The 57,671-nt window shown below is 39.2% G+C and carries 55 protein-coding genes (1 of these 55 only partly in view); 33 read left to right on the top strand and 22 right to left on the bottom strand.

The annotated features are described in order from the left end of the window. On the top strand, positions 1 to 335 hold the 3' portion of the coding sequence (locus tag EAH57_RS08525) for a GNAT family N-acetyltransferase (protein ID WP_121929679.1). The gene continues 109 nt to the left of window position 1, outside the view; 335 of the gene's 444 nt are visible here — the last part of the coding sequence; its start codon lies beyond the left edge, outside the window; its stop codon occupies positions 333 to 335. 7 nt (positions 336 to 342) lie between these two features. On the opposite strand, the gene EAH57_RS08520 is transcribed toward EAH57_RS08525, so the two are convergent. Then, positions 343 to 1,047, bottom strand: a complete 705-nt coding sequence (locus EAH57_RS08520) for a pseudouridine synthase (RefSeq protein ID WP_121929678.1) — start codon at positions 1,045 to 1,047, stop codon at positions 343 to 345. Positions 1,048 to 1,297: 250 nt separating this feature from the next. Here EAH57_RS08520 and EAH57_RS08515 point away from each other — a divergent pair, with 250 nt between their 5' ends. Further along, complete coding sequence (locus EAH57_RS08515; protein WP_121929677.1) at positions 1,298 to 1,786, top strand: glycine zipper 2TM domain-containing protein; 489 nt, start codon at positions 1,298 to 1,300, stop codon at positions 1,784 to 1,786. A 139-nt stretch (positions 1,787 to 1,925) separates the two neighbouring features. Next, the gene (locus tag EAH57_RS08510; RefSeq protein WP_171407426.1) at positions 1,926 to 2,927 is read left to right on the top strand and encodes an LLM class flavin-dependent oxidoreductase; all 1,002 of its coding nucleotides are present in this window, start codon (positions 1,926 to 1,928) and stop codon (positions 2,925 to 2,927) included. A 65-nt stretch (positions 2,928 to 2,992) separates the two neighbouring features. Here the strand turns inward: EAH57_RS08510 and EAH57_RS08505 are convergent, their stop codons facing one another. Together EAH57_RS08505 and EAH57_RS08500 are read right to left on the bottom strand one after the other, a co-directional pair. Beyond that, positions 2,993 to 5,044: an EAL and GGDEF domain-containing protein gene (locus EAH57_RS08505; protein WP_121929675.1), complete on the bottom strand. Its 2,052-nt coding sequence runs from the start codon at positions 5,042 to 5,044 to the stop codon at positions 2,993 to 2,995. A 338-nt stretch (positions 5,045 to 5,382) separates the two neighbouring features. Then, entirely contained in the window at positions 5,383 to 6,219 is an 837-nt protein-coding gene (locus tag EAH57_RS08500) for a pyruvate, water dikinase regulatory protein (RefSeq protein WP_004670639.1), read from the bottom strand. A gap of 158 nt (positions 6,220 to 6,377) precedes the next feature. On the opposite strand from EAH57_RS08500, the gene ppsA reads away from it, so the two are divergent. The 10 genes from ppsA to rplI all read left to right on the top strand — a co-directional run bounded on the left by ppsA (position 6,378) and on the right by rplI (position 16,056). Beyond that, entirely contained in the window at positions 6,378 to 8,756 is a 2,379-nt protein-coding gene (gene ppsA / locus EAH57_RS08495; RefSeq protein WP_004670638.1) for a phosphoenolpyruvate synthase, read from the top strand. Between the two features lie 66 nt (positions 8,757 to 8,822). Beyond that, positions 8,823 to 9,599 (top strand): RDD family protein, encoded by a 777-nt coding sequence (locus EAH57_RS08490; RefSeq protein WP_121929674.1) that lies wholly within the window; start codon positions 8,823 to 8,825, stop codon positions 9,597 to 9,599. A gap of 299 nt (positions 9,600 to 9,898) precedes the next feature. Further along, positions 9,899 to 10,942 carry a ubiquinol oxidase subunit II gene (gene cyoA / locus EAH57_RS08485; protein WP_121929673.1) on the top strand — a complete coding sequence of 348 codons (1,044 nt, stop codon included), beginning with the start codon at positions 9,899 to 9,901 and terminating at the stop codon, positions 10,940 to 10,942. A gap of 3 nt (positions 10,943 to 10,945) precedes the next feature. Continuing rightward, entirely contained in the window at positions 10,946 to 12,928 is a 1,983-nt protein-coding gene (cyoB, locus tag EAH57_RS08480) for a cytochrome o ubiquinol oxidase subunit I (protein ID WP_121929672.1), read from the top strand. Positions 12,929 to 12,932: 4 nt separating this feature from the next. Further along, a complete protein-coding gene (gene cyoC / locus EAH57_RS08475) occupies positions 12,933 to 13,553 on the top strand; it encodes a cytochrome o ubiquinol oxidase subunit III (protein ID WP_121929671.1) in 621 nt (206 codons plus the stop codon). Beyond that, entirely contained in the window at positions 13,553 to 13,882 is a 330-nt protein-coding gene (locus EAH57_RS08470) for a cytochrome o ubiquinol oxidase subunit IV (protein ID WP_121929670.1), read from the top strand. The genes cyoC and EAH57_RS08470 overlap by 1 nt, the downstream gene beginning before the upstream one ends. Before the next feature lie 10 nt (positions 13,883 to 13,892). Then, a complete protein-coding gene (cyoE, locus tag EAH57_RS08465; RefSeq protein WP_121929669.1) occupies positions 13,893 to 14,771 on the top strand; it encodes a heme o synthase in 879 nt (292 codons plus the stop codon). 203 nt (positions 14,772 to 14,974) lie between these two features. Continuing rightward, positions 14,975 to 15,358, top strand: a complete 384-nt coding sequence (rpsF, locus tag EAH57_RS08460) for a 30S ribosomal protein S6 (protein WP_004670631.1) — start codon at positions 14,975 to 14,977, stop codon at positions 15,356 to 15,358. Between the two features lie 11 nt (positions 15,359 to 15,369). Then, a complete protein-coding gene (gene rpsR, locus EAH57_RS08455) occupies positions 15,370 to 15,597 on the top strand; it encodes a 30S ribosomal protein S18 (RefSeq protein WP_004648825.1) in 228 nt (75 codons plus the stop codon). Positions 15,598 to 15,609: 12 nt separating this feature from the next. Further along, the gene (rplI, locus tag EAH57_RS08450; protein WP_004670630.1) at positions 15,610 to 16,056 is read left to right on the top strand and encodes a 50S ribosomal protein L9; all 447 of its coding nucleotides are present in this window, start codon (positions 15,610 to 15,612) and stop codon (positions 16,054 to 16,056) included. A gap of 86 nt (positions 16,057 to 16,142) precedes the next feature. On the opposite strand, the gene EAH57_RS08445 is transcribed toward rplI, so the two are convergent. Next, positions 16,143 to 16,697: an NAD(P)H-dependent oxidoreductase gene (locus tag EAH57_RS08445; protein WP_121929668.1), complete on the bottom strand. Its 555-nt coding sequence runs from the start codon at positions 16,695 to 16,697 to the stop codon at positions 16,143 to 16,145. 134 nt (positions 16,698 to 16,831) lie between these two features. Here EAH57_RS08445 and EAH57_RS08440 point away from each other — a divergent pair, with 134 nt between their 5' ends. From EAH57_RS08440 to EAH57_RS08425, 4 genes are all read left to right on the top strand, one after another. Then, complete coding sequence (locus EAH57_RS08440) at positions 16,832 to 17,167, top strand: winged helix-turn-helix transcriptional regulator (RefSeq protein ID WP_121929667.1); 336 nt, start codon at positions 16,832 to 16,834, stop codon at positions 17,165 to 17,167. Between the two features lie 119 nt (positions 17,168 to 17,286). Next, on the top strand, positions 17,287 to 18,732 hold the full coding sequence (dnaB, locus tag EAH57_RS08435; protein WP_121929666.1) for a replicative DNA helicase: 1,446 nt from the start codon (positions 17,287 to 17,289) through the stop codon (positions 18,730 to 18,732). 59 nt (positions 18,733 to 18,791) lie between these two features. Beyond that, positions 18,792 to 19,865 carry an alanine racemase gene (alr, locus tag EAH57_RS08430; protein WP_121929665.1) on the top strand — a complete coding sequence of 358 codons (1,074 nt, stop codon included), beginning with the start codon at positions 18,792 to 18,794 and terminating at the stop codon, positions 19,863 to 19,865. Positions 19,866 to 19,931: 66 nt separating this feature from the next. Continuing rightward, positions 19,932 to 20,399: a DoxX family protein gene (locus tag EAH57_RS08425; protein WP_121929664.1), complete on the top strand. Its 468-nt coding sequence runs from the start codon at positions 19,932 to 19,934 to the stop codon at positions 20,397 to 20,399. Between the two features lie 58 nt (positions 20,400 to 20,457). Here EAH57_RS08425 and EAH57_RS08420 read toward each other — a convergent pair whose 3' ends face one another. From EAH57_RS08420 to EAH57_RS08405, 4 genes are all read right to left on the bottom strand, one after another. Beyond that, on the bottom strand, positions 20,458 to 21,192 hold the full coding sequence (locus EAH57_RS08420) for a proteasome-type protease (protein ID WP_121929663.1): 735 nt from the start codon (positions 21,190 to 21,192) through the stop codon (positions 20,458 to 20,460). A 14-nt stretch (positions 21,193 to 21,206) separates the two neighbouring features. After that, on the bottom strand, positions 21,207 to 21,986 hold the full coding sequence (locus tag EAH57_RS08415; protein WP_121929662.1) for a transglutaminase family protein: 780 nt from the start codon (positions 21,984 to 21,986) through the stop codon (positions 21,207 to 21,209). After that, a complete protein-coding gene (locus tag EAH57_RS08410) occupies positions 21,983 to 22,585 on the bottom strand; it encodes an alpha-E domain-containing protein (RefSeq protein ID WP_121929661.1) in 603 nt (200 codons plus the stop codon). Before EAH57_RS08410 ends, EAH57_RS08415 begins: the two co-directional genes overlap by 4 nt. A gap of 94 nt (positions 22,586 to 22,679) precedes the next feature. Next, a complete protein-coding gene (locus EAH57_RS08405) occupies positions 22,680 to 24,230 on the bottom strand; it encodes a circularly permuted type 2 ATP-grasp protein (RefSeq protein ID WP_121929660.1) in 1,551 nt (516 codons plus the stop codon). A gap of 216 nt (positions 24,231 to 24,446) precedes the next feature. On the opposite strand from EAH57_RS08405, the gene EAH57_RS16030 reads away from it, so the two are divergent. Further along, positions 24,447 to 25,442, top strand: coding sequence for a helix-turn-helix transcriptional regulator (locus EAH57_RS16030; protein ID WP_121929659.1), 996 nt, complete (start codon positions 24,447 to 24,449; stop codon positions 25,440 to 25,442). Positions 25,443 to 25,870: 428 nt separating this feature from the next. On the opposite strand, the gene EAH57_RS08395 is transcribed toward EAH57_RS16030, so the two are convergent. The 4 genes from EAH57_RS08395 to EAH57_RS08380 form a co-directional block, all read right to left on the bottom strand. Beyond that, positions 25,871 to 26,170, bottom strand: coding sequence for a putative quinol monooxygenase (locus EAH57_RS08395; protein WP_121929658.1), 300 nt, complete (start codon positions 26,168 to 26,170; stop codon positions 25,871 to 25,873). Positions 26,171 to 26,251: 81 nt separating this feature from the next. After that, on the bottom strand, positions 26,252 to 27,571 hold the full coding sequence (locus EAH57_RS08390) for an adenylosuccinate synthase (protein ID WP_004670618.1): 1,320 nt from the start codon (positions 27,569 to 27,571) through the stop codon (positions 26,252 to 26,254). Between the two features lie 56 nt (positions 27,572 to 27,627). After that, positions 27,628 to 28,794, bottom strand: coding sequence for an ATP phosphoribosyltransferase regulatory subunit (locus EAH57_RS08385; RefSeq protein WP_121929657.1), 1,167 nt, complete (start codon positions 28,792 to 28,794; stop codon positions 27,628 to 27,630). Positions 28,795 to 28,997: 203 nt separating this feature from the next. Then, positions 28,998 to 30,086, bottom strand: a complete 1,089-nt coding sequence (locus tag EAH57_RS08380) for a hypothetical protein (RefSeq protein WP_121929656.1) — start codon at positions 30,084 to 30,086, stop codon at positions 28,998 to 29,000. A 274-nt stretch (positions 30,087 to 30,360) separates the two neighbouring features. On the opposite strand from EAH57_RS08380, the gene EAH57_RS08375 reads away from it, so the two are divergent. Next, entirely contained in the window at positions 30,361 to 30,918 is a 558-nt protein-coding gene (locus tag EAH57_RS08375; RefSeq protein ID WP_121929655.1) for a hypothetical protein, read from the top strand. Here EAH57_RS08375 and EAH57_RS08370 read toward each other — a convergent pair. Continuing rightward, positions 30,889 to 31,194 (bottom strand): hypothetical protein, encoded by a 306-nt coding sequence (locus EAH57_RS08370; RefSeq protein WP_121929654.1) that lies wholly within the window; start codon positions 31,192 to 31,194, stop codon positions 30,889 to 30,891. The genes EAH57_RS08375 and EAH57_RS08370 overlap by 30 nt on opposite strands. Before the next feature lie 41 nt (positions 31,195 to 31,235). Next, positions 31,236 to 32,258 carry a type I glyceraldehyde-3-phosphate dehydrogenase gene (locus EAH57_RS08365; RefSeq protein WP_004670611.1) on the bottom strand — a complete coding sequence of 341 codons (1,023 nt, stop codon included), beginning with the start codon at positions 32,256 to 32,258 and terminating at the stop codon, positions 31,236 to 31,238. A 223-nt stretch (positions 32,259 to 32,481) separates the two neighbouring features. Between EAH57_RS08365 and alaS the strand changes: the two genes are divergently transcribed. The 3 genes from alaS (at position 32,482) to csrA (ending at position 37,019) form a co-directional block, all read left to right on the top strand. After that, entirely contained in the window at positions 32,482 to 35,169 is a 2,688-nt protein-coding gene (gene alaS, locus EAH57_RS08360; protein ID WP_171407413.1) for an alanine--tRNA ligase, read from the top strand. Between the two features lie 63 nt (positions 35,170 to 35,232). Next, positions 35,233 to 36,513, top strand: a complete 1,281-nt coding sequence (locus EAH57_RS08355; RefSeq protein ID WP_121929652.1) for an aspartate kinase — start codon at positions 35,233 to 35,235, stop codon at positions 36,511 to 36,513. A 236-nt stretch (positions 36,514 to 36,749) separates the two neighbouring features. Next, entirely contained in the window at positions 36,750 to 37,019 is a 270-nt protein-coding gene (gene csrA, locus EAH57_RS08350) for a carbon storage regulator CsrA (protein ID WP_005197554.1), read from the top strand. A 74-nt stretch (positions 37,020 to 37,093) separates the two neighbouring features. Here csrA and rnhB read toward each other — a convergent pair whose 3' ends face one another. Then, positions 37,094 to 37,663 carry a ribonuclease HII gene (gene rnhB, locus EAH57_RS08345; RefSeq protein ID WP_121929651.1) on the bottom strand — a complete coding sequence of 190 codons (570 nt, stop codon included), beginning with the start codon at positions 37,661 to 37,663 and terminating at the stop codon, positions 37,094 to 37,096. Between the two features lie 40 nt (positions 37,664 to 37,703). After that, positions 37,704 to 38,084: a hypothetical protein gene (locus EAH57_RS08340; RefSeq protein ID WP_121929650.1), complete on the bottom strand. Its 381-nt coding sequence runs from the start codon at positions 38,082 to 38,084 to the stop codon at positions 37,704 to 37,706. Positions 38,085 to 38,305: 221 nt separating this feature from the next. Here EAH57_RS08340 and EAH57_RS08335 point away from each other — a divergent pair, with 221 nt between their 5' ends. After that, a complete protein-coding gene (locus EAH57_RS08335) occupies positions 38,306 to 38,860 on the top strand; it encodes a cytochrome b (RefSeq protein ID WP_121929649.1) in 555 nt (184 codons plus the stop codon). A gap of 41 nt (positions 38,861 to 38,901) precedes the next feature. Here EAH57_RS08335 and EAH57_RS08330 read toward each other — a convergent pair whose 3' ends face one another. From EAH57_RS08330 to EAH57_RS08315, 4 genes are all read right to left on the bottom strand, one after another. Next, on the bottom strand, positions 38,902 to 39,900 hold the full coding sequence (locus EAH57_RS08330) for an adenosine deaminase (RefSeq protein ID WP_121929648.1): 999 nt from the start codon (positions 39,898 to 39,900) through the stop codon (positions 38,902 to 38,904). A gap of 124 nt (positions 39,901 to 40,024) precedes the next feature. Further along, on the bottom strand, positions 40,025 to 41,344 hold the full coding sequence (locus EAH57_RS08325) for an NCS2 family permease (RefSeq protein ID WP_121929647.1): 1,320 nt from the start codon (positions 41,342 to 41,344) through the stop codon (positions 40,025 to 40,027). Positions 41,345 to 41,673: 329 nt separating this feature from the next. Next, positions 41,674 to 41,859, bottom strand: coding sequence for a hypothetical protein (locus tag EAH57_RS08320; RefSeq protein ID WP_004670602.1), 186 nt, complete (start codon positions 41,857 to 41,859; stop codon positions 41,674 to 41,676). A 327-nt stretch (positions 41,860 to 42,186) separates the two neighbouring features. Continuing rightward, positions 42,187 to 44,394 carry a TonB-dependent receptor gene (locus tag EAH57_RS08315; RefSeq protein ID WP_121929646.1) on the bottom strand — a complete coding sequence of 736 codons (2,208 nt, stop codon included), beginning with the start codon at positions 44,392 to 44,394 and terminating at the stop codon, positions 42,187 to 42,189. Between the two features lie 253 nt (positions 44,395 to 44,647). Between EAH57_RS08315 and EAH57_RS08310 the strand changes: the two genes are divergently transcribed. From EAH57_RS08310 to EAH57_RS08300, 3 genes are all read left to right on the top strand, one after another. After that, positions 44,648 to 44,863 (top strand): DUF6500 family protein, encoded by a 216-nt coding sequence (locus EAH57_RS08310; protein WP_121929645.1) that lies wholly within the window; start codon positions 44,648 to 44,650, stop codon positions 44,861 to 44,863. 158 nt (positions 44,864 to 45,021) lie between these two features. Then, positions 45,022 to 46,026, top strand: a complete 1,005-nt coding sequence (locus tag EAH57_RS08305; RefSeq protein ID WP_121929644.1) for an AraC family transcriptional regulator — start codon at positions 45,022 to 45,024, stop codon at positions 46,024 to 46,026. A gap of 96 nt (positions 46,027 to 46,122) precedes the next feature. Then, positions 46,123 to 46,746, top strand: a complete 624-nt coding sequence (locus EAH57_RS08300; protein WP_121929643.1) for a sterol desaturase family protein — start codon at positions 46,123 to 46,125, stop codon at positions 46,744 to 46,746. 769 nt (positions 46,747 to 47,515) lie between these two features. Here the strand turns inward: EAH57_RS08300 and EAH57_RS08290 are convergent. Together EAH57_RS08290 and mnmG are read right to left on the bottom strand one after the other, a co-directional pair. Beyond that, the gene (locus tag EAH57_RS08290) at positions 47,516 to 47,848 is read right to left on the bottom strand and encodes a DMT family transporter (RefSeq protein ID WP_121929642.1); all 333 of its coding nucleotides are present in this window, start codon (positions 47,846 to 47,848) and stop codon (positions 47,516 to 47,518) included. A 111-nt stretch (positions 47,849 to 47,959) separates the two neighbouring features. Then, positions 47,960 to 49,840 (bottom strand): tRNA uridine-5-carboxymethylaminomethyl(34) synthesis enzyme MnmG, encoded by a 1,881-nt coding sequence (gene mnmG / locus EAH57_RS08285; protein ID WP_004670589.1) that lies wholly within the window; start codon positions 49,838 to 49,840, stop codon positions 47,960 to 47,962. A gap of 251 nt (positions 49,841 to 50,091) precedes the next feature. Between mnmG and EAH57_RS08280 the strand changes: the two genes are divergently transcribed. From EAH57_RS08280 to EAH57_RS08250, 7 genes are all read left to right on the top strand, one after another. Beyond that, positions 50,092 to 50,487: a hypothetical protein gene (locus EAH57_RS08280; protein WP_121929641.1), complete on the top strand. Its 396-nt coding sequence runs from the start codon at positions 50,092 to 50,094 to the stop codon at positions 50,485 to 50,487. Positions 50,488 to 50,687: 200 nt separating this feature from the next. Further along, a complete protein-coding gene (gene prmA, locus EAH57_RS08275; protein ID WP_121929640.1) occupies positions 50,688 to 51,593 on the top strand; it encodes a 50S ribosomal protein L11 methyltransferase in 906 nt (301 codons plus the stop codon). 14 nt (positions 51,594 to 51,607) lie between these two features. Further along, the gene (locus EAH57_RS08270) at positions 51,608 to 52,471 is read left to right on the top strand and encodes a zinc-ribbon and DUF3426 domain-containing protein (protein ID WP_121929639.1); all 864 of its coding nucleotides are present in this window, start codon (positions 51,608 to 51,610) and stop codon (positions 52,469 to 52,471) included. A gap of 376 nt (positions 52,472 to 52,847) precedes the next feature. Beyond that, positions 52,848 to 53,117 (top strand): DNA-binding transcriptional regulator Fis, encoded by a 270-nt coding sequence (fis, locus tag EAH57_RS08265; RefSeq protein ID WP_001086304.1) that lies wholly within the window; start codon positions 52,848 to 52,850, stop codon positions 53,115 to 53,117. 82 nt (positions 53,118 to 53,199) lie between these two features. Next, positions 53,200 to 54,774, top strand: coding sequence for a bifunctional phosphoribosylaminoimidazolecarboxamide formyltransferase/IMP cyclohydrolase (gene purH / locus EAH57_RS08260; RefSeq protein WP_004670585.1), 1,575 nt, complete (start codon positions 53,200 to 53,202; stop codon positions 54,772 to 54,774). Positions 54,775 to 54,883: 109 nt separating this feature from the next. Next, positions 54,884 to 56,170 carry a phosphoribosylamine--glycine ligase gene (purD, locus tag EAH57_RS08255; protein WP_121929638.1) on the top strand — a complete coding sequence of 429 codons (1,287 nt, stop codon included), beginning with the start codon at positions 54,884 to 54,886 and terminating at the stop codon, positions 56,168 to 56,170. A gap of 606 nt (positions 56,171 to 56,776) precedes the next feature. Further along, on the top strand, positions 56,777 to 57,652 hold the full coding sequence (locus EAH57_RS08250) for a MetQ/NlpA family ABC transporter substrate-binding protein (RefSeq protein ID WP_121929637.1): 876 nt from the start codon (positions 56,777 to 56,779) through the stop codon (positions 57,650 to 57,652). Positions 57,653 to 57,671: the final 19 nt, after the last annotated feature.

The following is a 57,671-nucleotide window of genomic DNA, read 5'->3' as shown; positions in this document are numbered from 1 at the left end:
TTTTAAATCATCGATTTGACAACAAAGACAGTGTCATTTTTATCCATGTTAAAGATGAAATTTTTACAGGCTTTGTTTTACTTTATCTCGCCTTTTCATCTGTTGCTTGTGAAACCTATTATGTATTAGATGATGTCTACGTTACGCCGACTTATCGGAAACAAGGTTCTGCAAAACAATTGATCGATACCGCTATCCTGTTTGCTCGTCATGAAAATGCACAACGCATTAGCCTTGAAACGCAAAAGAATAATTACCAATCCCATCAGCTCTATGAAAAAATGGGATTTATCCATGACGATGAATTTAAAACATTTCACTGCTTTTTAAAATAATTTGGGGCTATTGAATATTCTGACTCAACTGCTTTTGCGAAGCTGTTAAATAGAGATACTCACCTTCGTCGAGCTGAGGAAGTTCCAGTAATCCGATTTGATGCCGATGTAAAGATTCAACCTTATTACCCACGGCCGCTAACATGCGTTTAACTTGATGATAGACACCTTGATGAATGGTCATTGAAAGCTGATTTTCTGAGATTAACTGAACCTCAGTTGCCGCATAAATACCTTTTTCGTTGCGCAGTTCCACGCCCAACTCTAATTGTTGTTTTTGTTCAGTTGTTACTGGATCTGCCGTAGTCACATGATAGACCTTAGGTACATGTTTACGTGGATGAGTAAGTGACTGTAGATACTGACCATCATCTGTCAACAATAAAAGACCCGTTGTATCTTGATCTAAACGTCCCACACACTGAATACCACGATGAATAAGTATCTCAGGCAATAAACTAAATACACTTTTATGATGAGTTGCTTGATGTGAACACTCATAACCTTGCGGTTTGTTTAATGCAAGATAAACATGTTCTCGATATAAATAGTCTTCACCAAAAACCTGAAAATGCAGCTGATCAAGATTAAAGTTCTGTTTTGGATTATCACATACTTGGTTTTCAATGCATACAGCACCATTTTTAATCAACTGTTGGCAATATTTACGTGAACCAAAACCCTGAGATTGCAATATTTTTTCCAACAGCATAACCAAACCCTAAATCAAAACTCAGCCTATTGTACTTGATTGCGTCAGCTGCTGTTGTTTGCTTTCTCATCATTCTGAAATTTTATAATTTATTCACAATTTCTTCATATGTAATAGAAACCCTACAAAACCCTCGTGAAACTCTATCAATCTAGAGGTTGCGCTCCATATTTCTACCCGAAAATCTTGTTACATTTATCTCAAGTTATCAAGAATATTGTCCAGCACATAAAGGACAAGGAGTTTCACCATGAAATCGAATATTTGGTTATGTAGCATTCTATTAGCAAGCGCTTCTATGATGTCTGTTGCTCATGCAAATAATACAACACGTGTTGCTGCAACATCAGCTTTAGGCAGTGTGGTTGGTACAGCAGTGGGTAAAGAGCTTGGTGGGCATACAGGCGCAATGATTGGTTCTGCAATCGGTGGCGCTGGTGGAGCTGCAGCATCTAGCAATAAACGTAATCGTACTGAAGCTGCTATTGGTGGCGGTTTAGGTGGTGTCGGCGGCTATACTGTTGGTAATAACATGGGTGGTACCAATGGTGGATATATCGGCGCAGCAGTTGGTGCTGCTGGTGGTGCAGCCTTAGGCAATAAAGTGGGACAAGATCGTGATGCCGATAATCGTCGCGCTTATGACAACCGTCGTTATGATGATCGTCGTCATTATAATTCACGTAAAAAAGCTCGTCACGACAATGGACTACATCGCGGTTGGTACAAAAACCGTTAATCAAAAAAATGCTTTACCTCTTTAGCACCTTCGGGTGCTTTTTTTGATGTATAGCTTCGAAACATTATATCGAATAAAATAGATATACAGGCTCAAGCACATATCGTATTATATCGATATATGGTTATGAGAATCGATGATGAAATCATTGCAAGATATTAAGTTTTCTATTTTAGAGTTAGCGCCCGTTCGAGACGATAAAAGTATTGAGTTCTCATTGCGTCATGCGCTTGAGCTCGCTCAACATACTGAAAAATTAGGCTACGAACGATTTTGGTTGGCTGAACATCACAATATGGATGGTATCGCCAGTTCTGCAACGGCAGTGCTGTTGGGTTTCATCGCAGCGAATACTCAGCATATTCGATTAGGTTCAGGTGGCATCATGCTTCCCAATCATGCTCCATTGGTTGTGGCGGAACAGTTTGGGACATTAGCGACGCTTTATCCAAACCGTTTTGAACTTGGATTGGGACGTGCACCCGGAACAGATCCGCTCACTATGCGTGCATTACGTCGTGGACGCCAAGAAACTGAGGATCAATTTCCTCAAGACGTAATGGAAATCTTACAATACTTCAAAGCACCACAAGCTAACCAAAGAATTATTGCCACACCTGGACAAAATACGCATGTACCAGTTTGGTTATTGGGTTCAAGTCTGTTTAGCGCACAGCTCGCTGCAAAGCTCGGACTTCCCTATTCATTTGCTTCGCACTTTGCACCAAGAATGTTAGGTCAAGCCATCGAAATCTATCGCGAGAATTTCCAAGCATCAGAATATTTGGAGAAACCATATATTTCGATAGGTGTTCCCACTGTCGTCGCAGCAACAGATGAAGAGGCACAATATTTAGCAACCAGTTCATATCAGCGTATTTTAAATCTGATTCGTGGTCACAGTTTAAAACTCAAGCCACCGATTGAGTCCACACAAGGTCTTGCAACTGGTGCTGAGCAACTGGCGATTCAAAACTTTTATGCAATGGCTCAAATTGGTTCTCAAGATACCGTTAAAGCTGGCTTAAATAAAATCGCGGCTCAGTATGATATAGATGAGTTTATTTTCACTTGTGATATTTATGACACACAAAAACGCTTAGACAATTTTAGTCTATTGATGGATATTAAAAATAATTAATGTCTCGACTCCATGCACAAGGCTTATTCAATTTAAGCCTTGTTTTTTTGCACTTATTCAGTAAATCAATAGAGGTGCATTTCACGTTTCAGCATGTGGGTCGCTTGTTGCATATTCACTGCTCGGCTAAATAAATAACCTTGCCCGATCGAGCAGCCAAATTGTTTAAGCAACTCTAATTGCTCAGCATTTTCAATACCTTCAGCAACGATATCCAAAGATAACTTTGGCCCTAAAGCAATAATTGCTTGCACGATTGCTAAAATCGCCTCGTCACTATTCATTTGACGAATAAAATCGCAGTCAATTTTCAAACAATCCACAGGATAATCCCTTAATCTTGTAAGTGATGAATGCCCTGTTCCAAAGTCATCAAGTGCAATCTTAACGCCTTGCTGTTTAAGCAAATTTAATGCCCGAATCACATAGTCAGAACCACGATCATCCAAAATGTGTTCTGTGATTTCTATCTCGACCAAATGATGCGGAATTTTATACAGGTTCAAACGATACAAGAAACGCTCAGCATAATTATCTTTAAGAAATTCAACAGGCGCTACATTAATCGAGACAGGAACAACAGCTAATCCTTGCTCAATCCACATGGCAATATTGTTAAAAACTTTATTTTGTATCGCATCACTAATTCGTGTAGCTAACACATAATCCTGAAAAGCTTGTTCAATATTAATAGGTGAATGAATACGCTTATCGTCCGTTTGCCAACGTAACAATGCTTCAAACCCAACGACCTTGCCATCAGATAAGCGCACCTTAGGTTGATAGAACGGAACCATAAGATCATCACGAATAATATGACGTGCTTCGGTTAATTGAATGGCGATATTTTGCGCAGCAACCTGCATCTGTTGATTAAACATACGAAAACCACCGCGCCCCGTGGCTTTTAAATCATTTAATGCGGTATCTGCACATTTCATTAAATTCAAGGAATCTTTTGCATCTCGTGGGTAAATCGCACAGCCAATACTCATGCTGCCATTAATTAAATTACCCGCATACGTGATTGGTGCATCTAACTGTCGACTAACTTCAATTGCAACTTTTTCAAGATCAAACTCAGCATCGATTCCATTGACTAAAATAGCAAACTCATCACCACCTAAACGCGCAACAAAAGTATTTTCAGGTAAATTATTTTCTATTCGCTTCGATAAAACACGCAGTAAATGATCACCTGCGGCATGCCCAAGCGTATCATTGACGTGTTTAAAATAATCTAGATCTAACAACATCAACCCAAGAAACTTTTCACTCTTTTTATGTTTTTGCAATGCGCGTTTAAGTTGTAGTTTAAAGAAACGACGATTGTACAATCCAGTCAATTCATCCAATTCACTCGAAATGCGCAGTTGAATTTCTGTTTGTCTTTGGGCGGTTACGTCACGAGACAGACAAAGGATCTGTACCACTTGACCGTTATCATTTAATATCGGCGTGAGTAAGTTGTCCCAATATTGCTTATCTTCTCCGTGACCACTCATGCCACGAAAACGAGCGGTTTTGCCTTTAAGTGCCGTCTTTAATGCATAATTTGCCTTTGATCGCACTTCAGGCGCTAAAAGCTCTGTCCACTTCATCCCAAATCGATGGTTGCTTTCTGGAATATTTAAGGCAATACATCCAGTTCTATTTACATGCAGTAAACAACCATCCACATCTAAGAGTTTGATGCAATCCACGCTATTATCAAGCATGTTGGTTTGCGCATTAATACATTGCACCAGATTTTGTTGATACTGCTTGGTTTCATGAATATCGACACTATTAATAAACCAATATGCATGATCCTCAGAGTTGCCTGCTACAAGTTTTGCAGACAATAAAAACCATCGATATGCACCTGATCGATGTCTTAATCGGCACTCAACGTGAAAAGGAGTTTTATATGAGAATGCTTGTAGCCATTCGCTTTGAAAGACAGAAATATCGTCTGAATGGATCAAATCCATCCAATTTTTATTGAACTTCTCTAATTCATTTAAACCGATATATTCTTGGCTGACGCTATTGAAAAAATAAGCGTTCCCCTGATCTGAAAGCAACCAGACTAGACTCGGTATACTATTGAAAACGTTTTGCTGGACTTCGTTCATTTGATGGTTTGATTGAAAAGTTAAAGCCGAGAATTCACATGCTTTTAAGTAACTTTACAGGCTTTACTTTCAAACAGAATTCTTTATTTCAAGATGTTCAGTTGCAATAAAAACCACATACCATCAATTATAGCAAAAGTGAGATTTGTATCACAATATTTTAGCATAAACGTATATAATTTAACATCATGACAGTATTTTTTATTAATTAGATTTTATCATTCAACATCAATTGTTTATTTTTAATTAAATATTTATTACAAAATTAGCACCATAATTTAGAAGAAAATTGCAATCAAAGGCCACCTATCCAGCAGTGTTTAGGCAGCCCTATTTGATTAACCAATACGACGTTTTAAACCTGTCGACTGCAAAATACGCGTTGAGATTTCTTCAATCGACATTTCAGTGACATTTAAGTATTTAATCCCTTCTGAAATATAGATACCTTCAATCGCACGCAATTCCATTTGACACTGACTAAAACTTGCATAACGACTATTGGCTTTTCGCTCACTCCGAATTGCAACTAAACGCTCAGCATCAATCATTAGACCAAAGAGCTTATTTTTATGTGCTTTCAAGACCGTTGGTAGACGGTTATCGTCCAGATCTTCTTCAGTTAAAGGGTAGTTTGCAACCCGAATCCCGAATTGTAGCGACAAATAAATCGACGTTGGGGTTTTGCCAGAGCGTGAAACACCCACTAAAATTAAATCAGCTTTATCATAATGACGTGTTCGCGCACCATCATCATTGTCCAGTGCAAAATGCACCGCATCAATACGCGCCTTATATGACTCTGAATCTGTTACTGCATGCGTTTGTCCAACCAATGTCGTTGGTGGAATACCCAGCTCTTGTTCAAGTTTACTAATTAAGCCTTCAAATACATCCAAATTTACGGCTTTAGCTGTATTGATAATTTCACGGGCATTGGGATCAACCAAAGTATCAAAAACCAAAGGTAAAGAACCATCACGTTTTTGACAGGCATTGATTTCCACAACCACATTCATTGCCGCTTCTTCAGTGGTGATATAAGGCATAATATGAATGTCAAAATCTACGTTTGGAAATTGCGCAAGTAGTGAATGTCCAAGGGTTTCTGCGGTGATTGCCGTCCCATCTGAAATAAAAAATACGCTCCGTTTAATTTGTTTACTTTCGGGCATCAAAATTCTCCTTAAACATTTGTCTTAGTGCTCTATAATCTTTATAGTAAACTCATCTAACATGACTGTCGCTTAGTAAAATACTAATTCTAAGCACTTTCGTATAATTTCATACCAATGATGGTCATTCATCCTGCAAAAAAAGTGGAGTAAATACTTTGGAAGCGCGCGTAATCGGTCTGGAAAAACTAGGGAAACACGATGTAGAACTCGTAGGTGGGAAAAACTCATCTCTAGGTGAAATGATCAGCCATTTATCCAATGCTGGTGTATCGGTACCAGGGGGTTTTGCAACGACTGCTGCTGCCTATCGTGAGTTCTTAGATCAAAGCGGTTTAAACGCTCGAATTCAGGCTGAATTGGCTCAACTCAATGTTGATGATGTAAATGCACTTGTCGAAACTGGTGCAAAAATCCGTAAATGGATTGTTGATACTCCGCTCACTTCCGCACTAGAACAAGAAATTCGTGACGCTTTTGCTGCACTTTCAAACGGTAATCCAGACATCGCTGTTGCTGTACGTTCATCTGCTACTGCTGAAGATCTCCCAGACGCTTCATTTGCAGGTCAACAAGAAACTTTCTTAAATATTCGCGGTATTGATAACGTTCTTATTGCGATTAAAGAAGTTTTTGCTTCCCTGTATAATGACCGCGCAATCGCTTATCGTGTACACCAAGGTTTTGAGCATAGTGTCGTTGCCCTTTCTGCTGGCGTACAACGTATGGTTCGCTCTGAAACTGGTGCTGCTGGTGTTATGTTTACCCTAGACACTGAATCAGGTTTCCGTGATGTGGTGTTTATTACCGCGTCTTATGGTTTGGGTGAAATGGTCGTACAAGGCGCAGTAAACCCTGACGAATTCTATTTATCTAAACCGCTATTAAATAATGGCAAACACTCTGTTTTACGCCGCAACCTCGGTTCTAAACACCAAAAAATGATTTATGGTGAAGAAGGTTCTGCGGGTAAATCAGTTGTTGTTGTTGATGTCGAAAAACCAGAACGTCAACAATTTGCGTTAAATGATCATGAATTACATGAATTAGCCAAACAAGCGCTAATCATTGAAGAACATTATGGTTCGCCAATGGACATCGAATGGGCTAAAGACGGTGATGATGGTCAAATCTATATCGTTCAAGCACGTCCAGAAACGGTAAAAAGCCGTCAAAATGTCGGTACAATGGAACGTTATCTACTCAAACAACGCGGCACAGTAATTTGTGAAGGTCGTTCAATCGGTCAGCGTATTGGTTCTGGTAAAGTTCGTGTTGTTACCTCGATTAAAGAAATGGACAAAGTTCAAGACGGTGATGTTCTTGTCTCTGATATGACCGATCCAGATTGGGAACCTGTCATGAAGCGTGCTGCTGCGATTGTAACCAATCGTGGTGGCCGTACTTGCCACGCAGCAATTATTGCTCGTGAACTCGGTGTTCCTGCAATTGTAGGTTGTGGTAATGCAACAGAAGTTCTTACTGATGGTCAGGAAGTCACTGTTTCTTGTGCTGAAGGCGATACAGGCTTTATCTATGAAGGTGCATTAGACTTCGAAGTTCAACGCAACTCGATTCACTCAATGCCTCAGCTTCCATTCAAAATTATGATGAACGTCGGTAACCCTGACCGAGCGTTTGACTTTGCTCAAATTCCAAACGAAGGAATTGGGCTTGCTCGTCTGGAGTTCATCATCAACCGTATGATCGGCGTGCATCCAAAAGCTTTACTCAATATCGAAAGCTTACCACGTGAAACACGTGCCGCTGTTCTAACACGTACTGCAGGTTATACCTCTCCAATCGAGTTTTATGTTGAGAAGTTAGTTGAAGGTATTTCGACACTTGCTGCTGCATTTGCAGGAAAGCCAGTCATCGTTCGTATGTCTGACTTCAAATCAAATGAATATGCAAACTTAATCGGTGGTAAGTTATACGAACCAGAAGAAGAAAACCCAATGTTGGGCTTCCGTGGTGCAAGTCGTTATGTTTCCGACAACTTCCGTGATTGTTTTGAGCTTGAATGCCGTGCCTTGAAAAAAGTACGTGATGAAATGGGCTTAACCAACGTTCAAATCATGATTCCATTCGTTCGTACTGTTTCTGAAGCAAAACGTGTCATCGAACTGCTTGCGCAAAATGGTTTGAAACGTGGCGAAAATGGCTTGAAAGTCATCATGATGTGTGAATTACCAACCAATGCTTTATTGGCTGAACAATTCCTTGAGCACTTCGATGGTTTCTCAATCGGTTCAAACGACTTAACTCAATTAACATTAGGTCTAGACCGTGACTCTGGCATCGTGTCTCATTTGTTTGATGAACGTGATCCAGCAGTAAAAGCCCTACTTTCTATGGCGATTCATGCTTGCCGTAAAGCAGGAAAATACGTAGGTATTTGTGGTCAAGGTCCTTCCGACCACCCTGATCTTGCAAAATGGCTCATGGAACAAGGCATTGAGTCTGTTTCACTTAACCCTGATTCAGTGCTTGATACTTGGTTCTTCTTGGCTGAAGAAAAAATTAAGCAAGCTTAACCACTATTGTAAAAGACCCCACTGGTGGGGTCTTTTTTCATCATTTGTGATAGAGATTTAGAATATATGCAAATTTACTTGGCTCGTAATAATCAGCAAGCTGGTCCCTATACCTTAGAACAAATCAACCAAATGCTTGCTAGTCAACAAGTTCTTCTTACTGATCTTGCATGGCATGAAGGGATGGCAGAATGGAAAACGCTTGGTGAATTAACCCAAGGAAAACTTGTGTATGAACCAATTGGTCATACATCAACTCCATTTCCATCGCCAATTCGAACTGAAACAATATCTCCTACTCAACAGTATCAAACTAAAGCGCCTACTCAAGAAAACAATGTCGAACTAGCATCTATTGGTTCTCGTGCATTAGCCAAAGCGGTTGATCTCATGTTGTGGCTACCAGCCTTGGCAATTCCATCATTTTATTTCAATGATGAACAACTTCAACAGCTGGTTGAGTTGCAGACACAAATGCAGGCAACTGAATTCGCGTCTTCCAAAGCCGCTGAACTGCAACAACAATTATTTCAACTTATTCCAGTTGAAGCATGGCAGAGCATCATGATCTATCTCGTGGTCATGCTTATGATTCAAGCTTATTTTATTGCCAAATCAGGTCAGAGTATCGGCAAAAAACTCACTCGAATTAAAATTGTTGATGTTGAAAACAATAATCAAGTGAGTTTAATTCGCTCTTTTTGGCTGCGTAGCGTTTTATTTATTATTTTAAACTTCCTGTTAATTCCTATTATCACCATTATTGATTATGCATTTGCACTTGGCAAAAACCGCCAAACTCTACATGATAAATTCGCTAAAACCAAAGTGATTAAGCAATAATTACAAATCAATAAAGAAAAGAGGATTAAATCCTCTTTTCTTTATATTAAGCTGATATTTATAGAAAAAGCATACCGCGAAATAACAATCCCTACAAAATAAATCGGGTTTTAAAACAAGCATTTCACACCACTTTATCAGTAGCTTAGTTTTTCAATATGAGGCATAATGCCCAACAACGTAGCGGTGTCGCATGTTTGTTAAGCGTTTATTAAAAGAAATTCTTAGCAAACATGCGACACTTTATTCGCTATCCCATAATTTAATTAGGGAATGGGACTCTTCACCGAGGTTGTAAAATGAGACAAACGATTTTAGCTGTATTGTCTTTATCAACGCTTGCTGCACTCTTAACTGGGTGTGGTGGTGATATGGTACTTCTAAACAGTAAAGGTCCAGTTGGTCAGGGTCAAGGTAGCCTGATGATGACTGCGATCTATCTAATGCTATTGGTGGTCATCCCATCAATCATTATGGCATTATGGTTTGGTTGGAAATATCGCGCGTCAAATAAAGATGCAGACTATAAACCTACTTGGGCACACTCTACGACAATTGAGATCGTTGTTTGGGGTGTTCCAGTCATTATTATTGGTATTTTAGCTTGGTTAACTTGGTGGGGTTCCCACAAGTATGACCCTTACCGTCCATTAGAATCAGATAAAGCACCATTAACGATTCAAGCAATTGCTGAACAGTTCAAATGGGTATTTATCTATCCTGAGCAAAATATTGGTACGGTAAATGAAATACGCTTCCCAGTAAAAACGCCACTCAGCTTTAAAATCACCTCTAACTTCACAATGAACTCATTCTTCATTCCACAGTTAGGCGGTCAAATTTATGCGATGGCAGGTATGCAAACTCATCTTCACTTATTGGCAGATGAGCCAGGTATCTTCCGTGGTATTTCTGCAAACTATTCTGGTTATGGCTTTTCACAAATGCGTTTCATGGCGCATGGTGTTACTGACGCAGAATTTGCACAGTGGGTTGAAGCGGTAAAAGCTGGTAATGGTACAAGTATCAATGCTGAAGCAATTCAAAAAGGTACACTTGACCAAGCTGAATTAGCAACTTTACGTGATGGTAACCGTTCTAAACATCAGATCGAAGTTCTAATCGCCAAAGCAAAAACACCAGAAGAGAAACAAGCGGCTGAGGAAATGAAATCATATCCTACTGCCCCACATCCAGTGACTTATTACTCTTCGGTTGAGCCTAAATTGTTCGAATCTGTAATCAATCAATACATGAGCAACTATCATGGTGCAGATCACTCAGCTTCTTCTGCTGACCACACCACTGATGTTGAACATGCGACAGCTTCTACAGAGGAATAAGACATGTTTGGAAAGTTAGGGTTGGATGCAATTCCACACGATCCAATCGTGTTGGTGACTATTGCATTAATGGTTTTAGGTGGTATCGCACTTCTTGCAGGTATTACTTATTTCAAAAAATGGGGCTACTTGTGGAACGAATGGTTCACGTCTGTAGACCATAAAAAAATTGGTATCATGTATATCCTCGTATCAGTGGTCATGCTTCTGCGTGGTTTTGCTGATGCAATCATGATGCGTTTACAACTTTTCCTCGCCAAAGGTGGCGGTGAAGGTTATTTACACCCAGAACACTACGATCAGATTTTCACTGCGCATGGCGTAATCATGATCTTCTTCGTAGCAATGGGCCTTGTTGTAGGTATGATGAACATCGCCGTTCCACTGCAAATTGGTGCACGTGACGTGGCTTTCCCATTACTAAACTCTTTAAGCTTCTGGTTATTCGCCGGTGCTGCTGGTTTAATGATGGCATCTCTTGCACTTGGTGAGTTCGCAGCAACAGGTTGGATGGCTTATCCTCCTCTATCGGGTATTGAGTATTCACCTGGTGTTGGTGTTGATTATTATATTTGGGCACTTCAGGTTTCTGGTCTCGGTACGCTTTTAACAGGTGTTAACTTCTTTGTTACCATCATTAAGATGCGTGCACCAGGCATGAAACTAATGGACATGCCGATTTTTACTTGGACTTCACTTTGTACGGCCGTATTAATCATTGCATCGTTCCCTGTATTAACAGGTACTCTTGCAATGCTTACGCTAGACCGCTACTTCGGTTTCCACTTCTTCACAAATGAGCTTGGCGGTAGTCCAATGCTTTATGTGAACTTGATTTGGACTTGGGGTCACCCTGAAGTATATATCTTAGTATTACCAGCCTTTGGTCTATACTCAGAAATCGTAGCAACCTTCTCTCGTAAAGCGTTGTTCGGTTATAAATCTATGGTGTATGCAACGATCGCGATTACTGTATTGGCGTTTGTTGTATGGCTTCACCACTTCTTTACCATGGGTGCTGGTGCGAACGTGAATGCGTTCTTCGGTATCATGACCATGGTTATTGCGATTCCTACAGGTGTGAAGATCTTCTCTTGGTTATTCACCATGTATAAAGGTCGTATCACCTTCACGACACCAATGTTATGGACGCTTGGCTTCCTCGTAACTTTCGGTATCGGTGGTTTGACTGGCGTACTTATGGCTGTTCCACCTGCGGACTTCCTTGTACACAACTCATTATTCTTGATTGCTCACTTCCATAACGTGATTATCGGTGGTGTGGTGTTTGGTATGTTTGCCGGCATCATTTTCTACTGGCCGAAAATGTTTGGTTGGAAGCTCAATGAAGCATGGGGTAAAGCATCATTCTGGTTCTGGTTCATCGGTTTCTATTTTGCATTCATGCCACTTTATATCCTTGGTTTCATGGGTATGACACGTCGTTTGAATACATATGACAACCCTGAATGGGATCCATACTTAGCGATTGCATTGTTTGGTGCTGTTTTGATTGCAATCGGTATTGCATGTTTCTTAATGCAAATCATCGTTGGCTTCTTACAACGCAAAGACAATATGGACTACACTGGCGACCCATGGGATAGCCGTACGTTAGAATGGGCAACTTCGTCTCCAGCTCCATTTTATAACTTTGCGCATGTTCCTGCTGCTGATGGTATCGACCGCTTCTGGACAGACAAAGAAAATGGTGTAGCTTACGCTCGCAATACCAAATATGAAGATATCCACATGCCGACAAATCGTGCTGCTGGTTTCGTCATTGCGATGTTCATTACCACTCTTGGTTTTGCTCTCATCTGGCATATTTGGTGGCTTGCTGTCGTTTCATTCGTCGCTGCTATTATCAGCTTCATCGTAAGCTCATTCACCAAGAATGTAGATTACTATGTTCCTGCTGCTGAGGTAGAACGTATTGAGAATGAACGCTATGCGTTACTCGAAAAACACTTGAAGAAGGACTAAGGATATGGCTGAAGTACTTCATCACGATAACCACGGACATGACGGTCATCACGAACATGATGATACAGACTTAACGGTCTTTGGTTTCTGGACATATTTGATGAGTGACTTGATCCTTTTCGGATCACTCTTCATCGCATTTGCTGTATTAAGCAGTCATATTCCACCAGGTACACCTAGTGCATACGACTTATTCCATGATTCTTTGGGATTTGTATTAGCTGAAACCTTTGCACTCCTTATTTCATCTGTGACATTTGGCTTTGCAGTGCTTGCATCTTATAAAAAGAATGTTAATCAAGTCCTATTGTGGCTAATTATTACATTCATTTTTGGTGCAACGTTCATCGGTATGGAAATCTATGAGTTCAATCACTTGGTTCATGCAGGTCATGGTCCAACTCATAGTGCATTCCTTTCAGCGTTCTTTACTTTGGTTGGTACACACGGTATCCACGTAACTTCTGGTTTAGTGTGGATGATCGTACTCATGTATCAAATCAAGAAGAACGGTTTGACACTACCGAATACACGTCGTCTTGCTTGCTTAAGCTTGTTCTGGCACTTCCTTGACATCGTTTGGATCTGTGTATTCAGCGTCGTTTACTTACTGGGAGTTCTCTAATGAGTAGTCATGATCATAATGCTGCTGGCGCATCACACGGTAATGTAAAACAATACACGATTGGTTTTATCCTTTCTGTCCTGCTCACCATCATTCCTTTTGGAATGGTGATGGCTGGTGGTTTCAGTCGTGGTGTTTTAGTTACAGTGATTGCAATTACTGCCGTGGCTCAGGTACTTGTACAACTAGTGTATTTCTTACACATGAATACATCATCTGATCAACGTTGGAATCTTATTGCATTTATCTACACAATTTTATGTATTGCTGTACTTTTAGTCGGCTCTGTGTGGATTATGAATTATCTACATTACAACATGATGATCTAAACTGATTGTCATGCTGAAAAAATACTTATTCCTGACTAAGCCAGGAATTCTCTTCGGTAATTTCATTACCACCTTGGGCGGCTTTTTTCTAGCCGCCCAAGGCGCTATAGACCTCTTGTTATTATTATTGACCTTAATCGGGACAACATTCGTTGTTGCTTCTGGTTGTGTTGTGAATAATGTAATTGATCAAGACATCGATCAAAAAATGCAACGCACCATGAACCGTGCACTTGTTAAAAAAACAATCTCCTCTCCCATTGCATTACTTTATGCATTGGTACTTGGTCTGATTGGCTTTAGCATTCTCTGGTTCTATGTCAATGCTTATGCATTTTTATTCGCAGTTCTTGGTTTTGTGGTCTATGTCGGTTTTTATAGTTTGTGGACGAAACGTACCACAATCCATCAAACCGTGATTGGTAGTATTTCTGGAGCGAGTCCTCCTGTTATTGGTTATACGGCTGTTAGTCATCAATTCGATATGGCTGCTCTTTTGATTTTTGTCGCATACGCCTTATGGCAAATGCCACACTCATGGGCAATCGCAATCTATCGCTTTGACGATTACAAAAACGCAGGAGTTCCTATTTTACCTGTAGCCCGTTCTATTCTTCGAACGAAAATAGAATCACTTATTTATGTGGTTTTATTTACACTGGCGATGAATGCGCTGTATGTCTATGGATACACCGATGTTATTTTTCTGGTGATCTGTAATGCACTTTGCGCGTACTGGCTCTACATTGGTATTTTAGGGTTTAAAGCTGAGAACGATCAGCTTTGGGCAAAACGCTTCTTCCTATTTTCAGTGATTTTAATTACTGTGATTAGTTTAAGTTTTAGTTTTACTTTCAACAGCCCTGCACCTTTCCTCCCAATTTTTTAAAAAGATAGAGCTGATCTCTATCTTTTTATTCGCATATCTAGGCTTTACTGGCTTACTTCACGCCAAACGGCGAATATCGCTTGCGATTTCAACTAAACCTGTCTAAAATCGCAGCTTCGCAATTTGCGACTTAACTTTTTAAGTTATGACTCCTTGCTTCTAACATTGTTGTTAGGGGCTGTTTAAACCGTAAGGAGCTGACAATGCGTCATTACGAAATCGTACTTTTAGTACACCCAGATCAAAGCGATCAAGTTGTAGGTATGGTAGAACGCTATATCTCTCAGATCAAAGAAGCTGAAGGTCAAATTCACCGTTTAGAAGATTGGGGCCGCCGTCAATTGGCTTACCCGATTAACAAAATTCATAAAGCGCACTACATTCTTATGAATGTTGAATGTGGTCAAACGACTCTTGATGAATTAGAAGAATTGTTCCGTTATAACGACGCAATTATTCGTAACATCATTATTCGTCGTGAACACGCAATTACTGAAGAATCTTTACTTGCGAAAAGTGCTGAAGAAAAACGTGCGCGTAAAGCTCAACGTGAAGAAGCACAACACGTCACTCAAGAAGCTGAATAAGGAGAACCTCAATGGCACGTTTTTACCGTCGTCGCAAGTTCTGCCGCTTTACAGCTGAGAAAGTTGCGTACATCGACTATAAAGATATCGACACTTTAAAACAGTACATTACTGAAAACGGCAAGATTGTTCCTAGCCGTATTACAGGTACTAAAGCTCGTTATCAACGTCAATTAGCATTAGCTATTAAACAAGCTCGCTATTTGTCTTTGATTCCGTACACTGACAACCATAAGTAAGTGAGGTGAGCTGTGGACGTTATCTTATTACAACGCATTAAAAATCTTGGTAAATTAGGCGACAAAGTATCAGTGAAAGCTGGTTATGGTCGTAACTTCTTGATTCCTCAAGGTAAAGCAGTAGCTGCTACTGAAGCAAATACTTCTGCTTTTGAAGCACGTCGTGCTGAACTTGAGAAACAAGAAGCTGACATTTTAGCTTCTGCAAATGCACGTGCTGAACAATTGAACGAAGTTAATATCGTTATCACTGCTAAAGCTGGTGATGAAGGTAAACTTTTCGGTTCTATCGGTACTCGTGATATTGCTGATGCTTTAACGAATGCTGGTCTAGTTGTAGACCGTGCAGAAGTTCGTTTACCAAACGGTGCGCTTCGTCACACTGGTGAATTCAACGTCGCAATTCAATTGCATCATGATGTTGTTGCTGAAGTTCTCGTTACTATCGTATCTGAGTAATTTCTGCAAAAAAAAGAGCATGTTTTACATGCTCTTTTTTTTGCCTAATCATCATGTAATAAAAAAGTTAATGATTAAAAATATTTTTAGCGCATTTCCAATAAATATTTCACATAATTTACTGCACTTTGTTCAATATCATTTTTGGTAGGCTGAACCTCCCCTTCCTCTGGATTAGTGTCCATTCCATAAAACACATACGTGGCTTGATAGTCAGCCTTTACATAACGTGCTGTAAGCTCAAAAGGCGAACATAATTCTTTGAGGCTGAACTGGTATCGCCCATCTCCTGAATAGTCTTTCTCTTTAATACCTGCTGACACGGCAAGCGTTATTTTTTTATCTTTTAACTGATTACCTGTAGACCCATAAGCCCAGCCATAGGTGAGCACATCATCCAACCACTGTTTTAATAATGGAGGGCAGTTAAACCAATAAATCGGGAATTGGAAGACCAAATCTTGATGCGCTTCAACCAATGCCTGCTCTTTTATTACATCAATACGACCATCGGGGTAACTTTTATAAAGCTCATGTACAGTGAACTCATCTGGATATTGTTGTAACTCTTCCATCCAACGTTTATTAATGACGGAATTATCAATATCAGGGTGAGCAATAATCACTAGCGTTTTTTTCATTCCAACAAACTCCATCAAACTCATGAATCGTTCAGTAAAAGGTATGGAATTGATTATAAATCTACGCTACAAATAATTTAAGTACGGTAATTATGGTTATATACTAGACCAAAAGTTAGTGTCAGAAGAAAATTATGGAAATTTGCGCACCCCCACATATCGACTTAGAACAAACTGATTTTGGATATACGCTTTTACTGATCAGTGGAAAATATAAAATGATTATTATGTATTGGCTTTATCAACATAAGTCCATCATGCGGTTCAACGAATTAAAGCGCTCGATTGGCAATATTTCATTCAAGACCTTAAGTCTGACCTTGAAAGAAATGGAAAGAGATCAGCTTATTATTCGTAATGAATATCCTCAAATCCCGCCCAAAGTTGAATACAGTCTGTCAGAACGTGGACTCTCCTTGATTCCACTTTTAGACATGATGTGCCAATGGGGAGCTTCAAATCGAATCTAGAACTTAAACTACACTTTTTCACCAATTAAACAATTTTTCTAAATTAAGTTCACTTGATGTGATTCATTTGGATTAAGATAGTCAATTGTTACTGTTTCATCTTTTTATTAGGTCTTGTTATGTCACAGGCGAATGCCAATTTTACAAAAAATCCTCCAAAGACAGAGAGTAAAATGAGTGACTCAGGTCAACTAAAGGAATTCCGTACCCCTCCCCACAATCTTGCCATTGAGCAAGCTGTACTTGCTGCATTGATGACGGTTGCTGAATCATTTGAACAAGTCAGTGACATGCTCAAAGAAAATGATTTTTACGCAACACGACATAAATATATCTATCGCGCAATTGAGAAACTTGCCCAAGAAAACTCACCTTATGATGCAGTTCTAGTTAATGATTGGTTACTTAAACAAAATCTACTCGATGCAATTGGTGGCGAAGAATATTTAATGCAATTGATGGCTGATTCGCCTTCAAGTTTTTATAATCTTGAAACTTATGCCAATAAAATCAAAGAATTTTCTACCTTACGTACAATGATCAAAGTAAGTACGGATATTCTACAAAATGCTTATGATACGAAAGGTCGTCCAGTTAGCGAAATCCTCGACCTCGCTGAAACCCAAATTTTCTCACTGGCTGAACAGCACAATAATAATAAAAAAGATTCAGGGCCTAAATCGATCAGCTCAGTCACTGCTGATGTAATTACAAAACTTGATGAACTTTCTAAATTAGAAGGGAGTATCACAGGCTTAACCACTGGCTTCCTTGAACTCGATAATAAAACCTCGGGAATGCAAGCTGGAGATTTGATTATTGTTGCAGCGCGTCCCTCTATGGGTAAAACCACATTTGCCATGAACTTAGTTGAAAGCGTTCTGCAATACAATCGATTGCCTGCACTGGTTTTTTCCATGGAAATGCCAGCAGACTCGATCGCTATGCGTTTGATTTCCGCGATGGGGAAAGTCCATCAAGGGCACTTGCGATCAGGTAATCTTGATGCAGATGAATGGACTAAAGTCACAGGTACAATTTTGCAATTACAACAAATGCAACTGTATATTGATGACTCCTCTGCCTTGCCACCAACGGAACTAAGAGCACGTGCACGACGTATCGCCAAAATGCATGATGGCAAAATTGGCTGTATCATGGTCGACTATTTACAGTTAATGAAAGTCCCAGGCATGGGAGATAACCGTGTCGGCGAGATTTCTGAAATTTCTCGAAGCCTGAAAGCATTAGCAAAAGAAATGCAATGCCCTGTGATTGCACTATCACAGCTTAACCGTAGTTTGGAGAACCGACCAAACAAACGCCCTGTTATGTCTGACTTACGTGAATCAGGCGCCATCGAGCAGGATGCTGACTTAATCATGTTTATTTATCGTGATGAAGTCTATAACAAAGAGTCTAAAGAAGCTGGAACTGCTGAGATTATTATCGGGAAACAGCGTAATGGCCCGATTGGTTCTGTCCGTTTAGCGTTTGAAGGTCAATACACGCGGTTTAGTAATCTTTCACCAGAATTCTATGCGCAATATGATAACGATGAATAATACTTGATTTAATACCTGCTTTATATACTTTTCCAAGTCGTCCCAAAGGAGAAATCAGGGTGCGCCAAGCAACAGTTTATATTGACAGTTCTGCGCTGCAATATAATTTAAACCGTGTCAAACAACTTGCTCCACATTCAAAAATTGTAAGCATGGTTAAAGCCAATGCTTATGGACATGGAATCAAAGATTGCTTAGCCGCCTTAGAGAGCACAGATGCCTTTGGTGTCGCCTGCTTAGAAGAAGCCATTGAGATCAGGCAACTTGGATATACACAACCGATTACATTAATTGAAGGAATTTTTTCAGCAGATGAAATGGTAGATGTAATTCAATATCAACTTGAATGCATCGTTCACCGTATCCAACAAGTCGAATGGCTGATTGCACATAAAAATACTTATAACGCACTTGGCTTAAAAGTTTGGATAAAATTAAATAGCGGCATGAATCGTTTAGGTTTTAAAAGCTCTGAAATTATTGATGTGATCAATCGTTTAAAGGCGGAAGGTTTCACCTGTGTATTGGCCATGCACTTCGCCAACGCAGATGCAGACCACGCTTTAAACGAACAACAAATAGCTCAGTTCTTACAAGTAAAACAGGCTTGTGAACCGATCATGGCTTCTTGTTGTAATTCCGCGGCGATTTTCAAATACCCTGAATTACATTTCGATTTTGTCCGTCCGGGAATCATGCTTTATGGTGCTACCCCCTTTGCAGATCAAGATGTTCATAAACTTGATTTAAAACCTGTCATGACCTTTAGTGCGGAAATCATTGCATTAAATCATATTCAACAAGGTGAGCATGTCGGTTATGGTTCAAGTTTCACTGCAGCAAAAAATATGAATATCGCCATCGTCTCAGTTGGGTATGGCGATGGTTACCCACGTGTTTATCAAAAGCCAAACTGCGTTGCGATACGCGATCAACTTGTACCTGTTATTGGTCGTGTCAGTATGGATATGATTGCCATTGATGTAACAGATATTGAAGCCGAAATAGGAACTCAGGTTGAGCTTTGGGGGAAAACACGTTTAGTTGATGATGTAGCAGATGCCAACGCTACCATTGGATATGAACTGCTGTGTCGTTTAACACAAAGACCATCACGACGAACATACAAGTAACTAAACAATACTTGTGCGCTTTTTTTGTTTTATCTTTAATACAGTTTTGACGATTTAACTGAAAAAATGTTGAAACTCATCTACGACAATCCACTTTATAAAATGCCGATACAGCAATTTGTTCTTTTTCTGGCACGAATTTCACTCGGCATTTTCTTCTTCACAACAGGTTTCAATAAACTTTTTGTTGAGAAAAATAAATTAATTATGCTAGAAACCATTATTGATGCTGGCATACCATTTCCTGAGCTGATGAGCAGCTTTGTTTCAGCCACGGAAATGCTAGCTGGCTTCTTGCTGATTATTGGATTATTTACACAAATCAGTAGTATTTTATTATTTATCATTTGTCTTACTGCACTCTACACGGTTGGAATTCACACGATTCCGCCCAATCTAGATTCCATCAGCTGGCTCAGTTGGTTCTTTTATGTTCACGACCTTCTGTATATGCTGATCTTGGCGATTCTGATCACATCTAAGCCTCAATCTATAGCATTAGATCATTTTATAAGCAAAAAACTTACATCTTAATATAAAAATCCTTTATAAAAAAGATGCTTGATGAGGTGATTAGGCATTTTTAAAACTTTTATACGCCATAATCTTTTGTTGGTTCAGGCAACTCTTGTAGACCACGGCGCAAGGTTTCTGACCACTGTTTACTGATCTGAGTAAAATAAGGGTCTTCCTCATTGATACGCTTGGCAGCAGGGCTTTTAAAACTATCTCTATGATAAACCAACGCATCTAAAGGCAAACCCACCGAAACGTTCGAACGTAACGTCGAATCAAAAGAAATTAATGTGCAACGTAAGCCTTCACTTAAAGGCATTGTATAGTGTAGTGCACGATCTAAAATGGGTTTACCATATTTACTCTCACCAATTTGGAAATATGGTGTATCCGTTGTCGCACAAATAAAATTACCCTCTGGATAGACATTATAGAGTTGCATGTCCTCACCTAAGATTTGACCACTCACCAAAATGCTGCATGAATAATTCATTTGTTCATGTGTATCGGTCGTAATGTCTTCTAAAACACGCCGTAAAGTTTTTCCAACCAATTCAGCAACCTCGAACATGGTATTTACCGTATAGAGATTTGGCTCTTGATGTAAAGTTAAAGCGTTTTGAAGATAACCAATTACAGCTTGAGTTGTTGCCAAGTTGCCAGCTGTTTGCAGTGCGATAAAACGCTCTCCGTCCACGCCAAAGGTATGCAATTTACGAAATACAGAAATATGATCAACCCCAGCATTGGTTCGAGTATCACTAATCAGCACCAAACCTTGCTCTAATCTTAATGCACAACAATAGGTCATCTTTCTCTCTTTAATCAACAAGCCAATACCTGAACAGTAGACATCATACTTTCAATGCCCCCTTGTTCACGCACACCACGAATTGGTGCAACATCTAGATAATCACGTCCAACTGCAACGTAGATATGATTCTGAGGTGTAAATATTTGATTACTTACATCGAAACAATACCATTGATTATCTAAAAAAACCTCTGCCCATGCATGACTGGCAAGGTGTGGTTGATTTCGATCGTATAAATATCCCGAAACATAACGTGCAGGCAATTGTAGTACACGACACATCGCAATCAATACATGGGCATGGTCTTGGCAGACACCTTGACCCGCATAAAATGCATCAATCGCAGAGGTTGTGACAGATGTACTTGCTGGTTGATAAGCGATTTGTTGTAGAATTTTCTCTGATAAAAGGATCAAATGTTGACGATCTTTAATTTTAACCACTGAATGAGCAAAGTCCGACATGGCTAAATCACAACAAGTTATTGCGGTACGCTGCTGAAAAAGCATTGGGGAAATATCACTTTCAAAACAACCAAGTTCAGTATCCAATAAATCAACAATCCCCTGTGCCATAATTGTTAAATAACGATAATCATGACGTTGAGTCGCTGTAATCCATAAATTATTAAAAGCATCCCGCTTGCATGTGTATTGTCCTGGCACACTCACATGCCAAGTCTCAACAATTTGATGCTGAGAACTTTGGGGCATCATTTTTATAGACTGCACACTGTTTCGTGCAGTCTCGGTATAACGATAATGAGTTTGGTGATTCACCATTAGCTTCATGAGCTTACCTCAAATTGATTTTCCAGCGTATAAGTAAATGCATAAAACTGATTTAAATAAGGCTGATCTTTCAATATCTCCCAACTCGGCTTTAAATCGTCCCAACCTAAATGAAACAACCGTTCAATGATGGGTTCGACCGTATTAAGTACATGATTAATATTATGTTGAAAGCGGAAGTAGGTATCAATTCGTTCTACGTTCTGTCCAATATGTAGGAATAAGCAAATTTCCTCTTGCTCTGTTTCTAAAATTGCACAACATTGCTTCACTATATCACCAATTGCTAAGGCATCAGATGGTGCATTTTTAATGAGATGATTGAGTTCCGCATAAGCCTGAGCCGATAATAGCCCTCTTAACTCCTGAATATTATCTCGCGCAATCTCAAGCTGACTCAACAATGAATAAGGCTGCTTTCGATCCAACATAAACTGATTTAAACTTTCAGCATCATCAATCTGCAAATAAAGCGCTTGAGCAAATGCCGCTGCTTGCTGATCATTAGCTAATGGCAACTGACGCACAACATGATCAACTCTAAATAAATAACGACCCAACCAATAAATATGTTGGGCATTTGAGCGAAGTAAAACCATACATGTCCTCCCTTATATATTTTAAAATCATCTAGAACACATCCCGATAAAATACAGTTCTGTGTTTTAGACTAAAGCACTGCTAGGAAGACCTTTAAGAAGGTAATGTTTCAACCACCCATGTATCTTTGATTCCTCCACCTTGAGAAGAATTAACAACCAACGAACCTGCTTGCATAGCGACACGGGTTAAACCACCAGGAACGATTTCAGTGCGATAAGGTGAGCTTAGTACAAAGGGACGTAAATCAATATGTCGTTCTGCCACACCATCAGATGTCAGTGTAGGTGCAACGGATAGTGCCAAGGTTGTTTGCGCAATATATAAATGTGGCGCTTCAATAATTTTTTCTCTGAATGCCTCAATTTGTTGCTCATTTGCCTGAGGACCAATTAACATGCCATAGCCGCCTGAACCTTGCGCCTCTTTTACCACCAATTTCTCTAGATTGCTTAACACATAATCAAGCTGCTCAGCATCACGGCATTGATAAGTCGGAACATTATTTAAAATTGGCGTTTCACCTAAATAGAATTGAATCATCTGATCCACATAAGGATAGATAGACTTGTCATCTGCCACACCTGTTCCCGGTGCATTGGCAATCACGACATTATGTTGTAAATATGCCGCCATAAGACCAGCAACACCTAAACAACTATCGGGTCTAAAAATCAATGGATCTAAAAACTCATCATCCACCCGACGATAAATCACATCAACTTGTTGGCGGCCACGAATCGTTTTGACATAAACTTTATCGTCCTCTACAAATAAATCTCGACTGGTGACCAATGGAACATCCATTTCACGCGCTAAAAAAGCATGTTCATAATAGGCACAATTAAACCGACCCGGCGTTAAAACAACGATTAAGGGATGATCAACATATGCATTTTCTTCTAAAATTTCTCGTAATACGCTTGGAAAGTGCTCGATCCCTTGTAAATTATTACTTAGGCACAAATCTGGCATCAGCTTTTGACTGATCTTACGACTTTCGATCATATAAGACACACCAGAAGGTGTTCTTAAATTGTCCTCAAGAACAAAAAAATCACCTCGACCATCTCGAACAATATCAATACCACTGATTTGTGAATAAATCTTACCTTTTAAAGCATGCTTTAACATATGCGGTTGGAAAGCCTCATGTGTCATCACTTGCTGTGCAGGGATCAAACCCTCTTTTAAAATATTTTGTCCGTGATAAATATCATCTAGAAAGTAGTTCAATGCTTTGACTCGTTGCGTACATCCTGCTGCGATCTTTTCCCACTGTTTTTTTTCAATGACACGCGGGATCAAATCATAAGGAATGGTTCGCTCTACCCCCTCTTGATCGGCATAAACATTAAAGGTAATACCTTGATATAAAAAATGTTGTTTTGCCTCAGCACCGAGTGCTTTTAAATCATCAAGACTGTGGAGACTTAACCATTGCTCAATTTTTTTTGATGCTTCACCATTAAAACTTTCATCGTCCAACATTTCATTAAAAAATTGTGACTTTAGTTGCTCAAATAGATTTTTTTTGACGTTGAGCTGTTGAGTAAATGTAGATGAATGTACCGAGACTGTCGCTACTTGATCTGGAGCGTAATAGTCTGTGCTGATATCTAGGTTGTGTTCTTGTTCTGACATATAAACCTCGCTTCATCGTTTATTTATTCATAAATCAAATAAGCAATTTCAGTGCCATTCATATAAAAAGCTTCTTTTTTGATCAGATTTAAAATATTTAAACAAGTTTGGGTACATTTCAGTCGTAAATACGTAATCTAAATATGATGGGCTTGCTAAATAGATATAGTTTTTTTATTGTGTCTGCTTTAGATCATTAAATTACGTATCCAGCTTATGTCATCAATACAAGAAAAAGAAACCTCAAACAGCCTTTATCGCCAATGGCAAATTTTATCTCGTCTCTCCACAGGAAAATGGATGGGAACTCGTGAATTACAAGAAATCTTAGAGCGCGAAGGAATTGAAATCAGCCTCCGAACGATTCAACGTGATTTAAATCAAATCGCACAACGCTTCCCGATTGAAAGCAATAAAACCGTACCCCAAGGATGGCGCTGGCGTTCAGATGCCCCTATCCAAAGCTTGCCACATATGACCAGCTCACAAGCCGTGACTTTTATGATGGTAGAAGAACATTTACGTCACTTACTTCCACCAAGTTTGCTTGAGGAGATGACGCCTTGGTTTGATCTGGCAAAACGTAGTCTCTCCACTCAAAACAACGTTAGACAATGGATCAACCGCGTTCGTATTGTCCCTGCCAATCAACCATTAATTCCACCTATGGTGGATAAGCACGCGCAACAAGCAATTTACGAAGGGCTACTACAAGACAAGCAAATTGAGTGCATGTACCGAGCAAGAATCAACCAAGGTGAAGATAAGAGCTATATCCTTAATCCTTTAGCTTTGGTCCAAAAAGGTGCTGTGATTTATTTGATCTGTACCCGGAATGACAAAACCGATGTACAAACTTTTGCATTGCACCGTTTTAAAGCAGCTACAGTATTAGATAGCCGTGCATTACATCCTGTAAATTTCGATATTGATAGCTATATTGATTCCGGAGCACTGGGTTTCCGAGTTGATTATAGTAAAGCGACAGAGCTGGTTGAACTAAAACTTACCATGACTGAAAGTACCGCTCAAAGTTTCTATGAAAGTCAGCTCAGCAAAGATCAGGTCATTCAGCCTTTAGAGGAAAATATCGTTGTGGTTTGTGCAACTGTCCCTTTTACCTCGCAACTGGTGTGGTGGTTAAGAAGTTTTGGTAAAAAGTTATTAAATATTGAACCAGCGGTTGTTTATAATGCGGTGAAAGAGGAATAATCCAGCTAAAAAAAGAGAACCACTTGGTTCTCTCAAACTTTTTAGAATTTTTTATTTAGAAATAAGCTTATTTTTATTCTATTAAAATAATCAAACCAATTCCCCGATTCGATCAAAATTGGTTTGAGCCTTTTCCATCACTGAGATATAAATTAACATCGGCATGCTAATTCATATCCATTGTAGCGAATCGTTTTCATCGTCATCATTAATACCCTCTTTGTTTTGAATGTAAAAATAATATAACGAGGATTTTTCTACTTGTGAAATAACAAAGATAGGATTCAAAAGCTGATTTTTTGCTATTAAATTTTTTACATAAATCCTTTTTTCTCCCGTTGGGAGAAATACAAGGTGGCTAAACCATGATAAAAGATATCTATTATTGCTGATTTTATAAATAGATGTTAAATACACAAAAACTATTCTTACAATAATGTTTCAAAACCATGCAAATGAGTAAAACGTCCCACATGAACTTGATATTGATCGATTTTAGCTACAAGTCTTTGAAAATGCTCTGACTGAATATGCTGATCTAAAGCAGCTCGATCAACCCATTCTTCAATAAAAACAAAGTGCCCTTTCTGCTTTATATCATGATAAAGATCATAAGCTAAACACCCAGCTTCAGCTTTTGTTTTCTCAACAAGCTCTTGATAAAGTGGTAAAACAATTTTAATTTTATCTGGCTGAATAAAATCTTCGGCAATTAATTTTAATGTCATACAACCTCCCCCTTATTCAAAAGTTTTCCATAAAAAAAGCTCTCAAAATAAATTTGAGAGCTTTTTTATCATCGACTCAGCTTATGCTGAAAATGGATGACGTAAAACGATTGTTTCTGCGCGGTCAGGACCCGTTGAAACGATATCAATTGGGCAACCAATTAACGTTTCAATACGACGTACATAAGCCAATGCATTTGCAGGCAGTTGATCAATTTGAGTCAAGCCAACGGTAGACTCACTCCAACCTGGCATGGTTTCATAGATCGGCTTTAAGCTTTCAAACGAAATCGCATCTGATGAACCAGCACAGCCAGAATCTACATCTTCATAACCAACACAGATTTTGATTTCTTCCAAACCATCTAAAACATCTAACTTCGTTAAGCAGATACCTGATAAAGAGTTTACTTCAACTGAACGACGCAAAATCTCAGCATCAAACCAACCACAACGACGCTGACGACCAGTAGACGCGCCAAACTCGTGACCTACTGTTCCTAGATGACGGCCAATCGCATCACCTTGATCTGTCACTGCATCATAGTGCAACTCAGTTGGGAATGGACCAGCACCAACACGAGTTGTATAAGCTTTGGTAATACCCAGCACATAATCCAAATGCAATGGTCCCATACCTGAACCAGAGCTCACACCACCAGCAGTTGTATTTGAACTGGTTACGTATGGATAAGTACCATGATCGATGTCAAGTAATGAACCTTGCGCACCCTCGAACATGATCGCCTTACCCTCTTTGCGGTAATCATGTAACACTTTCGTCACGTCGATGACCAATGGAGCAAGTACTTCACGCCATTCATTACAAAGTGCAAGTACATCTTCAAACTTCACTTCGTCAACGCCATAGAATTGAGAAAGTTGGAAGTTATGAAGCTCTAGCATTTCCTGAAGTTTTTCTTCAAGTAACGCACCACCACGAATCAAGTCTGCTACACGCACAGCACGGCGAGCAACTTTATCTTCATAAGCTGGACCAATACCGCGACCTGTTGTACCAATTTTGGCATTTCCACGTTTTTTCTCACGTGCTTGGTCAAGCGCAATATGGTTTGGCAAAATTAATGGACAGTTTGGAGAAATACGGAGACGATCTTTAACAGGTACGCCTTCTGCTTCCAAAATTGCCATTTCTTTGATTAATGCTTCAGGAGATAGAACCACACCATTCCCAATTAAGCATAATACGTTTTCACGTAAGATACCTGATGGAATGAGGTGTAATACAGTCTTCTTACCACCGACCACAAGCGTATGACCCGCGTTGTGTCCACCTTGATAGCGTACGACCGCAGCCGCTTGATCTGTGAGCAGGTCGACGATTTTACCTTTGCCTTCGTCGCCCCATTGGGTACCAAGTACCACAACATTTTTGCCCATAATAGCCTCATTACATCATGCTGTTAAAATTGGAAACCAAGCTGTGAGCTTAGCAATTAAATTTTTTCAATCATCCACTGCCCATTGTGAGACACCATTTGATGGGTCGCATAAGGCACCGAGCTTAAATCATCATTACCTAACAATTGCACCACACGTAGACCTTGGCTTCGCGCATCCGCAATTGCTTTTAATAAATCACGGTCATGACCTTTAGGGGCAACTACAGTTTCTATTTCCACAAACTGGGTAGCGCCTAAAGCATATAGGTCACAACTAAATCCTGTTGCTGGACGTGCACGTCCAAAATGTTCACCAATTCCATCATAGCGTCCACCTTGTGCAAGTGGCGCAGCACGATTAGGTGCATAAATGGCATACATCAAACCAGTGTGATAGTGATAACTACGTAATTCGATCACATCTATCCCAATATTCAGGTTAGACCATTGTGATTGAATTTGAGCAAATGTTGTTTTTAATGCATCAAATGCATTTTTAAAATCAACATCATTCAAAATATCTGGGCTTAAATGCGTTTGTAATGCATCAAGATCACTTGCATAACGACCTAATGCATAAAAATCAGCGCCCATTGCTAAGTCTTGAGTAAATTCCTCTAACTCAGGCAATGCTTTACGTTGATACAAATCCGACAGTTGGTTTTCGGTATTTTTATTTAATCCAGCTCGTTTGACCAAGCTGCGGAATAAACCAACATGTCCCAAATCTAAATGAACCCCTTCTAAGGTATGCGCATGTTCGATTAAACCTAACATCACATCAATCATTTCAACATCAGCTTCGATGCTGTCATGACCATACAACTCCGCACCTAACTGTAAAGGTGTACGCGTTGCATTAAAGTTCTGTGCTTTTGTATGTAGCACTGTGCCTGCATAGCAATAACGTGCAACACCTTCAACGGGAAGAACATGTGCATCAATACGCGCAACTTGCGGTGTCATATCCGCACGAATTCCAAGCAAACGACCAGATAGTTGATCAATCACTTTGAAAGTAACTAAATCTAAATCTTGATTGGATTCGGAAAGTGAGGACAACGATTCGATGTGTTCAATAAATGGCGTATAGACCAATTGATAACCTCGAACTGCGAGGAAATCTAAAGCTTCTCGGCGCAGAGTTTCAACCACTTGCGCTTGTTCGGGTAATACATCTGCTACCCCGTCAGGGAGCAACCATGTCTCTGAAATGGTCATGTTCAAACCTAAAATCTGTTCACCGTGGAAGCATCCACACAAAAAGCAGCCACATAAAAAAATCGGGTGAATGCCCGATTCAGCGTAGTGTAGCATGAAGATTTATGCGATGCACCTGAGAATTTGAATAAAAACTGCTTATTCCACTCTCTAAAAAACAAACAGATTCTATATAATTAACCAATATTTTCAATAGATTATTGCTATTTATTTGGCTTAAAAATCCAAGTTCGCTGCCCAAAGAACTGCCCAATACCTGAACTATCACCTTGTTTCCAATTCACCTTATTTAATTTTTGAATTGCTTTAATCGCTTGTGTATTGAACGCAAAACAACCTTTTTCTAACATAGCTACGCGATGACTCTGACTCAATAAAAGTTCTTCACGAAACGCACTTTCGAAATCAAAATTAGAGTTTTTAAGTTCCTCTAACTGTTTACGCTCATAACCCAAACTAAGCTCAACGTCCCATAGCAATGGTGAAGCTAAGACTGCATGGATTGTTTGATCATTGGTATTTCCGACAGCGCCGAAAGCGCCCCAACTATCGTATTTATTTACCATAAAGATCCAATCCAAATTATGCCAATTCCCCCAAAACAAGTCATAATCAGCTTTATTCGCATGAAAATTTAAACGCTCATACGTATCGAGAATATTTTCTCTTTGCTGTTTGAATGATTGATTATCAACAACAAAGTTTAAAGTGATATAGGGTTGATTCCATTGTCTTTCTTTTAACCGATAACAAGAACTACCATCAGGGAAAGTGGCTTCCTTATAATTTTGATAAAATTTGACCAACTCTTGATCAAAGCGGTCATTTAGTCCATTACTCAAATCAATAGTTTCACGATAACCAGGTAACACGCGATCAAAAATATTTTCGCCACTCAAATTCAATAGTTCAAATTTTAAATTTTGCTCTAGTTCTGGTAAACGCTCATACGTCCATATTGTTGGTGAAACTCTCTTGATCACATTACTTTGTGGTGTATTAATTTCAAAAATCTTATTTTCAGTCAGAATCTGGAAATCTAAGGGTTCATTACGCGACTTTGAAAAATTAATTTCATTATTTTTTATCGAATACTTTGTGATTTCAAAAGATTCAGAAATATAGCCATCAGAGAAAAGTGGCTTTTGATAATAAACTTGATATAAGGCCTCATCGTCCTTTACATTTGCTTGAGCTTTACTTTTGTCGTTAGAACCTTCGCCACATGCTGTTAAAACAAACCCCGAACTAAGTATAAAAAATATACCTATTTTTCTCGAATTAAAATTCATCTATAACCTTTTAATATTAGACTTATTAAATTAATAAAAGAATAACAGTATTAAATATGGCAAACAACTTTGATATATCAAAAATCATTTTTTTAGTAGTCCAAATACTTTTTATGAATAAAAAACACATTAACCTCCATATTATTTAGCTCAACTTAATATTAAGAATAAACTTTAATAAAAGAATTTTCTTTATAGCCATTTAGTTATATTATGCATATGCCTAAATTTCAGGCGATTCATTATAAAAAGATATTTAATCAATGAGGGTTTTATGAAAATAAAAATCATAATCAGTCTGTTATGTATGTCGATACTCACAGGCTGTGGTAATGATGACGATTCTAAATCAGATACGCCACTTACACCTGCTGAAAAAATTGCAAAAATGGAAAATAGCGGTGAGTTACCAAAACTCGATCGTACCGATACTGTTGCTGGTATTGATGCCGATCAGAATGGTATCCGTGATGACATTGATGCATATATCCAAAAAACCTATCCAACAGAGGAACAACGCAAAGCCGTTAGTCAGTATGCAAGAAGTTTACAAGCGTCTTTGTTGGTTGATTTAGAAAATAAAATTACAGTTAAGGCAGCAACAAATACCACTTCAAGAGCAATTAGTTGCATTTTTAAAAAAGTGCCTAGTGGAAATTCACCTAATGGTGGAAGTGTTGTTGAAGAAATTCTTGGTGTTACAACTAATACGAAACAACGCTTATTGCAATATATTGCCTTAGATAAAGCTTTAGATGGCACAGTCATTTCTTCACCAAGTGGAGATGTTTGTGATGAATCCTTATTTACGATGCCCGACCAACGCCTCTAACACTTTCACCAACTCAACATTTTGCTTTTCCAGTGCAGCAACACTGGCGATCATTTTATCGAATACTTCTTGCTGAGTATGCATTTTCTTGGCTAAGTCCTGCATAATTTCTAAACTCTTTTTAAGATGCAGCTCTAAATGCAAAACCTTTTCTTCTACATGTAAAATTTGAGCATCACAATTTGGCTCTGGTTTATTTTTAAACTGAAACCAGAATAAAAAAATAACCGCTAATAATAAAAGCGCAATAAATCCCCACATCAATATGAATGTCATTTAAATCCCCAAGTTAATTTATAAAATTTAAACTAAATCATTCACACAAATGATTCACATAAATCAAGTAAACGATTTGCATAGCCCCATTCATTATCATACCACGCAAAAACTTTCGCTTGATGACCGACAACTATTGTCTGAGTCAAATCAACAATTAAGGAGTATGGTGAATGGTTAAAGTCACTTGATACAAGGTCTTCATCCGTGACTTGCATAATCTGTGCATAATCAAATTGTGCTGCTTTTTTTAATACTTCATTGACTTTGTGCACAGTAATCGGCGCATGTGAAACAAAGGTTAAATCAATTGCTGCCACATTAATCGTCGGTACACGGATCGAATAGCCATCGATTCGATTTTCCATTTTTGGCATGACTCGTTTGAGTGCGCCCAATGCACTAGAAGTTGTTGGGATAATATTTTGTCCCGCTGCACGCGCGCGGCGCAAATCCCGATGTGCATGATCAAGCACTGATTGATCTGCTGTCACCGCATGGATTTCAGTCATTAATGCAGTTTCAATACCAAATGCATCATCGATAATTTTGACCAATGGCACGAGCGCTTGAGTAGTACAAGACACACTAGAAATAATTTGGTCAGTGGCTTTGACTTCGGCATGATTGACGCCATAGACAATTGCAGCGTCCACAGAATCAAATGGAGCAGCCCCGATAATGACTCGTTTTGCCCCTGCCTCTATGTGACGCGTCGCATCCGCTCTGGAACGGAACAAACCCGTACACTCAAGCACCACATCTATTTCTAGATTTGTCCACGGCAGTAATTCTGGCTGTGCCTGCTTAAAGACTTGTAATTTTAGCTGACGTTGGTTGGATTGAATATTTAGAAAAATCTGTTCATTTTCAATCTGAATTTCGACTTGACCCGCAAACCTTCCATGTGTGGTGTCATATTTAAATAAATGAACTAAGGTTTGTACATCTGCAATATCATTAATTGCAACGATTTCAAATTGAAATTGTTTAGGGTTTTCAAACCATGCACGTAATACATTCCGACCAATTCTGCCAAATCCATTAATCGCGATACGTTGCATGTAGAACCCTTATTCATAAAAACATCATCTTTGTGTATCAATATCTGTGAATACTTTATGTATAAAGTGTCATCAGACTTGTCTATGGTAAAACATGAACAGCGTTGTTGAATATAGATTTTTAGCTTAATCACAGTTTTATATGATATTGCTTGTAAAATCGTTGGTTGCACAGGTAATTTCCGTTATAATTTAGCACTTTCAAAATTATGGACGCTTGGTTGTGAGTACTCGTTTTATGACATCCGCTGAAATCCGTGAAGCATTTTTGCGTTACTTTGAATCGCAAGGGCATACACGTGTCGCTTCGAGTTCACTTGTTCCCGCCAACGACCCAACTTTGCTATTTACCAATGCTGGGATGAATCAGTTTAAAGACTGTTTCCTCGGTTTAGAAAAGCGCGATTATATCCGTGCAGTTTCGTCACAAAAATGTGTACGCGCTGGCGGCAAGCATAACGACCTTGATAATGTCGGTTATACAGCACGTCACCATACCTTCTTTGAAATGTTAGGTAACTTCTCTTTTGGTGATTATTTCAAACGCGATGCATTGAAGTTTGCTTGGGATTTCTTAACCAGTGAACAATGGTTAGCGTTGCCTAAAGATCGTTTATATGTCACGGTTTATCATACTGATGATGAAGCCTTTGATATTTGGAATAAAGAAATTGGCTTAGCACCTGAACGTATTATCCGTATTGGTGATAAGGGCGCAAAATTTTCTTCTGATAACTTCTGGGCAATGGGTGATACGGGTCCTTGCGGTCCTTGTTCTGAAATTTTCTTTGATCATGGCGATCATATCTGGGGTGGTTTACCAGGTTCACCTGAAGAAGACGGTGATCGCTTTATTGAGATTTGGAATAACGTTTTCATGCAGTTCAATCGTACTGCAGATGGCGTAATGCACCCTCTTCCAGCTCCATCGGTTGATACTGGTATGGGCTTGGAACGTATTTCGGCTGTACTTCAACATGTCAATTCAAACTACGAAATTGATCTGTTCCAACACTTATTAAAAGCGGCAGCGGAAATCATTGGTTTAGATACAACGGCACTTGAGGCTGAAGCGAAAGAACAAAATAAACCTGTTGAATATCCAGCTTCTTTAAAAGTAATTGCTGATCATGCCCGTTCATGCTCATTTTTGATTGCTGATGGTGTAAATCCTTCAAACGAAGGTCGCGGTTATGTTTTACGCCGCATTATTCGCCGTGCAGTACGTCATGGTAATAAATTAGGTGCTACAGGTTCATTCTTCTACAAGATGTTGCAACCTCTGATTGAAGTGATGGGCGATGCGTATCCTGAACTTGCAGCAGAGCAAACACGCATCGAGGCACAGCTTCTTAAAGAAGAAGAACAATTTGCAAAAACACTTGAACAAGGTTTGAAGCTATTAGAGGCTGAACTTGTTCAACTTAAAGGTAATGTGATTGCGGGTGAAACGGTATTTAAACTTTATGATACTTATGGTTTCCCGACTGACTTGACCGCTGATATTGCGCGGGAGCGTGACCTGACGATTGATGAAGCAGGTTTTGAAGTAGAGATGGCAGCACAACGCCAACGTGCGCGTGATGCTGGCAAATTCGCAGTTGACTATAACAGCATTGTTAAAGTTGAAGGTGAAACACAATTTGATGGCTATGATGCAACACAAGGTCAAGGTCAAATTGTTGCAATCTATAAAGATGGCGTTCAAGTTGATGAAATCAATGAGGGCGATGAAGCACTGATCGTTTTAAACCAAACCCCTTTCTATGCGGAAAGTGGCGGTCAAATCGGTGATACGGGTATTTTCAAAAACGATACGGGCATCTTCGAAGTTCAAGATACCAAGAAATCTGGTGGTGCATTTGTACATCAAGGTATCGTGACTGTGGGTAGCCTCAAAGCAACGCAGAATGTTGAAGCAACAGTTAAAGCAGATATTCGTGATGCGACTGCGCGTAACCACTCTGCAACGCACTTGTTACATGCTGCTTTACGTCAGATATTAGGTTCACACGTACAGCAAAAAGGTTCTCTGGTTGCCAGCGACATTTTACGTTTTGACTTTGCCAATGATCAGCCTGTTTCATTTGAACAATTGCAACAGATTGAGCGTTTAGTCAACGCTGAAGTAATTGCCAATACCCCCGTCAACACTGAACTTCTGGATATTGAATCTGCTAAATCAAAAGGCGCAATGATGCTTTTCGGTGAAAAGTATGGTGACGAAGTTCGTGTGCTTTCAATGGGTTCTGTGATTGATGAAAAGAATTTCTCAATCGAACTTTGCGGTGGTATCCACGTGAAACGTACAGGTGATATTGGTTTATTCAAAATCACGTCTGAAGGTGGTGTTGCAGCGGGTATTCGTCGTATTGAAGCTGTGACTGGTACTCAAGCACTTGACGTTATTCAGAAAGCAGATGCTGATATTCAAACGATCAATAGCTTGTTAAAAGCACAAAAAGATCAAACTGTAGAAAAAGTTGAAGCCATTGCTGAAACGGCTTCAGCTTTACAAAAGCAAATCGAGCAATTAAATCAAAAATTAGCAAGCTTTCAAGCCGCTGATTTGCTTGATCAAGTGAAAGAAATTGCAGGTCGTCAAACACTGATTACAACGGTAAAAGGTTTGGATGCAAAATCATTACGCAATTTGCATGACAGCGTAAAATCAAAATTGGAAGATGCAGTCATTATTTTAGCTGGCGTTGATGGTGATAAAGTGAGTTTAATCGCCTCTGTCGCTAAACAACATGCTGCACATCTAAAAGCAGGTGACATCATCAAACACTTGGCTCAAGAGCTAGGTGGCAAAGGTGGTGGTAAACCTGACTTAGCACAAGGTGGCGCGCCACTAAACGAGAAGTTTGATCAAGTGATTGCAGCACTGCCTGCTTGGCTTGAGCAATAAGAACTTCACTTTTGTGTAACTGACCCTGATGCCATTCAGGGTCATGGCTTATATGGAATAACTATGGCTTTAATCGTTCAAAAATATGGCGGTACTTCGATGGGTACTCCTGAGCGCATTTTAAATGTTGCTCGTCGTGTCAAGCGTTGGCATGATCACGGTCACAAAGTGGTTGTGGTTGTGTCTGCAATGAGTGGTGAAACTAACCGCTTACTTGCGCTTGCAAAGGCCATTACCAGCACCCCTGACCCACGTGAACTAGATCAAATGGTGTCAACGGGTGAACAAGTAACGATTTCCATGTTAGCTATGGCACTGAATTCAATTGGTGTAGACGCTAAATCATATACTGGTCGTCAAGTTGGTATTAAAACTGACAGCGCATTTACCAAAGCACGTATCGAATCAATTGACACAGATATCATGACCGAAGATTTAGACGCTGGTCGTGTATTGGTTGTTGCGGGCTTTCAGGGCTTCGATACCAAAGGCAATACCACAACTTTAGGTCGCGGTGGTTCAGATACCTCTGGTGTCGCGCTTGCTGCTGCATTAAAAGCAGATGAATGTCAGATTTACACGGATGTCGATGGTGTTTATACCACTGACCCGCGTGTTGCACCTAAAGCTAAGAAAATTGATCGTATTTCTTTTGAAGAAATGCTGGAAATGGCATCCTTAGGCTCAAAAGTTTTACAAATTCGCTCTGTTGAATTCGCAGGTAAATATCAAGTTCCATTACGTGTATTATCTAGTTTTGACAATGATGATGATGGTATTTTTGATGAAGAATTCAAACAAAATGTAGGCACACTAATTACCACTGAGGCAGAAGACGATATGGAACAACCAATCATCGCAGGTATTGCATTTAACCGTGACGAAGCAAAATTAACGATTTTGGGTGTTCCTGACGAACCAGGTATTGCGTCTAAAATCTTGTCGCCGATCAGTAATGCCAATATCGAAGTGGATATGATCATCCAAAATGTAGAAGAAGATGGAACAACTGATTTTACGTTTACCGTGAACCGTAATGATCTAGCGAAAGCAAAAGCGATTTTAGATCAAACAGCAAGTAGCATTGAAGGATGTGAAGTTGTAACACGTGATGATATTGTTAAAGTATCTATCGTTGGTGTCGGCATGCGCTCTCACGCTGGTGTTGCGAGCAAAATGTTCACAGCATTGGCTGAAGAAAGCATTAATATTCTCATGATTTCTACATCAGAAATAAAAGTTTCTGTGATCATCGAAGAAAACTACCTTGAGTTAGCAGTTCGTTGTTTACATACAGCTTTTGGTTTAGACCGCGAACACGGCGAAAGTAGTGTACGTGCTTAATTAATAGCTCGTTAAACATATTTACTTTCATGTAAATAGTAAAAAAAACAGAGCCACTATAGTTTTTTTTATAGTGGCTCTGTTATATTAGCCTTGAGGTTTTTAAGAAAGTTCTCACAAAACTTACGAAATAAATTTTTTTACATATTTTTGTTAGAATTTTCTGTATATTAGGCTGTGCTTTCAAATAATGAATTCCCTGTCGCAAGTTTTAAGCGTTTAGCAAGGAGATAAACATGCTGATTCTGACCCGTCGTGTCGGAGAAACATTAATGATTGGGGATCAAGTCAGTGTTACTGTGCTTGGCGTAAAAGGCAATCAGGTGCGTATTGGTGTAAATGCTCCAAAAGAAGTTTCTGTGCATCGTGAGGAAATTTACCAACGTATCCAACATGAACGTGCCATGCATGAGCATTTACAACATCTTGATCAAGACTATCAACATCCTTCTTATGAAGAAGAAAATGCTACCGATTTCACTCAACATAATAATTTTAATCGTTGATATGAAAAACTCTTCTCATAAAATTAAAGCGACTCATCTGAGTCGCTTTAATTTTTTAAACAACATGTTTTAATTCATGCTAGACCTAAGGCTTTCTTGACAGGCCCATAACTGCGACGATGCTCATCGATCACACCGTGAACAGCAATTGCTTCAAAATGCGCTTTGGTTGGATAGCCTTTATGCTTGGCAAAACCATAATCAGGGTATTGCTGATCTAAGAGATGCATTTGGCGATCACGGGTGACTTTCGCCAAAATACTCGCTGCGCTGATTTCAGCATGACTCGCATCTCCACCCACGATGGCTTCACATGGAATCGTGATTCCTTTCGGAATTTGATTGCCATCTACAATAACTTTTATAGGTTGCGTCACTAATGTTTCAACTGCTCGACGCATCGCCAAAAAAGTGGCTTGTAAAATATTAAACTCATCAATTTCAAGATGGTTTGCTTCAGCGATCGACCATGCAATCGCCTTTTCCTGAATCTCTAAAAAAAGCTGTTCACGCTTTTTTTCAGTCAACTTTTTGGAGTCATTTAAACCCTCAATCGGGTTATTCGGATCTAAAATCACAGCAGCAGCAACGACAGAACCCACCAAAGGTCCGCGCCCTGCTTCATCGACACCAGCAACAAACATATTCAAACTCTCAAAAAGGCTGATGACTCAGCCTCATATATTACTTCGCTTGCTTTAAAGCTTCATTCACACATGCATTCACAGTTTCAGAAACCACTTTATTTACAATCGTTGCTCGTGCTGATGGATCAATTGCAGCCGTTGCTAACTCAAAAGTAGTAACACTTTCTGGCGCTTTTTCACTGACACAGCCACAAACATTGCTTTGGATATCATTACGCTGTTCTGTGGTCATAAAACGTGTTGCAGTCTTCCATGCTGCAACATTATTGATTTCATTTAAACACTTTGCATTTACAGCAACTTTGAGTGCTGCCACACCAAGCTGTTGCGAAGTCGTCGCTGAATTATTTGTATCTGTCGCAGCACATCCTGCAAATACTAAAACAACGGGAGCAATAACCAATACCAACTTTTTCATATTTTTAACCTGTATCTAAATTTTTGGCAGGCGTATTGTGCCTAAATGCCAAACTTTATGATATGACTCAAAGTTATCTTTACATAATATAACAGTTATAATTTATCCATTTCAGCTTGACCGTTCCAAGCATAATACGCTCTGTTACAGATAAACTGTATGCGGAATAAATAGCGATATTTAAAATCAAATCACTCATATATCACAGCTAGGATGTTGCGATGTCAACCTCAGCACAATACTACACACGCACAGCACAAGTTTTGCATTGGCTCATGGCTGCCATTTTTATTATCGCTTGGCTTATCGGCTTTTATAGCGGTAATTTTCTCAGCTATGACGTTGATGGTAGTTTTAAGGGAAGCGTGATTACATTGCATAAAAATATTGCAACTACAATTATCTTCTTAGTTGTCATTCGTATTTTTTGGCGCTACACCCATCCCGTCCCACAATTACCAAACACCATGTCACCGACGATGAAAACGCTGGCACATGTTGGACATTTCTTACTTTACTTAATGCTTTTGGCTTTACCGATTACTGGTTGTTTATTTAGTTGGAGCGCTGGACACCCAGCTCCAGTTTTATATTTATTTGAAATACCACGTTTAGTACAAGATAATCCAGAGCTTCTAGCAATCGTTAAGCCCTTACATATTTACATATCTTGGTTTGCGGGCTTACTGATTGTTGGGCATGCCTTAGCAGCGATTAAACACCATTTTATTGATAAAGATAATGTATTGCTGAGTATGATACGTCGCCCAAAATAATTTTTGATCATAAAAAAACCGCTTTACGCGGTTTTCTTAACTTAGATTTTCTTTACTTCACTGATCCACTTTTGCTTATCTTCATCACAAATAAATGAAGCCTCAAAAGAGTTGATGGCAAGTTGTTTTAATTCATCATGGCTTAAATCTAAAGCCTGTTGAATGGCAAAGAAATTATCATTCATATAACCACCGAAATACGAAGGATCATCCGAGTTCACGGTCACATGTACGCCCTTTTGCAATAAACGGCGGATATTGTGTTCTTTCATATCATTGACCACACACAATTTTAAATTGCTGAGTGGGCAAACCGTTAAAGGCATCTTTTCAGCAATTAAGCGTGCCATGAGTTGCTCGTCTTCTTCAGAACGCACACCATGATCAATACGGTTTACTTTGAGCAAGTCCAAAGCTTCCCAGATATATTCTGGCGGACCTTCCTCACCTGCATGTGCAACAATCAAGAAACCTGCTTCACGCGCTTTAGCGAATACACGCTCAAATTTTGCTGGTGGATGCCCGACTTCACTTGAATCTAGGCCAATTGCGATAATGTCATCTTTAAAGGGCAATGCTTGCTCAAGTGTCTCAAAGGCTTTCTCTTCACTTAAATGACGCAAGAAACACATGATGAGATGTGAACTAATCCCAAGCTTCTCTTTGGCATCTTTACAAGCACGTTTTAAGCCAGCAATGACGGTAGCAAACTCTACACCACGCTCAGTATGTGTTTGAGGATCGAAGAACATTTCTGTATGCACGACTCGATCTTCAGCACATTTTTCAAAATATGCCCAAGCAAGATCATAAAAGTCTTGTTCATGCACAAGCACGTTTGCGCCTGCATAGTAAATGTCTAGAAATGATTGAAGATTATGGAAGTTATAAGCTTGCTTCACTTCTTCAACAGATTGATAAGGAATCTGAATCTGATTACGCTGTGCAATTGCAAACATCAGTTCTGGTTCAAAAGTCCCTTCAATATGCACATGCAATTCGGCTTTGGGTAAAGCACGAATCAGCTCGACTTGATTCATATTAACTCCACGTCTAAATAAAAAAGGGTGTTGCCAAAATGGGTACACCCCTTTTTTTGATTCTCTTTGAAAAATGAGCTGCGATGAAAGCAGCTCAAAAAGAGAATGTTAAAAAATACTCAGCTTACCCGCCAAATGCAGCAAACTTAAACACCCAAAGCGCAGCAATAATCCAAACCATATAAGGGACTGTTTTCGCCTTGCCCGTAAGCAGTTTAACCAATGCGTAGCTAATAAAACCCATTGCGATACCATCTGCAATTGAATAGGTAAATGGCATAAATACAATGGTTAAAAATGCTGGAACTGCCTCAGTAATATCATCCCAATCAATATGAGTGATACCCTGAATCATTAATACACCAATGAATAACAATGCAGGTGCGGTCGCGAAACCTGGTACAGATTGCGCAAGCGGTGCTAGAAATAAACACCCAACAAATAATACCGCAACCACGACAGCCGTTAAACCTGTACGACCACCCGCAGCAACGCCAGAAGCAGATTCGATATAAGGGGTAGTTGAAGATGTCCCCAATGCTGCACCTGCAACAATTGCAGATGAATCAGCAAACAAGGCTTTCTTCAAACGCGGTAATTTGCCATCTTTCAATAAACCCGCTCGGTGAGAAACCCCCACCAAAGTCCCTGTACTGTCAAATAGATCGACAATGAAAAATACGAAAATAACGCCGATCATGCTGGCAGTAAACAAGCCTTCAAAATCCATTTGCATGAATGTTGGCGCTAGAGATGGAACTTGACCAACAACACCTTTAAATTCATTTAGGCCCAAAGCAGTGGCTATCGCAGTAACGACCAAAATACTAATAATGATTGCACCACGAATTTTAAACTGGTGTAACACCACAATCATTAAAAAGCCAAATAAAGCCAACAATACAGAGGGTTGCTTAATATCACCCAAACCCACTAAAGTCGCTGGATTATCAACAATAATACCTGCATTTTTTAGCGCAATTAAGGCAAGGAATAAACCAATACCACCGCCAATCGCCAACTTCAGTGACATCGGGATCGCGTTGACAATCGCTTCACGAATCTTCATAAAGCTAATTGCCAAGAATACGATCCCTGAAATGAACACCGCAGCCAAAGCAGTTTCCCAAGGAACCCCCATACCCAAACAAACAGAATAGGTAAAATAGGCATTCAACCCCATACCAGGTGCGAGCGCAATTGGATAGTTTGCAATCAACCCCATCACTAAACAGCCAATGGCAGCAGCCAAACAGGTAGCAACAAACACGGCACCATGATCCATTCCTGTTTCAGAAAGAATCATTGGATTTACAATAATGATGTAACACATGGTCAAAAATGTAGTTACACCTGCTAGAACTTCTGTTCTAAAGTTGGTTTTGTTTTCACTTAATTTAAATAAGCGTTCTAACAAACCAGCCGAAGCATTAGGCATTGCCATAATAGCACCTGTTAAAATCTAGGATCGTAGGAGATGAAATCTATACCTTTGTGTTTCAAATATTTTTTGAATTTAAACCAAAAGGTATACAAAGCTAAAAGCAATCAATGTGCCAGCTTGATACGTGTTACATCTAAAACTTGGATAAATCGAATTCCGCAATTAAAAATATAAAAAGCTGCATAACAAATATGCAGCTTTTTATTTAATGGTAAATATTTTAACAGATTCTATAGAAAACTTGCGAATCGAAAATTAAAAAAATTTTTTTTTAATCACAAGCTGAAATGCATCAAATTGGACCATCTAAGCATCATGATATTCAGACATCAATGACTCTGTTTCAGTGTAGGTAAATTTGTATGTGGGCTATGCTGAATTTCATTCAAACTATGCTCAGCATCATGAACAACTTTCATAAGCTCTTGGCGTTTTTTCGTTTGGGCATCTACATGCGTTGAATAGCCCAAGATACCAATAGAAAATATAAGTAATAGTATAAGTACGATCTTCATTATTATTATCTCTGTTTCACCGTTTTCTTTAACATTAGCAAAGAATGTGAAATATTCTACTTTTTTAAGGATAAATGGCGAAATTAACGTAATTACAATGTAATTCACCACATCGTGTTTTTAACTTTTAATTATGCTTTTAAAAATAAGAAACTTGATGTGTAATTTATATATTTAGTATTTTCAACAACATATAGTGGAAATTCTTTAGCACCTCAATTTGAGTGAACAATACCCGATGTCTTCCCCTACTTATACGCTGTTACATATTAAAAAGAGCAGTTTTGCTTAATCAAAACTGCTCTTTAATAGCATTAAATTAACTTATTAGAACTGATAATTTAGACGCACCAAGAAGTTGCGAGGTGTTCCCGGCATTGTGTTCGATCTCCAATATACTTTATCTGTAAGATTATTGACTGCAAATGTCGCTCCCCAATGCTCTCCTTTATAACCAACCGCAGCATCTAAACGCGTCCAGCCATCAAGCTTGGTATCTGGGTTATTGGAAATATTCGTGTAAAGAGAACCATTATAAGTTGCACCAACTTCCGTATAAATATTTTCAACAGGTAGATAACGAATGAATAAATTACCAGTATTTTTAGCTGTGTTTGCTAAGTAGTGACCAGTGTTAGCAGATTTTGGATCTTTATCATCTTTCACTTTTGCATCTGTATATCCATAGCCACCGCGAATAAACACATTATCAAGTACACGACCAATAAAACTAAATTCAGCTCCTTTTGACTGATGTTCACCGCCTACTACATAATCAAAAGGGCGACTATCTGGATCGGGCCTATAACGAATATTTTTCTTACGGATATCAAATACAGAAAACTGAGTATTTAAGCGATCATTGAACCAATCACTTTTTACACCAATTTCGTATTGCTCATTATATTGCGGTTCAGCATTCACCGTCCTCAAATCAATCGTACCATTGGTAAATGGCGAAACGCCTGCACTGCCACCAAACGGTGCAAAGCTTTTACTATAAGAGGTATAAAAACTCTGATTATCTACTGGCTGCCAAACAAAACCTACATTCGGGCTAAAGGTTTCAGCATCCATTGTGACTGACTGCCCATATGTTTTTGAAATAGCCAAAGTATCACGAGTTTTTACTTCATATTGATCATAACGGGCGCCAAGCATCATTTTTAACGTTGGCGTTAATGAAATAAGGTCTTGTACAAAAAATGCCAAACTATCATTGTTTTGATGAGTATAGGATGTTGCATTTGGGCGACCATGGTTACGATCAAATGAAGTCATATAGTCACTTGTATTATAAGGATTAATTAATTGATAGTGTAATCCAGCTTTATCTTGACTTGAATAATTACCTAACTTAGGCTCACGATCTTCATGTGACCAATCAGCACCAACCATTACCTGATGTTCTAATCTACCAGTCTTAAATTTGCCCGTAATATCAAATGTGTTTGTCGTGGTCTTATTCATGGTTTCTTGCCATGCATAAGACTGCTTAATATAACCAGTTTTGCATCCATCTTTATCGTCTGTACAATACTTCCCGCCAAAAAAATTATCGAAATCTTGATTAGCTTGTCGATAACTTAAGGCCCAATGAACCTTCCAATCTGGCGCAAACTCATATCTTAGATCGGTACGTACCGTTTGTAATTCATCCACGATAAAATCTGATGCTGTTGCAAAGCCTGTTTCTCTTAAAATATTTTCAGGGAAACGACTTAATACCGAAAATGATGGACCACGATCAGGAATACGATCTAATTTGTCATAGGTATACTCTGTAGTCCACAACAACTTCTCATCATCACTGCGATAAGTCACACTGGGTGAAAACATAGATTGTTTTGTGCCAATACCTGAACGGAAACTATTGGTATCAGATTTTTCACCAACTAAACGTACCGCCCAATTATCATTCACCACTTGATTGATATCTAAAGTCCCCCCGATATTGTCATAAGAACCACCAAAGATACCCACAGAACTTTTAGAGTCGAAATTGGCAAACTTAGTCACCATATTTACTACACCGCCGCCTGCTCCACGCCCATACAACACAGAAGCTGGACCTTTTAGAATTTCAATACGTTCTACATTGGCCGTACTACGACGAACTTGCCCCCCTTCGCGTACACCATTACGGTAGATGTCACTAGTATCAGCACTGAATCCACGAATCATAATACCGTCACCGCGAGTATCATATGTCGTTGATACACCTGGCGTACCTTGTAGCATCACGCTTAAATCATTTGCACCATAGATTTTATATTTCTGAACATCGATCGTATCAATGGTCTGCGGAATATCTTTCTTCTTTAAACCATTCCGCGTAACACTCGCCTGATCATAATCAATAAAGCTTTTAATCGGATCAAGCTCGCTCATTGCTTCAATTTTGATGGTTGGCATTACAGCAGTTTGAGCGTTTGTTTCATTTGCAATTACATACTGCGCTTGAAGCATCATCAAACTCAATAAACTAAATTTAAAAATAGGCTTTTGATACAAGCCTAAATGTGAAGATTTCATAAAAATTCCAAAAAACAGTTCAGACGAAAAATTAAAAAAATAAATATTAAAAAAACGATACAATTTTAATAAAAATAATTCTCATTTTCACCAACTTTCGTATTAATTTTCAATCTTTGGGTTGTTTTTCACCCTCCAGGAAATAGATATTTTTTACGAATGGAAAAAAAGTACTACTACAATCACAATAATTTGCGTCTTGGCTATTATCATAGATTAGATATTTAATGAATGAACCAAGCAAAGAATCGACATGAGAGCTGAATTAAAAGCAAGAATTTTGAAAATCTGCGACGAAAAAATTGAGAAAAAAGGCAGCAATGTCGGACTATCTTTTTATGCTTTTTTCGCTAACAAAAATGATGATCCTGAATGTTTAATGGAGGCAGCGCACTGGTGGATAATGGAACACCAATTAGATCATTTTGAAAAAGCCATAAAGATTAAAGAACTTGTCTTGAAGACATGACGATGGACGAGTTTAAACATGATTCTTTCTTTTTCATTCTGAATTGTCTGAAACAATTCAGCTACGTCCCTACCTTTCAGTGTCTGCTTAGATACAGACCATTTCTATCATAAAAATAACAGCGTATATTGTTCTAAAATTTATATTTAGCATGCGACATGATTTCCAGAAAAACCAGCGATGCAGGCATCTTCTTGTGGATGGTGTATCAAACCATGCACAAAATGAATCTAGATGCAGCTGCAATTTTTGCAAGCGTTCACCTACCTGATCAACCGCCAGATAAATTCGTCCGTCGTGATAACTCAACACAGCTACGCTTTTGGCGTTCCGCAGAAGAAATCAGCAAAGATCAAAATATCGGATTACATGTGGGCGCAAATATACCGCCCTTTCGTGGTCAAGTGATTGAATATCTTTTCCTCAGTAGTCCAACATTTGGTGAAGGATTACAACGTACTATTCGCTATCAAGCATTACTCACAGATGCGATGTCTTTAAAGCTTGAAAGTCATGATGATAATGAGATTGCGATCATTTCTGGTCTCAATCATCCCGTAAGACATTACTTAGAATGTGCGATAGGTATTTTGCTTAATTTCTTCAAATATATAAGTGAAGATGCTTTTACACCTTCTGAAATCTGGCTTCCTTACGCTGAAGGAGCCAGTCTAGATGAATATAAAAAAATATGGGGGTGTAATGTCAGACTTGGACAAACTGAAGGCTGTATTTTCTTTGATGCGAAATTATTAGACCATCATTCGCCTGCTTATGAACCTGAGCTATTAAAAGTCCATGAACACCATGCCGCCTCACAACTTGAGCTTTTATATAAACATCAACTTATTGATGAGATAGAAAAGATCTTGGCCAGTGGATTATTGGAATCGAGTGAGTTTGATCAGAACGTTGTTGCGAGAAGATTAAACCGTAGTGCCCGTAGTTTAAGAGCGGATTTGCAACTTTTGAATACAACTTATGAAAAAGTAATTGCGCAATATCGTGAACGACTTGCTCGGCGCTTACTCTCTCAGACCCAAGAGTCAATTGATCAAATTGTTTATCTTACGGGTTTCTCAGAACCCTCTGCATTTTCAAGAGCTTTTAAACGTTGGACAGGTGAAACACCAACAGCTTATCGACTACGAAAACAACAATAAGTTGATTTAATCGGCAGATTATAACTGCCTGTTCAGTCAAAAAATTTCACCATTAAGTTTCTACAATCTGATCCATGTTTTATGAGGGAATCTAACATGATCGGTTTTCCAGTAGGTATCTTTGTTGCAAATGGGATGGAATGGTATTTTCATAAGGTATGGCTACATGAATTTCCAAGTAAAAATAGAAATAGCCCCTTCTTTACTCATATTGCACATCACAAACGTGCGCGTTTAAATGGCTTTCATGATGAAGGTTATGCAGAATCGATGTTTAAAAATGCTGAAATTTATAATGAAAAAACAGCATTATATGGTTTAACCGCTGCTGCAACTGTCTTTCTTCCCGTTGCTCCTTTCTTTACCGCTGGTTTGTATTATGGGATTTGGAATTATTGGAAAGTCCACGCTAAGTCTCATTTAGACCCTGAATATGCGCAAAAAAGGATTCCTTGGCACTATGACCACCACATGACCAGTAATCAAAATGCAAACTGGTGTGTCACGCGACCTTGGTTTGACTACATCATGGGAACACGCGTGATGACCGATGCTTCGACCACTGAAACCAACCCTCTAGCCATGAAAATGCCTATTTGGTTAGAGAAAAGGGTGAATAAAGCAGCTCGTCGTTTACTGCCTAAAGCTTTTGCAAAAATTGATGAAAATTCTAAACTTGACCAATTAAATTTACGTCAGGGAATTGAGGTGGCTTTATAGAGATTTTTTGTTTTAAGTCTAAAATAATTAGGTAATTTTCGTTGGTGCTAAAAGGGAGTAGATATACTATTCCCTTTTTCAATACTGTAAAAAACTAATACTATTGTGAAATGAAAAAATTATAGTCGTTTTACTTATCCTTGCTCCCACATACCTATTCGTCTCGATGAGGACTACTATCAATTAAACGCCGTGGTGTGTTTGGAGGAAGTAAAAACCAATTACTGACGAGCGAATAATTGGCACAAACTATATTTTTAAGATTTTTACACGTTATTTTGACTTTTCGGCTCCCCGCAACAGACACAAGTCTTCCTAATTAAAAAATCAAGACCATTAAAAAGAAACATCTTTTTCCCAATAAAAAAACTTTGACCACACCATGGGCATATATCTTTTGCTAGAAAATAAAATATAGAAATATATCCAATTGGAATTAAAGCTATTGGTAGTGAAATCAAAATATAATGTTCTTCAACCCTAAGCAACATACTAATTAAAATTACAACAGATGGAAATACAAAAATAATCCCTATGAGTCTTCTGCGTAATTTAAGTAGTTCTAGATATTTCGATTGCTGATTATTTTCCATAATTATTAACTTTTTTATAAAGTCACAACTAGTTACTGATCTAGTATAATCTAACTAAGAAGTAAGAGAAGCTTTTGTGCTGCACATATACACTTTAAATAATTGTTCAACGAACATTTGCAGCAACCATGAAAGCAACTATTTTATCTAAAAGCATAGAGATCTTTTTAAATGAATTAATGCGCACTGGTTTTCGATAACAAATTCAATATCAATACGCCAGCCATAATCAATGTAATACCCACAATGCCCCACATATCTAGTTTTTGATCAAAGACAATCCAAGCCACAGCCGAGATGAGTACAATCCCCAACCCAGACCAAATCGCATATGCAATACCTACAGGAATCGTTTTTAAAGTCAAAGACAAACAATAAAATGCAATAATATAACCAAGCACGACAATAATTGAAGCAATCGGTTTAGTAAAACCTTCGCTACTTTTTAAAGCTGAAGTTGCAATCACTTCAGCAATAATTGCAATGAATAAAAACATCCAATTCTTCATTAATTTTGATACCTAGCCCAATACACACTAAATAGTAAGACATGATACACAAAGAAAAACACCCTTTTTGGTAAAAGGGTGTTTTTAGGATTTATCTAATATAGCTAAACGTTACGCTGATTTCTTCGCCATATTATTTTTACGAATCGTGATCATGACCAATTGAACCGCGGCTGGAGTCACACCCGGAATACGATTGGCTTGCGCCAATGTTTCAGGACGAACTGTCTTTAATTTCTGAGTGATTTCACGAGATAAGCCCGATACAATATCATAATCAAAATCAACTGGGATCTTGGTTTCTTCCAAACGCTTCATTTGAGCAACATCATCATGTTGACGATTGATATAACCTGCATATTTCACAGCAATTTCGATTTGCTCGCCCACATGTTGAGCAACATCCGAACCTGTCAATTCTGCGATTTGACTGAAATCAATATTTGGACGCTTCAACAAATCAATTGCACTGCATTCTTTACTAAGATCTGCGCCTGTCATTTCAACAAACTTTTTGCCCATTGGGTTATTTGGTGCAGCCCACAAATGCTGTAAACGAGAGGTTTCACGCTCAACCGCTTCCATTTTCTCACTATAAGCAGCCCAACGTTCATCATCAACTAAACCAAGCTCACGACCAATCGGCGTTAAACGTTGATCAGCATTATCTTCACGCAACATCAAACGATATTCTGCACGTGAAGTAAACATACGGTAAGGCTCTTTAGTACCTAAAGTGATAAGGTCATCAACCAATACGCCCATATATGCTTGATCACGTTTTGGTGTCCACTCTTCTTGTTCCCAAGCACGACGTGCCGCATTCAAACCAGCAAGTAAACCTTGCGCACCAGCTTCTTCATAGCCAGTAGTACCATTGATCTGACCAGCAAAATACAGGTTCTGAATCGCTTTAGTTTCAAGCGTAAATTTCAGTGCTTGTGGATTAAAATAGTCATATTCAATCGCATAGCCCGGACGTAGGATATGCGCATTTTCCATACCACGAATTGAACGAACTAAATTGAACTGCACATCAAACGGCAATGAAGTCGAAATACCATTAGGATAAAGCTCATGGGTATCCAAGCCTTCAGGCTCTAGGAAAACTTGGTGCGAATCTTTATCTGCAAAACGATGAATTTTATCTTCAATCGATGGGCAGTAACGCGGCCCAACACCTTCAATCACACCGGTATACATCGGCGAACGGTCTAAACCACCACGAATAATCTCATGGGTTTTTTCGCTTGTATGGGTAATATAACAATTCACTTGTTCTGGGTGCATCGACACATCACCCATAAATGACATAACAGGAGATGGAAAATCACCCGGTTGTGCGGTCATGACTGAGAAATCAACCGTACGTGCATCAATACGCGGCGGCGTACCTGTCTTTAAGCGACCCACTGGTAATTTGAGTTCACGTAAACGCTGTGCCAATGCAATCGAAGGTGGATCACCTGCACGACCACCGCTTGAATTTTGTAAACCAATATGGATGACACCACCCAAGAAGGTTCCCGTCGTCAACACCACAGTTTTAGTGTCGAAACGAATACCCATTTGAGTGACAACACCTTTAACCGTATCACCTTCAACAATAAGATCATCCGCCGCTTGTTGGAAAATGTCTAAATTTGCTTGGTTTTCTAAGGTATGACGAATCGCAGCTTTAAAACGAACACGGTCAGCCTGTGCACGTGTTGCACGAACTGCAGCGCCTTTACGCGAATTTAAAATACGGAATTGAATACCACCTTTATCCGCTGCAAGTGCCATTGCACCACCGAGCGCATCGATTTCACGGACTAGATGTGATTTACCAATACCACCAATCGCAGGGTTACAGCTCATCTGCCCCAAAGTCTCAATATTATGCGTCAACAATAATGTTTGTCTTCCCATACGTGCAGCCGCAAGCGCCGCTTCCGTACCAGCGTGACCGCCACCAATTACGATAACGTCGTAAACTTTAGGATAGTGCATAGTGGTAAATGTGTATTCTAAAAATGACAGAGCATTATACAGGATTTTCCTCGTTATTTGACAAAAAGCAGTGAGATTCTTATCGGCTACAAAGGATTGATAAAGCGAAAAATGACACAAAAAGAAACTTCCTGTTGCATTTTCCCTGTACTTTTAACAAAGCGCTCTAAAATTGCTAACCTGATCACCACTGTCTTATCTCAAAATATTTCTATCCTAAAAGTACAGAACAAATACTTTAGGAAAATGAAATGAACTCGAAGCTTTTACTGTCATCATTAATCTGTGGTTTATTTTTTACTGTAACGGCTCAAGCAAATGCCAAAACTGCCACAGATCCACTGACCCAGAAGTATCAGCAAGTATGTAAAGGTAAGAAACAAGGTGATGCGGTTTCATTTGCCCACAAAGGTGTTGTTTTTAACGGTGCTTGTGAAAGCGATGAAAATAACAAGCTAAGCTTCCAACCTCCAACGCCTGCCTCTGAAGCGCCAGTAGAAACACAAAGCAAAATTTCAGAAACACAATCTGAACCACGCCCTGTAAGCACACCGACTGAACTGCCAGCAGAAGCACCATCTGAACTTGCTGCTCCGATGGAAAATACCGAACAACCGATGATGGATAATGATCAAGAAGCACCTTAAATCAATCAAAGTGCTTAAATGAAGATCCAATGAAAGAAAGGATGCCGCGTGATGTGGCATCCTTTCATGTTTTTTAAATACCGAATTCTTAGAAACTACAGTTATTTCATCTTAAAAATTGTAATCTGTCTATTTTATAAGCCCTTTAACAAGCCTGAATCCATTACAATAATCCCAAATACATTTACTTAGGTTGTCCTGTGAACTGGCTACAAATTCATATTACTGTCGATCAAGATCAAGTTGAACTTACTGAAACCCTACTCCTATCATTAGGCGCAGTGAGTGTAACTTTAGATGATGCCGAAGATCAGGCCTTACTTGAACCATTACCAGGTGAAACACCACTTTGGAACAAAGTCATTGTTACAGGCATTTATCAACAAGAAGAAGATGATCCAATTGATGTCGATACGTTGGAAGCATTCTTAAAAGCACAACTTCCAGATGTTCCGATGCGTCATGAATATCTAGAAAACCAAGTATGGGAACGTGCGTGGATGGACTATTATGAGCCAATCCAAATCGGTGAGAAATACTGGATCGTACCTGAATGGCTAGAACCTCCAGAAGCAGATGCAACCAACATCAAGCTTGATCCTGGTTTAGCTTTCGGCACAGGTAACCATGCTAGTACGTTCTTGTGCTTACAATGGTTAGGCAAAACCGATGTAAAAGACAAAATCGTGATTGACTATGGTTGTGGCTCAGGAATTTTAGGTGTTGCAGCATTGTTGCTCGGCGCAAAAAAGGTCTATGCAACAGACATTGACCCTCAAGCAGTCTTGGCGACCAAACAAAATGCAGAATTAAATGGTGTACTTGATCGTCTTTATGTAGGCTTGCCAGAAGAGTTCGATCAAGAATTTAAACAACAACAAGCAGATGTACTGGTTGCAAATATTTTGGCAGCACCGTTAATGGCACTTGCGCCTGAATTCTCAACTTTATTAAAAAATGAGGGCGAGTTCGCACTTGCTGGTGTAATAGAAGAGCAAGTTGCTGATGTTTCTAGTGTTTACTCTCAGTTTTTTGATATATTAGAGATCGAAAAGCGTGAAGAAAACTGGTGTCGCATTTCAGGAAAACGTAAAACAACAACTTGAGATCTCTATAAGTTATGAGTGAAAAACAAACCCGCTGCCCTAAATGCTCAACCGTGTACAAAGTGACCCTTTCACAACTCAGCGTTGCACAGGGTATGGTTTGTTGTCCAAAATGTGTGATTAACTTTAATGCACTCACTAATTTACTCGCTTCTGAAGAAGATGAAACGATTGCCGTACCCGCAAATCGTTCATTATTTTCTTCAATCCAACCAAACAGCTCATTTGCAGAAAAGCAAATGCAAATTTTAAGTATTTTTGATCAAAAAATTGAAAACTCAAATATCGATCTATTGACCTATTTAAACAACCTAAATTATTTCAATACCGAACCAGTCACTGCTTTACCCAACTTAAACCTTTCAGAAGACACCGTTCTCATAGATGAGACTTCGACTGAAAAACAACACGGTTGGCTGTACTACACCCTTTGGGGGCTTGGCAATATCACCCTTATACTGGTATTTGCCTTTCAAATTTTATGGTTCAATCCTAAATTGATGCACGAAAGCCCTGCATTAAATCGGATCTTTAACTACGCATGCGGCGCTTTAACTTGTAAAACAAGAGATGAGCAGTATAAATATTTAAACTTTGAGAAAGTGCAAGTTAGACCTGCTGATCAAAATTCAACACGTTTTTCAGGTACGCTCGTCAACCGACACGAAAACAGTGTTGTGCTTCCTGCCATTAAAGTTATTTTGAAAGACAATGGTGAAGTGATTTCAAATACGGTATTAACCCCCCAAAACTATTTGGTTGATAGCTTGAAGACGATTCAACGCATCCCGACAAATAGCCCTTTTAGGTTTGAATTTACCATCCCAAATAGCAAAAACAGCTTCAATGACTATAGTTTAGAAATTGTACAACCCTAAAAACGAAAAAAAATGACAAAAAAATATAAAAAAAGTGCAGTTAATTTGCTCACTTTTTCGTAGACAGTGGTATGATACGCGCCACGAAAGCTTTGACCTACATACTCCTCGTTATTTATAGACAAAAAATAGTTAAACGAACTGTGCTTCTATCCCATAAGCGCATTGTCGGTTTTTTTGTTTTTGAAAGTAGGCTGTAACAAATATTTAACTATTGTTACGCTTATTTTTTACACAATTCGAGGATTTGTGGCAAGCTAATAGTCCCATTGTTTTAGAGTCACTGTTTTAGGATCTAAAACAGGGCTCAGTAATTCAGACCACATTTATATATCACTTTATCCAAGTGATATTTTTATTTTTCGGATTAAAACGCATGAATAGCAAATCTCCTATTTTTACGGCTCAATCTGATGTCGCTCTCCGCATCCATGTAGATCGCGCAGTTCGTCATTATTTTGCACAATTGCAAGGTGAGCAACCATCTCAAGTGTATGACATGGTTTTAGCAGAAATGGAGAAACCTCTTTTATCTGTGGTCTTAGAATATACTCGTGGCAACCAAACACGTGCTGCTGAGATTCTAGGCCTTAACCGTGGAACTTTACGCAAAAAGTTAAAAGCTCACGGTTTAATGAGTGAATAATTGATAAAATGCTCACGTTCTCGTGGGCATTTTTTTTGTGCCTTTGTTTTAATCTGTAGACTTCAAACTGTTGACTAAAATCATGACTATCAAACGTGCTTTAATCTCTGTTTCAGACAAAACTGGAATCGTTGAATTTGCTCAAAATCTTGCAGCTCTCGGGGTAGAAATCTTATCTACTGGTGGTACATATAAGTTGCTTAAAGACAACAATATCGCTGTCGTAGAAGTTTCTGAACACACGGGTTTCCCTGAAATGATGGATGGTCGTGTCAAAACACTGCATCCAAAAATTCATGGTGGTATTTTGGCTCGTCGTGGTCTAGACGAAGCTGTGATGCAAGAACACGATATCGATCCAATTGATCTCGTTATCGTAAACCTCTATCCATTTGCAGCAACAGTAGCAAAACCAAACTGTTCACTTGCTGATGCGATTGAAAACATCGATATCGGTGGTCCAACGATGGTTCGTGCTGCTGCGAAGAACCATGCATCTGTTGGTATTATTGTCAATGCTGCTGACTACGATACCGTCGTTGCTGAATTAAAAGCAAATGGGACTTTATCTTACGAAACGCGTTTCGACTTAGCTGTAAAAGCATATGAACATACAGCGCAATATGATGGCATGATTGCATCTTATTTAGGCGCACGTGTAGGTAAAACTGAAGGTGAAGCGGATACATTCGCGCGCACATTCAACACCCAACTGAATAAAGCACAAGATTTACGTTATGGTGAAAATCCACACCAAAGCGCAGCTTTCTACGTCGAAGCAAATGCACAAGAAGCATCTGTTTCGACAGCGAAACAACTACAAGGTAAAGAACTGTCTTATAACAATATCGCTGATACTGATGCGGCACTTGAATGTGTGAAGTCATTTGTAAAACCTGCTTGTGTCATCGTCAAACATGCGAACCCATGTGGTGTTGCTGTTTCACTAGATGGCATCAAAGCGGCTTACGACCTCGCTTATGCAACTGATCCTGAATCAGCGTTTGGTGGCATCATTGCATTCAACCGCGAATTGGACGTTGCAACTGCACAAGCGATTGTTGATCGTCAATTCGTTGAAGTGATTATTGCTCCAAGCATCGCTGATGGCGTACTTGAAGTGACTGGCGCGAAAAAGAATGTCCGCGTCATGGTTTGTGGCGAACTCCCTGCGATTGATGCACGTGCGCCACAACTTGATTACAAACGTGTCAACGGCGGCCTACTGGTTCAAGACCAAGATTTAGGCATGATCAGTAAAGATGACCTAAAAGTTGTGACCAAACGTGCGCCTACTGAACAAGAGATTGATGATTTAATCTTTGCTTGGAAAGTGGCGAAATATGTGAAGTCAAACGCGATTGTTTATGCAAAAGATCGTCAAACTGTGGGTATCGGCGCAGGTCAAATGAGCCGCGTCAATTCTGCACGTATTGCAGCGATTAAAGCTGAACATGCTGGTTTAGTGGTTGAAGGTGCAGTAATGGCATCTGACGCATTCTTCCCATTCCGTGATGGTATTGATAATGCTGCTAAAGCAGGCATTAAATGTATTATCCAACCGGGTGGTTCAATGCGTGATGAAGAAACAATTGCAGCCGCTGATGAAGCTGGCATCGCAATGGTCTTTACAGGCATGCGTCACTTCCGCCATTAATAACACCCAAGTCCCTCTTTCTTGCGATGCCTTATAGTCGCATCTCAGGGGGACTTTTTTATTCTGAACAGGTATATTCTTAAATACGGAAAAAGGAAATAACTTAATAATGAATATTTTAGTTTTGGGTAGCGGTGGCCGTGAACATGCACTTGCATGGAAAATCGCACAAGATACAAAAGTAACTAAAGTTTTTGTTGCGCCGGGTAATGCAGGCACAGCAACAGAAGATAAATGTGAAAACGTTGAACTTGATATTTTAGACAATCCAGCTGTGATTGCTTTTGCAAAAGCAAATGATGTGGCATTGGTGATTGTTGGTCCAGAAGCACCATTGGTCAATGGTGTGGTCGATGCTGCGCGTGAAGCTGGTCTAAAAATTTGGGGACCAACACAATACGCAGCGCAGCTTGAAGGTTCAAAAGCATTTGCCAAGCATTTCTTAAAGCGTCATAACATTCCAACTGCTTTTTATGATGTATTCACCGAAGTGGATGCAGCTAAAGCCTATGTTGAAAAAAATGGTGCACCGATCGTCATTAAAGCGGATGGCTTAGCTGCGGGTAAAGGCGTGATCGTGGCAATGACCAACGAAGAAGCTTTTGCTGCCATTGATGACATGCTTGCAGGCAATAAGTTTGGTGATGCAGGTTCACGTGTCGTGGTTGAACAGTTCCTTGCGGGTGAAGAAGCGTCTTTCATTTGTATGATTGATGGCAACAACATTTTGCCAATGGCGACATCACAAGATCACAAACGTATCTTTGAAGCTGACCAAGGTCCAAATACAGGTGGTATGGGTGCTTACTCTCCTGCCCCAGTTGTGACTGCTGAAGTCTTTGAACGTGTCATGAATGAAGTGATGCGCCCGACAGTTGATGGTATGGCTGCGGATGGTCACGTTTATACAGGTTTCTTATACGCAGGTTTGATGATTGATGAGCAAGGTCAACCTCGTGTCATCGAATTCAACTGCCGCTTTGGTGATCCTGAAACACAACCAATTATGATGCGTTTAAAATCATCGCTGGTTGATCTCGTTGAAGCAGGTATTGAAGGTAACTTACCAAGCGAAGCAGAATGGGACGAGCGTAAATCGATCGGTATCGTTCTTGCTGCTGAGGGTTATCCAGAAACCGTCCGTAAAGGTGATGTGATTTCGGGTATCGGTCAATCTCCAGAAGATACTAAAATCTTCCATGCAGGCACAGCCATGACTGCTGATGGGCATATTGTCACTGCAGGTGGTCGTGTACTCTGCGTAACAGCACTGGGCGACACCGTACTTGAAGCACAAATCAATGCGCTAGAAGTTTGCGGTCAAGTGACGTTCACAGGTATGCAGTACCGTAGCGATATTGGTTACCGCGCGATTGCACGTGAAAAAGCTGAATAAATTGTCTCAATTCGAAAAACCTTCTTCGGAAGGTTTTTTATTGCTCAAATCAAAACAGTGCCCAGTTGTTTATTCAATTTCCATATAACGCATGCAAAAAAATATATATTCACTATTCAATTGAATTATCTAAACAAATATTTAAAAAATCTATAAAATTTTCATCTATTTATATTTACTTAGTACACAATTCCCTTAAATAATCAGTTATTTATACCCTTCAGTATTGTCTACTCCACTATAACCTGAACTAAAATATTGCTATGATTGGGAAAATTTTTAGCTGTACTTTTTATGGCCAGAGTTTATTCTTTTCTATTATTTTCAAATGATTAGAATATTAGACTGAGCTACACGAGTTACAGCTAAATCCAAATTTAATTTCAAGAGTAAGTGAATGATTCACTGTGCTATTTATCTATAGCAAACTGGAACATGAATGTTCACCTATTTTTCTCATGTTGTGAAATTTGTGTTGGCAAACGCTTCAAAAATTATTCACATGATTATTTGAATACAACGCCAATCAATAGCATCGCAATCTATTACAATCTTTAATACGGAAACCACGTGATTTTCCGACATTATTTTGATTAGGATTTATACATGAAAAAGCTAATTAGTCTTTTTTTAAGTGTATCGGTATTATTACTTGCAGCTTGCAGTAAACAACCAGATACCACAGCTACCGACCAAAACGGGGATGCTGCTGCATTACAAACTGTTGTCATCGCCTCTACAGGTTCAGATGCTGATATCTGGCGTCATATTGCAACTTTGCCTGAAACCAAAGCCGCTGGTCTGAAACTCGAAATTAAAAACTTCACTGATTACGTTGCGATGAATACTGCTGCGGCTAACAAAGAAGTTGATCTCAATGCATTCCAATCTTACGCTTACCTTGTTGCATTCAATGCTGCAAATAAAGATAAGATTGCACCTGTTTCAACCACATATTTAGAGCCTATGGGTATCTATTCAAACAAAGTTAAGAAAGTTGAAGAGTTTGCTGAAGGTGCAACCATTGCGATTCCAAACGACGGTGCCAATGAATCTCGCGCATTATTACTTTTACAAAGCGCAGGCTTAATCAAGTTAAAAGCTGACTTTGATCCAGTAAAAGGTACGCCAGCAGATATTATTGAGAATACTAAAAAGATTGTGATTAAACCGATCCAAATGGCGACTGCGGTACGCGTAAAAGATGAAGTTGATGCAATTTTGTTAGGCAATACGCTGGCGATGGAAGGTGGTTTGAACGTTCTTAAAGATGCAATCTTTTATGAACCTGTTGATCAAAGCACTAAGCTCAATGTGAATGTTTTAGCAACTGCTGAATCACGTAAAGATGATGCTGTGCTACAAAAAGTTGGTGCGCTTTATCATACTGAAGCTGTAAAAAAATATGTACAAGAACACTTTGATGGCACTAAGGTTGATGTAAACAAACCGACAAGCTATCTCACTGAAGCGAATTCGTAATATACTACGCTCCGACGCT

It is taken from the genome of Acinetobacter sp. 2JN-4, from assembly GCF_003687745.1.
GTDB classification, from domain to species: Bacteria; Pseudomonadota; Gammaproteobacteria; order Pseudomonadales; family Moraxellaceae; genus Acinetobacter; species Acinetobacter halotolerans.
Note: the sequence above shows the minus strand (reverse complement) of the source record. Positions and strands in the feature narration are given on the sequence as shown.

Excerpts from the sequence above, each read along its gene's own strand:
- EAH57_RS08520 (WP_121929678.1), bottom strand. The coding sequence starts at position 1,047 with ATGCTGTTGGAAAAAATATTGCAATCTCAGGGTTTTGGTTCACGTAAA.
- EAH57_RS08515 (WP_121929677.1), top strand. The coding sequence starts at position 1,298 with ATGAAATCGAATATTTGGTTATGTAGCATTCTATTAGCAAGCGCTTCT.
- EAH57_RS08510 (WP_171407426.1), top strand. The coding sequence starts at position 1,926 with ATGAAATCATTGCAAGATATTAAGTTTTCTATTTTAGAGTTAGCGCCC.
- EAH57_RS08505 (WP_121929675.1), bottom strand. The coding sequence starts at position 5,044 with ATGAACGAAGTCCAGCAAAACGTTTTCAATAGTATACCGAGTCTAGTC.
- EAH57_RS08500 (WP_004670639.1), bottom strand. The coding sequence starts at position 6,219 with ATGCCCGAAAGTAAACAAATTAAACGGAGCGTATTTTTTATTTCAGAT.
- EAH57_RS08490 (WP_121929674.1), top strand. The coding sequence starts at position 8,823 with ATGCAAATTTACTTGGCTCGTAATAATCAGCAAGCTGGTCCCTATACC.
- cyoA (WP_121929673.1), top strand. The coding sequence starts at position 9,899 with ATGAGACAAACGATTTTAGCTGTATTGTCTTTATCAACGCTTGCTGCA.
- cyoB (WP_121929672.1), top strand. The coding sequence starts at position 10,946 with ATGTTTGGAAAGTTAGGGTTGGATGCAATTCCACACGATCCAATCGTG.
- cyoC (WP_121929671.1), top strand. The coding sequence starts at position 12,933 with ATGGCTGAAGTACTTCATCACGATAACCACGGACATGACGGTCATCAC.
- EAH57_RS08470 (WP_121929670.1), top strand. The coding sequence starts at position 13,553 with ATGAGTAGTCATGATCATAATGCTGCTGGCGCATCACACGGTAATGTA.
- cyoE (WP_121929669.1), top strand. The coding sequence starts at position 13,893 with ATGCTGAAAAAATACTTATTCCTGACTAAGCCAGGAATTCTCTTCGGT.
- rpsF (WP_004670631.1), top strand. The coding sequence starts at position 14,975 with ATGCGTCATTACGAAATCGTACTTTTAGTACACCCAGATCAAAGCGAT.
- rpsR (WP_004648825.1), top strand. The coding sequence starts at position 15,370 with ATGGCACGTTTTTACCGTCGTCGCAAGTTCTGCCGCTTTACAGCTGAG.
- EAH57_RS08445 (WP_121929668.1), bottom strand. The coding sequence starts at position 16,697 with ATGAAAAAAACGCTAGTGATTATTGCTCACCCTGATATTGATAATTCC.
- EAH57_RS08440 (WP_121929667.1), top strand. The coding sequence starts at position 16,832 with ATGGAAATTTGCGCACCCCCACATATCGACTTAGAACAAACTGATTTT.
- dnaB (WP_121929666.1), top strand. The coding sequence starts at position 17,287 with ATGTCACAGGCGAATGCCAATTTTACAAAAAATCCTCCAAAGACAGAG.
- EAH57_RS08425 (WP_121929664.1), top strand. The coding sequence starts at position 19,932 with ATGTTGAAACTCATCTACGACAATCCACTTTATAAAATGCCGATACAG.
- EAH57_RS08420 (WP_121929663.1), bottom strand. The coding sequence starts at position 21,192 with ATGACCTATTGTTGTGCATTAAGATTAGAGCAAGGTTTGGTGCTGATT.
- EAH57_RS08415 (WP_121929662.1), bottom strand. The coding sequence starts at position 21,986 with ATGAAGCTAATGGTGAATCACCAAACTCATTATCGTTATACCGAGACT.
- EAH57_RS08410 (WP_121929661.1), bottom strand. The coding sequence starts at position 22,585 with ATGGTTTTACTTCGCTCAAATGCCCAACATATTTATTGGTTGGGTCGT.
- EAH57_RS08405 (WP_121929660.1), bottom strand. The coding sequence starts at position 24,230 with ATGTCAGAACAAGAACACAACCTAGATATCAGCACAGACTATTACGCT.
- EAH57_RS16030 (WP_121929659.1), top strand. The coding sequence starts at position 24,447 with ATGTCATCAATACAAGAAAAAGAAACCTCAAACAGCCTTTATCGCCAA.
- EAH57_RS08395 (WP_121929658.1), bottom strand. The coding sequence starts at position 26,170 with ATGACATTAAAATTAATTGCCGAAGATTTTATTCAGCCAGATAAAATT.
- EAH57_RS08390 (WP_004670618.1), bottom strand. The coding sequence starts at position 27,571 with ATGGGCAAAAATGTTGTGGTACTTGGTACCCAATGGGGCGACGAAGGC.
- EAH57_RS08385 (WP_121929657.1), bottom strand. The coding sequence starts at position 28,794 with ATGACCATTTCAGAGACATGGTTGCTCCCTGACGGGGTAGCAGATGTA.
- EAH57_RS08380 (WP_121929656.1), bottom strand. The coding sequence starts at position 30,086 with ATGAATTTTAATTCGAGAAAAATAGGTATATTTTTTATACTTAGTTCG.
- EAH57_RS08375 (WP_121929655.1), top strand. The coding sequence starts at position 30,361 with ATGAAAATAAAAATCATAATCAGTCTGTTATGTATGTCGATACTCACA.
- EAH57_RS08370 (WP_121929654.1), bottom strand. The coding sequence starts at position 31,194 with ATGACATTCATATTGATGTGGGGATTTATTGCGCTTTTATTATTAGCG.
- EAH57_RS08365 (WP_004670611.1), bottom strand. The coding sequence starts at position 32,258 with ATGCAACGTATCGCGATTAATGGATTTGGCAGAATTGGTCGGAATGTA.
- EAH57_RS08355 (WP_121929652.1), top strand. The coding sequence starts at position 35,233 with ATGGCTTTAATCGTTCAAAAATATGGCGGTACTTCGATGGGTACTCCT.
- csrA (WP_005197554.1), top strand. The coding sequence starts at position 36,750 with ATGCTGATTCTGACCCGTCGTGTCGGAGAAACATTAATGATTGGGGAT.
- rnhB (WP_121929651.1), bottom strand. The coding sequence starts at position 37,663 with ATGTTTGTTGCTGGTGTCGATGAAGCAGGGCGCGGACCTTTGGTGGGT.
- EAH57_RS08340 (WP_121929650.1), bottom strand. The coding sequence starts at position 38,084 with ATGAAAAAGTTGGTATTGGTTATTGCTCCCGTTGTTTTAGTATTTGCA.
- EAH57_RS08335 (WP_121929649.1), top strand. The coding sequence starts at position 38,306 with ATGTCAACCTCAGCACAATACTACACACGCACAGCACAAGTTTTGCAT.
- EAH57_RS08330 (WP_121929648.1), bottom strand. The coding sequence starts at position 39,900 with ATGAATCAAGTCGAGCTGATTCGTGCTTTACCCAAAGCCGAATTGCAT.
- EAH57_RS08325 (WP_121929647.1), bottom strand. The coding sequence starts at position 41,344 with ATGGCAATGCCTAATGCTTCGGCTGGTTTGTTAGAACGCTTATTTAAA.
- EAH57_RS08320 (WP_004670602.1), bottom strand. The coding sequence starts at position 41,859 with ATGAAGATCGTACTTATACTATTACTTATATTTTCTATTGGTATCTTG.
- EAH57_RS08315 (WP_121929646.1), bottom strand. The coding sequence starts at position 44,394 with ATGAAATCTTCACATTTAGGCTTGTATCAAAAGCCTATTTTTAAATTT.
- EAH57_RS08310 (WP_121929645.1), top strand. The coding sequence starts at position 44,648 with ATGAGAGCTGAATTAAAAGCAAGAATTTTGAAAATCTGCGACGAAAAA.
- EAH57_RS08305 (WP_121929644.1), top strand. The coding sequence starts at position 45,022 with ATGATTTCCAGAAAAACCAGCGATGCAGGCATCTTCTTGTGGATGGTG.
- EAH57_RS08300 (WP_121929643.1), top strand. The coding sequence starts at position 46,123 with ATGATCGGTTTTCCAGTAGGTATCTTTGTTGCAAATGGGATGGAATGG.
- EAH57_RS08290 (WP_121929642.1), bottom strand. The coding sequence starts at position 47,848 with ATGAAGAATTGGATGTTTTTATTCATTGCAATTATTGCTGAAGTGATT.
- mnmG (WP_004670589.1), bottom strand. The coding sequence starts at position 49,840 with ATGCACTATCCTAAAGTTTACGACGTTATCGTAATTGGTGGCGGTCAC.
- EAH57_RS08280 (WP_121929641.1), top strand. The coding sequence starts at position 50,092 with ATGAACTCGAAGCTTTTACTGTCATCATTAATCTGTGGTTTATTTTTT.
- EAH57_RS08270 (WP_121929639.1), top strand. The coding sequence starts at position 51,608 with ATGAGTGAAAAACAAACCCGCTGCCCTAAATGCTCAACCGTGTACAAA.
- fis (WP_001086304.1), top strand. The coding sequence starts at position 52,848 with ATGAATAGCAAATCTCCTATTTTTACGGCTCAATCTGATGTCGCTCTC.
- purH (WP_004670585.1), top strand. The coding sequence starts at position 53,200 with ATGACTATCAAACGTGCTTTAATCTCTGTTTCAGACAAAACTGGAATC.
- purD (WP_121929638.1), top strand. The coding sequence starts at position 54,884 with ATGAATATTTTAGTTTTGGGTAGCGGTGGCCGTGAACATGCACTTGCA.
- EAH57_RS08250 (WP_121929637.1), top strand. The coding sequence starts at position 56,777 with ATGAAAAAGCTAATTAGTCTTTTTTTAAGTGTATCGGTATTATTACTT.